Origin of the sequence: Curtobacterium sp. MCPF17_046 (assembly GCF_003224295.1) — a bacterium.
Taxonomy (GTDB): Bacteria; Actinomycetota; Actinomycetes; order Actinomycetales; family Microbacteriaceae; genus Curtobacterium.
In genome coordinates, this window is sequence record NZ_QKLB01000006.1 from 113,221 (window position 1) to 168,899 (window position 55,679).

Genomic DNA, 55,679 nt, shown 5'->3' on the forward strand with positions numbered 1-55,679 from the left:
TTCGGTCGTCGCTCGACCCGGTCAGCGCCGCTCAACCGGTCCACCAGCTTCGTGACGCCGGCCGTGGTCAGGCGGAGTTTCGCCGCCAGTTCCGTAGGGCTGAGGAACCGCTCCGTGCGCCCGGCCTCCACCAGGTGCAGCAGGGCCACCGCGTCGACGGGACGCATCTGCAACGCCCGCAGGGCCTGCTCGTCGGCGTCGTGCACGCTGTCACTCAGTGCCTGCAGGGCTTCGATGGCGGCCGCTCCCGCCGCGCTGCGGGGCTCCTCTGCTCCGGAACGGTGGGCGTTGCGTGCGTTGTCCTCGTTCGGCATCAGATCGGACCTCGTCCTTCGGCTCTCGATGATGCTGCTCCTCCTCAGAGGCGGAAGCAAGCAGAGTGCGTATTCTGCGAAGTACGAAACTGGGTGAGTAATCAGCGCGGTTGGAGGAGTGTCGAGATCACGCGGCCACCGGACGCCCGGTGGCACTGAACACGAAGGAGACACCATGTCGAACACGACAGGGAACACCGCGCGCCACGACAACGTCGTGCGCCGCACCTGGAACGAGACCAAGTCCGCCCTGAAGACCACGGAGTTCTACGCGTGGATCGTCGTCTCGCTCGCGATCCTCATCGCGTCCGCCGTCGTCGACAACGCGGACGAGGGCCACACCGGCTTCGGCGCCGACCAGGCCTGGCTCTACGTCGCGCTCGTGACGATGGCATACATCCTCAGCCGTGGCATCGCGAAGGCCGGCGTCCGCAAGCCGGAGCACGACGACGACGACCGCCGCGACGGCAACGGCCGCTCGAACTAGTCGAGCGACACCGCGCCCCGGCTCCGGCCGGGTGCGCGCACCAGCACGTCACGCGTGCGACTCCGGAGATGGTGGACCGGATCGAGACAGGCCGTCCCGCATCCCAGCGGGACGGCCTGTTCCGTCCGTACGACCGCACGGTCGCCGCTCCGCCCTGAGGCGCCGGGGCAGGCAGCGCGGCTCCTACTCGACGGCCCCGTTCGAGTAGCGCGTCACGGTCTGCGGTTGCCCGGACACGGCTCCCGTCGCGGCGGAACCCCGGCCGTTGATGACGTGGTCGATCGTCCCCGCATCCGCGTTGAGCGCGACCGTCGTGAGGTCGTGCATGACCACGCCCGGTCGGTCCGGGACCTCGAAGGACTGCGTCGCGTGGAGCGTCGGGTCCACGTTCGTGAAGATGTAGCTCCCGAGGCCCCATGCTTCGTGCGTCCGGACGTGGTCGGACACCTTGTACGCCGCCCATCCATCGGTCTTCTGGTGTCGCCACGACGCCTGGTCCGGTGCGTCGTAGGGCAGCTCGTTCTGGAAGAAGACGGTGCGACCGCGCTCCCCGTTCCAGATCACGTTGTACTTCTGGTAGTGCTCGACGAAGAGGCCGGTCGCGGTCACGTCGTCGCCGTTCACGACGACCCCGGTGTCCGCGGTGTTGACGGTCCAGCCGACCGAGCCGGCGACCCCGTGGTCGGCCCGCCATGCCCAGATGTCGTCGAGGATCGTGTGGTCGCTGTTGACCTCGAGGCTCGTCGTCGCCTTGCCGACGTGCGGGCCGCCGATGCGGAAGAAGACGTCCTGCAGGGCGGTCGGGTCGGCTGCGCTGCCGGCGGTGGACCGGTGCCGGTCGCCCTTGTGGTGGCCGCTGCCGATCCTGAGCAGCGTCGGCGAGTTGACGGTGCCGGCGTCGAAGGTGAGCCCGGCGATGTCGACGCCCCGCACGTCGCCGACGACCATCGGGACCGCGCCGTGCTGCGCGGTGAGGGTGGCCAGGCCGAGTCCGAGCACGACGGTGTCGGCGCGCTTCACGGAGATGCTCTTCGCGACGTCGTAGACGCCCGGCGTGACGAGCAGGTTCTTCCCCTTCGCGAGGGCGGCGTTGATCTTCGCGACCGAGTCCGAGGGATGCGCGACGAAGAAGTCGCTGAGGGGCAACGACCGGCCGGGCGTGTGCCCGTTCGCCCAACTCGGGCCGACCGAGTCGGTCACGGCGCGCGGCACGAACACGCGGTAGGCGCCGCGGCCGTCGACGTACAGGTACGGCTTCTCGCGGGAGACCGGCGTCGCCGTCAGTGTCGTGTACGGCGGCACCGGGAAGGACTGTGCCGGGGCGTTGAGGTCGCCGGAGAACACCTGGTTCCAGACCCCGTTCGACCATCCGGCACCGAGGTCGGTGTTGCGCACGTAGAACTGCTGCTGCGACCCGTTCAGCGCGCCGCCCTCGAGCTTCGAGTCGGCGACGAACCCGCCGCTGGCGTAGTTCGGGTCCTCGCAGTACGGCATGAACGTCGTGTGGTCCTTCACGTCCACCCGGCGCATCGGCGCGGCCTGCGACACCGCCCACATCTCGCTCCCCGTGTGGCATGCGTCAGCGGTCGGCACGACGTGGACGGTCAGGTTCGACACCGACCGCCAGAACGTGTCGAGTGAGCCGCTGCCGTTGCGGCCCGTCGCGGTGACCCCGCCGTTGATGGTGACGCCGCTCGGGTCCTGCCCGAGGCCGTCGACCTCCGTGTAGTACCCGACGCGGATGTCGAGCGGGTTCGTGGCCGAGCCGTAGGTGCCGGGCTCGAACAGCAGCGCGTACCGGGACGTCCCCATCTCGTTGTCGACCTGCTGGTCGTAGACGGCGTCGACCTTCGCCTGGATGTCCGCCTGCGGCATGTCCGGGGAGAAGACGAGCACGTTCGGGCCGAGGTCGCCCGCCGGAGCGTGGCTGTGCGGTGCGGCGACGGCCGTCTGCGTCGTGGCGACGACGCCGAGCACCGCTGCGCTCACGGCCACCGTCGCGCCGATGACGCGTCTGCTGGTTCGGGCCCGTCCGAGGGGCGCTGGGGCGAAGGGGTTCACCGGGACCTGCTTCCTTGCAGATGTGCAGCACCCGTCGGCCTCCGGGTGACGTCGCTGTCACCCGGGCGGAGACGGGGCCACGCGGATTCGGGGTGGCGGAAGCGTAACCCCGTCCGGACGTCGCACCGACGACCGCCGCTGTGCGGGCTCGTTGCGTGGATGATCCGTCGGCATCCGGAGGGCGCAGCGTCAGTGCGTGCGCCCCCGCAGCCGGCCGATCCCGAGCACGATCCCGACGACGACCATGCCGAGCACGAGGCCCGCGACGGCCGAGATCGCGGTGTCGACGATCCACGTGACGACGGGTCCGGCGGCCTCGACCGCGTGCTCGACGTGGTGCAGCAGCTCGTACGGGCCCGCCCAGAACGTCTCCGCCATGTTGGCGATGACCAGGTGCCCACCGACCCAGAGCATCGCCACGGTCCCGACGATGCTGATGAACCGGAAGACCGCGGGCATCGCGCTGACGATGCGAGCGCCCGTGCGCCGGGTGCCGCGCGACGGGTTCTTCATCATCTGCAGGCCGATGTCGTCGACCTTGACCAGGAGCGCGACGGCGCCGTAGACGATCAGGGTCATGCCGAGACCGATGACCGCCAGGGCACCGAGCGTCGGCCAGAAGCCGAGGTCCGGGTCCAGGCTCGCCAGGCCGATGAGCATGATCTCGGTGCTCAGGATGAGGTCGGTGCGGATGGCCCCGAACACGAGCTTCGGTTCGGAGACCGTGGTGTCGCTGCTGGCCTCGTGGTGGACGCCGAACCACTCGGTGACCTTCTCGGCACCCTCGAAGCACAGGTACGTGCCGCCGATGACGAGCAGCCACGGCAGCACCCACGGCGCGAACGCCGACAGCAGGAGCGCCAGCGGGATGATGATGACGAACTTGTTGAACAGGCTGCCGAGGGCGATCCGTCCGACCACCGGCAGCTCCCGGGCCGGCTGGAGGCCCTGCACGTACTGCGGGGTGACGGCGGCGTCGTCGATCACGACACCCGCGGTCTTCGCGCTGGCCTTGAGGGCCGCGCTGAGGATGTCGTCCACGACGGCGAGCAGTCCGACTGACATGTGGTGGTCTCCTCGTCGCTTCCCGAACACTGTCCGATCGCACAGACTACTGGCGGCTGCCCGCGAACTCGTCTCCCGGCCGCCGAGGCGCGAGGATGGCCGGATGACACGCGCCGAGACCGTCCGCGACGCCGTCGTGGCCGAGGTCGCCCGGACCGGTTTCCGAGCGCACGGTCTGCACGTGCTCGTGGGCGACGACGCCGCCGAGCACCGCTGGACGCCCGACGTGCGGGAGGACGTGCAGTCCATCGCCAAGGGCGTCTGCGTCCTCGCGACCGGCATCGCCGTCGCTGACGGGGCGATCGACCCGGACGCGCCGGTGTCGGCGTCCCTCACCGACGTGGACTTCGGAGCGGGTACCGACGCGGTCACCCTGCGCCACCTGCTGACCATGACGAGCGGCGTCGACCTGCCGTGGTCGCCGACCCTGCTGACCGACTGGCCGGACCTGGCGCGCGAGTTCCTCGGCCGACCCTCACGCGGGCGGGTGTTCCAGTACTCGAACGCCAGCACCTACACGGCCATGCGGGTCCTCGGGGCCCGGGTCGGCGACGTCGGCCGCTTCGTGCAGGAACGGCTGCTCACCCCGCTCGGCATCGACGACGCGGAGTGGGAGCGCTGCCCGAACGGCCACATCGCGAGCGGAGGCGGACTCCTGCTCCGGACGGCGGAGGTCGCACGTCTGGGTCGGCTCGTCCGGGACGGCGGCAGGGTCGCGGACCGGCAGCTCGTCGCGCCGGAGTGGGTCGCGGCGATGCACGGCGACTGGGTCGCCGCCGGACGGAGCCCGGCGTACGAGCGGTACGCGCTCGCCGGGTGGGACGGCCCGGGCCGGCTGTGGCGGATGCACGGGGCGAACGGGCAGCTGCTGCTGTTCGACGAGGCCGTGGGCGCGGTCGTGACGATCACGGCGGACGACCACGCCAGTGCCGACGCGGTGGCGGCGTCGGTCGCGGTGCTGCTCGCAGGCGGAGCCCGCTGACGCGTCGGCACACCACCGATGTCGGTGGTACCCGGCAGGCTCGTCCGCAGTTCGATGTTCCTGTTCGGGTCAGGCGCACGAGCCAACGGTGTCGGTACCTGTGGGCAGGTACCGACACCGCCTTCCGTCCGCGTCGCCCTGCTCGCGCTCAGCCGGCGGCGTCGCGCGCCAGCACCGCCACGGTCACGTCGTCCTCGGCGTGCTCAGCGGCGCGGAGGCGCACGGTCTGGAGGAACGTGGCGGTGTCCGGCGCGCGCCGCAGGGTCCGTCCGATGTCGGTCAGCGTGTCGATGGTCCCGTCGCCCAGGTCGAGCGCACCGTCACTCGTGACGACGAGCGTGTCCCCGGGCTCGAGGACGAGCGCTCCGGCCCGGAAGGGGATGCCGCCCGGGTGCAGGCCGAGCGGGAGGTCCCGCGACCGGCGGATCTCCGACGTGCCGTCGGATCGCAGGTGCAGCACGAGGCCGTGTCCGGCGTCGACGAAGTCCAGACGGCCGGTGCTCGGCGTCAGGCGCGCGTGGAACAGCGTCGCGAAGGCCGAGGCGCGGCTGAGGTCCTCGCTGATCCGCGGCTCGATCGCGGCGACGGCTGCGACGGGCAAGAGGTCCTCGTGCTGCCGGAGTGCTGCGCGGAGCCCGGCGGCGAGCAGTGCCGCGGGCTGCTCCTTGCCCATGATGTCGGCGAGGGTGAACGTCACGGCGTCGTCGCCCGCGGTCCAGTCGTGTACGTCGCCGCTGAGGTCGCCGTACGGCACGCTGATGCCGGCGAGACGGTAGCCCGGCACGTCCAGGGGCTGCGGAGCGAGGGCTTCGACGACTTCGAGCAGTCGATCGTGCTGGAGGCCCATGGCCAGGGCCCGCTCGGTCCAGTGACCGAGGTCGATGAGGGCCGCCTCGTCCTGGGGGCTGAACTCCCGCGGCTCGACGTCCATCAAGCACAGGGTCCCGATGGCGACGTCGCCCGGCATGGTCAGGGGGACACCGGCGTAGAAGCGGATGCCCCGGCTCGTGACGCCCGGCAGGTCGGCGGTGCGCGGATCGGCGGCGGTGTCGGGCACGACGGTCGGCCCGGGCCGCTGCACGGTGAGCTGGCAGAACGACCACTCGAGCGGCACGGTCGTGGCCTCGCCCGGGACGTTCGGCGTCAGCGTGTGCAGGAGCGCGTCGTCGAGCAGGTTCACGTACGACATCGGCACGGCGAAGAGGTCGCGCGCGATGCGGACGATGCGTTCGAGGCGCTCGGACGGGGCCGCGTCGACGATGTCCAACGCCGCCACGAGTGCCGCGCGCGCGGACGGCGAACCGTCGGTGTCCATCTGCTCCCCCACGAGGTCGATCGGAGGCATCCTCCCACGCCCGTCCCGGGCACGGTCAGGTGTCTCCCGGGTCGGCCCCGCCCTCGGTGTCGGTGTCGGTGTCGACCGGACCGAGCGCGTCGAGGACGCGGTGCGAGACCGACCGGAGGGTCTCCGCATCCGCCGCCACGGGCCTCCAGAACAGCTGCTCGAGGGCGCCGGTGTGTGCGCGGATGCCGGCGAGGACGGCCCGGCGGCCGTCCGGGGTCATGACCACCCAGCTGCCGCGGCCGTCCGACGGGCAGTCGGCGCGCTCGACGAGTCCCCTGGCGACCATGCGCGTGACCTGGTGGCTGACGCGCGACTTCTCCCACCCGATGCCGGCGGCCACGTCGCGGACCCGCAGTCGGTGCTCGGGGTCGCGGTGCAGCCCGATGAGGATCTCGAACTCGGGCACGGAGATGCCCGCACCGCGCTGCACGGCCAGGTCCAGCGCCCGGTCGAGCCCGCGCCAGACGTCGTGGAACGCGTCCCACGTGGCCCAGTCGTGGCCGTCGACGCCGTGCTCCACCATCGGGCCAGCGTATCGACGGCGGCGGCGGTCGGGGCCGAGGATCATCCGTCCGGCTTACTCCTGGGCGGCACACGGCGGCCTCCGAGGAGACGTCGGGGGAGCGGCCTACGATCGAGAGCATGCCGCCCGCACGCCTCCAGGACTGCACCGACGACGCGCTCGCCCTCGTCGGGCGGTGGCTGGACGCCTCTCGGGGCGCGAAGCCCGACGCCGGGGCGGCCCGACTCGCCGAGGTCCTGCGCGACGACCGCGGTCTCGACTTCGCCCGCGGGTTCATCGACAAGGTGATCCGCCCCGACGACCCGAAGGTCGCGGCGCGGAACCTCGAGAAGGCCAGCCGGGACGTCCCCGACTTCCTCGCCTGGTACCTCCGCGGAGCGGTCACGGTCGGCGGCGGGTTCGCGACCATGGCACCGTGGGCCGTCATCCCGTCCGCGCGACGTGTGCTGCGACGACTCGCCGGGCACCTGGTGGTCGACGCGCCACCCGCGCGGCTCGGGTCGGCGCTCGCCAAGGTCGCCGGGACCGGCAGCCGCCTCGACGTCGTCCCGCTCGGCCCGGCCGTGCTCGGCCCGGACGAGAGTGCTCGCCGCCTCCGCTGGATCACCGACCTGCTCGGTCGTCCCGACGTGCCGGCCGTGTCCTTCGCGGTGTCCGAGGTCCTGCCGTCGTCGTCGCCGTGGGCGCTCGACACCGCCACCGAGCAGGCCGTCGAACGGCTCGTCCCGGTGTTCCGCGCCGCCGTCGCGGGCGACAGCACGATCACGTTCCGGACCGGTGACCCGCGCGACCTCGACCTGACCGCGGCGGTCTTCCGCGAGCTGCTCGACATGGACGAGTTCGCCCACACCACCGCCGGGATCACCCTGCCGGCCGACCTCCCCGACAGCGCCGGGGTGCTCGCCTCGTTGACCGAGTGGGCGACGGCGCGGCGCCACCGTGGTGGGGCACCGGTCCGGGTCCGGCTCGTCGCCGGTGCACGCGGTGCGTCCGGACTGGCCGACGCGCTCGTGCACGACCGTCCCCTGGCCACGTACGCGACGCGCCAGGCGACGGACACCGCCCTCCTCCGCCTGCTCGACGCGGCGCTGACGCCCGAGCACACCGACGCGGTCCGGGTGACGCTCGCCGGACACGACCTGTTCGCGATCGCCGCCGCGCGGGTGCTCGCCGACCGCCGCGGGGTGGGCGACGCACTCGAGGTCGAGGTGCTCCTCGGGACGGCGGGCACCGCCCTCGACGCCGTCCGGGCCGACCTCGGGACCGTCATCGTCAGCACCCCGGTCGTGCAGCCCGACGAGTTCGACGCCGCGATCCCGTACCTCGCCCGACGGCTCCGCGAGGGTGCGACCTCGACGGCGTTCTCGATCGGCACGGACGACGCTGTGGCCGCACGGGAACGCGAGCGCTTCACCACCGCCGTCGCCGCGCTCGACGACCCGGCGCCGACGACCCTCCGCACGCAGGACCGCCGTGCGCCCCTCGGTCCTCCCGCGATCACCGTCGTGCACCCACCCGCAGCGGACACCGACCCCACCGTCGCCGCGAACCGGGAGTGGGCGGCCGACCTGCTCCGCCGGGTGCCCCGGTCGCAGCTCGGCACCGCGACGATCCGCGGTGCCCGGGTCACCGACCGTCAGCGACTCGAACGGACCATCGCCCGGACCGCCCAGGCGGGCGTCAACTGGGGGCGGCAGGACCCCCAGGACCGTGCCGAGCTGCTCGACCTCGTCGCCCACCAGCTCGAGGTCCGTCGCGCAGCCCTGGTCGAGGTCGTGGTTGCCGAGACCGCGATGACCCTCACCGACGCCGACCGGCAGGTCAGCGCGGCGGTCGACGCAGCGCACCACGCTGCCGACCGTGCCCGGCACCTGACCGACGTCGCCGGCGCCGTCTTCGTCCCACCGCGTCTGACCGTGGTCGTCCCGCCGTGGAACTCCCCGGTCGCGACGCCCGCTGACGGGGTGCTCTCGGCGCTCGCGGCCGGCAGCGGTGTCGTGCTGAAGCCGTCCCCCCTCGCCAAGCGGTCCGGCGCCGTGCTCGCCGACGTGCTCTGGGACGCCGGGGTCCCGCACTCGCTCCTGCAGCTCGTCGACCTCGACGTCGACGAACTCGGCCGTGACCTCGTCGCCCACCCCGCGGTCGACCGGGTGCTGCTCACCGGCTCCTCCGACACCGCCCGGTCCTTCCGCTGGTGGCGGGCGGGCCTCCCGCTGATCGCGGACACCGGAGCGGTCAACGCGGCCGTGGTGACCCCGGCGGCGGACGTCGACCAGGCGGTGCGCGACGTGGTCGCCTCGGCGTTCGGTCAGTCCGGCCAGGCGGCCCGCGCGGTGTCGCTCGTCGTCCTGGTCGGGTCCGTCGGCGAGGACGACCGCTTCCGTCGACAGCTCGCCGACGCCACCCGCGCGCTCCGGGTCGCCTGGCCCACGGACCCCGCCGCACAGGTGGGACCGCTCCTCGTCGAACCGACCGGCGCCGCCCGCGCCGCGCTGACCGAACTCGCGCCGGGGGAGTCGTGGCTCGTCGAGCCCACCGTCCTCGACGAGTCCGGTCGGCTCTGGTCGCCGGGCGTCCGCGTCGGCGTCCGTCCCGGCAGCGCCTTCGCGCAGACCGCCGCGGCCGTCCCCGTGCTCGGTGTGGTGCACGTCGAGACCCTCGACGAGGCGATCGCGATCCAGAGCGGCGCCGAACACGGCCTGGTGGAGGCCCTGCACACGCTCGACGTCGACGAGGTCGCGGCGTGGACGGACCGCGTGGCCGCTGGTTCCCTCGTGGTGAACCGACCGACCACGGACCCGGTCGTCGGACGACAGCCGGCCGGGGGATGGGGGCGTGCCGCGGTCGGTGCGGGTGCCGCACGCGGGGGACCGGAGTCCGTCGCCGTGCTCGGTCACTGGGCACCCGTCCCGCGCACGGTCCACAAGAGCATCCAGCTGCACGGCCTGCCGCCGCGGGTCACCGCGCTCATCGAGGCCGCCCGCAGCGGGCTGTCGTTCGAGGAGTTCGACCTGGTCCGAGCCGGTGCGACGAGCGACGCGGAGGCCCGGCAGACACGGTTCGGCCGGTCCCGCGACACCGCCGACCTCCGGGTCGAGCGGAACGTGCTCCGGTACCGCCCGCAGTCCGTGGTCGTCCGGCAGTCCGAGGGCGTCGGGACGGGTGAGCTCGTCCGGACCCTCGCCGCCGCGACCGCCGCCCGCGCGCACGTCCTGCTCAGCACCGCCCGCGCGCTGCCCGGCCCGCTGACCCAGCTGTTCGCCGGGCGTCGGTCACCGCTCGACGTGGTCGACCACCTGGTGGAGACGGACGAGGAGTTCCTCGCCCGGGCGGCGTCTGGTGCCCTCTTCCGCGAGGACTGGTCGGGTGGCACCGACGAACCGCAGGACGCGATCGACATCGTGCTGTCCCAGGGCTTCGAACCGCGGCCGCACACCGCGTTCGCCGGGCCGGGCTCCCGGATCCGGCTGCTCGGCGGGGACCCCCTCGCGGTCGAGGAAGCGCTCGGCGCCGGCATCGAGACCGCCATCCACGACGCGCCCGTCGTCGAGGCCGGTGTCGTCGAGATGGCGCACTACCTCCGCGAGCAGACGGTCATCGTCACGGCCCACCGTCACGGCGACGTCGACCCGGAGTTCGCCCGCCTCCGGCTCTGACCGCGTGGACCTGGGGCATCCCCGTGAGGGCACTGCCGGAGCGGCGTAACGTCGCGACCATGACTGCAGGAGAGCGTGACAACGGCGTCCAGACCGAGCCGATCATGGACGGTGCGAACGACGCGACGAACGACGACAAGCTGCACGGCCTCGTGGAGCAGGTCCAGCACGACCACGGCGACGAGGGCGCCGGCGTGATGGCCGACCACCTCCGTGACCGTCTCGACGAGACCGGTGTCGAGGCCGAGGACCCGGCGTCCGAGGTCGAGTAGCCCCGGCCCCCGCGCACGACGGAGCCCCGCCGACCACCTGGCCGGCGGGGCTCCGTCGCGTCGGCGTCCCCGTCCTCAGTCGACGACGTGCACGAGCGCGGTCTTCTCCTCCGTGGACCCGGAGCCGTCCGGGACGAACAGGAACCGCACACCGTGGTGCCCCGCAGCGAGCGGGACGTCGACCGACCAGCGACCGCCGGACGCGCGGGTCTCACCGATCTTCTCGCGCAGACGGAAGGCGACCAGGCGGCCCTCCGGCGCGGTGCCCTCGAAGTGCACCAGCCCGTCGTGGCGCTGGTACTCCGCCGCCTGCTCGAAGGTGAAGGGGGTGCTCGGCTGTGCCGCGACGACGAAGGCCTGCCGCACGCTGTCGCTGACCGGGCCGCCGCGCTCCGGTCGCAGGTCGAAGCGCAGGACGAGCACGCCGGACTCGGTCGCGGGCACGTCGACGCGCCACCGCCCGTCCTGCACCGGCGCGGTCCCCAGCGGCACGCCCTCGGTGTCCGTCACGGTCACCGCACCACGGGTGGCGGTCCCACTGACGGTCACCTTCCCGTCGACGGGCTGCAGGGGGTGGGCACGGTCGACGTCGACGGAGAACGCGTCGTCGGACGGGATGGTCGACCCGTCGTCGCCGCCGTCGCCCTCACCGGGGCCGGGGTGCCCGTCGCCGGAGCCCTCGCCGGGGCCGGGGTGCCCGCCGCCGTCGCCGGAGCCCTCGCCGGGTCCCGGGTGGCCGCCGCCGTCGCCACCGCCGGCCTCGTCACCGTCGAAGCGGTAGTGGTCCACGTCCACGTCCGAGGACACGTTCCCGAGGGTCTGACGCACCGAGACCTCGTTCTCACCGCGGACGAAGTGGACGTGGACGGTGGCGATGCCGTCGGCGCCGGCCACGGCGGTCTCGGTCCGACCGTTCGCGGAGACTTCGACCTCCGCTCCCGGCACCGCGCGGTACCGGATCCCGTGCTCGGTGTCGCCAGCGACGATCGCCCGGCGGAGGCGCTCGAGGCCGCGCTCGTCGGTCTGGTCGACGGGTGCACTCAGACCGAGCCCGTGGAAGTCCACGTCGACGGCCCGTTCCGTGCCGTTCGCGACGATCGTGTACCGGGCCGTGTCCGCTCCCGTGGGTTCGAGCCGGAAGACGGCGTCGTGCTGCGGCGTCGCCGACTCGGCCTGGACGACATCACCGGAGGCGTCGCGGAGCAGGACGGCGGACGGCACGGAGACGCTGACGGCCAGGCGCACCCATCGCTTCGCGCCGGAGGCGTGCTGCTCCTGGACGACGTCGGTGACGACGGAGGACGCGGCGGCCGCAGCGGCGGTGCGGACGGTCGGCGCGAGCGGAGCGGCGTTCGCCGGGGCGGCGAGGACCGCGGGGGCGAGCAGACACGTGCCGAGCACGGCAGCCGAGCCGACGAGGACTGGGCGGATGTTCATGGTGCACCTTCCTGGAGTGGTGTACGGACTCCTGGATGATGACGCGCGGCCATGAACATCACATGGGTGTGATGTATACCAGTTGCGCGCACGCGCGCACGCGCGGACGCGCCGACGTACCGACGATCAGCGGCGGCGCCCGGTCCCCACGAGGGCGACCTCCAGCACCGTCAGCAGCGTGGCGATCCACACCTGCCGGACCGCGAAGCGTCGGGACTGCCGGTCGAACAGCGCGAGCGGGACCATCGTGAGCCCGTGCACGGCGTCCACGACGGCGCCGAGCGTGTGGGCCTCCGGGGTCCCGGCACGTCCCGTGATCGTCGCCTGCGAGAGCTGCCGGACGCCGAGGACCCGTCCGAGGACCGCGGGGCGACCGAGCGCCCGCCGTGCCCCGAGCAGGTGCGCCACACCGATGCCGGCGCGGAGGACCTCGACGACGGCGGCACGGTCCACCCCGGTGGTGCTGGTCCGGCGGCTCATCGGCGGCGCCCTGCCGCGGTGGCGAGGGCGACCCCGGCGACGCCGAGCGCCGCTCCGAGGATCCCGTTGCCGAGTCGGCGGTGCTCGACCCACCAGGTCTGCGGTGACCAGTCGTGCGACTGCTCGTCGAAGGCCCCGTGCGCCCCGTGGTCACCGGGTACCGGCTCGTACAGGTTCACGCCGATCTCCTGGCCGTCCTTGTCCGGGATCTGCTGCCCGCTGACGAGCGTCTTCGCCGCGTACCAGTCCGCGAAGCGTCCGCTGATCCGGTTGGCCAGGATCGTGTAGACCGTGGACTCCCCGACCCAGGTGCGACGACGGGGGCGTTCGGCGGTGACGGCGATGGCGCGGGCACCGACCTCGGGCTGGTAGATCGGTGCGACCGGCTGCGCGTGGTGCGGGAGCGAGGACTGCACCCACCCGAACTGGATCGTGTTGAGGGCCGGCATGTCCACCCGGCTGATCTGCACTTTGCTGCCCTGCTCGATGAGCTCGGAGACGACCGACTCGGTGAACCCGACGATCGCGTGCTTCGACCCGCAGTAGGCGCCCTGCAGGGGGATGCCCCGCGATCCCAGGGCAGAACCGACCTGGATGACGTGCCCGGAGTCGCGCGGCACCATGCGCGTCAGTGCCGCACGCGTGCCGTTCACGAACCCGAGGTAGTCGACCTGGGTCGCGCGCTCGAAGTCCTCCGGCGCGGTGTCGAGGAACCTGCCGAACACCCCGACCATGACGCCGTTCACCCAGAGGTCGATCGGACCGAGCTCCGCCTCGACGCGGTCGGCGGCGTCCTCGACGGCCTGGCGGTCGGCGACGTCGGCCACGAGCGCGAGTCCACGCTGCCCGGCCGCCTCGACCTCCGCGACGGCCGCGCGCACGCCGTCCTCACCGCGGGCGAGCACGGCGACGTCCCAGCCGCGTGCCGCGAGCTCCCGGACCGTGGCCCGTCCCAGTCCAGCCGATCCACCGGTCACCACAGCCACTCGTGTCATGCGTCCCTTCTACCGGACGCTGCGACCCGTGTGTCAGCCGGTGTCCCCCGATTCCCGGCCCGCCGACGCGCTCGCGATCGGTCAGGCGCGCGGCCCCGCGAACCGCGTCACGACGCCGGGGGAGTACAGCACCGAGTCCGGCTCGAGCTCGGTGAGCGCGGCGGGCAGGCCGGCGGCGCGGACGAGGTCGTCGCGCAGTCCGCGGAGCGTCGCCCGGTGCAGCACCCATGCGTCGTGCTCGTTCGGCCACCACGCGGTCCGACCGGCCCGCCCGACGTGCATGCCCCACCGTGCGGTGAGGAACGACTGGAGCGGGGTCGGCTCGGCGATCGGCTCGCCGACCTCGACCTCCAGACGGGACCGCAGGTGCGTCCCGTGGCGGTGCACCGCGTACGCCGTCCGGTCGCCGTCCTGCCGTCGGCCGGTCCGCGCCCAGTGGTACGGCGTCCCCGTGACGACCCGGGCAGCGGCAGCGGGCAGCAGCTTCCCCGCGTCGAGCGACAGGAACACGACGCCGCGCCGTCCGGTGTCGTCCCGTGTGTAGACGCGGACGTTGACCTCGAGGAAGTCGCCGAGGCCGCCGGTCCGGCCGAGCGGTCCGAGCGGCGGGAACCGGGTGTCCTCGAAGCTGAACGCGATGAGCCCCACCCACGTCGTTGCCCCGTCGTCGGAGCCGTCGGGAGCCATGGTGTCCGGTCGGGTCCCGGCCGGCAGGAGCGGTGCGACCGCGGACACGTCCACCCGCCAGTGCACGAAGACGACGTCGCGCCAGGCCTGCTCGATCCACGGGCGCCCCGGCAGCGCGGGCGCGGTCGCCGAGACCGGGTCGACGGGCCCGCCCGGGAGGACCGGACCACCTCCGGCAGGCACGGTCGCCGTCACCGCGTGCCCCCGTCCGTCGTCTCGGGGTCGATGTGTCCGACGGCCGAGACGTCGTCCCAGCCCTCCTGCGGCGTCGCACACGTGCCGCGGAACACGTACTGCGAGGGCCGCTTCCGCTCGTTCGACACCCAGTCGATCGCCGGCCGGCGACGCTCCGGCGGGGTGTACCCGATCCGGTAGACGGCCATCAGTTCGAGCTCCGGCGGCACCTCGAGCAGCTGCTCCACCTCGTTCCACGACTCCTCGATCTCCATCGGGAACGAGACGAACTGGATGCCGAGACCGAGCTCGGTCGTGGCGAGCCAGATGTTCTCCATCGCAGCGCCCATGCTGAACACCGAGTAGAAGGCGTTGCGGGCCTCCTTCCGGTACTCGTCCCGGTCGAGCATCACCCCGAGGAGCAGCGGCGAGCCGGCCACGAGCTTCCGGTTCTCCTCGCCGAGGGTCTGCGGCACCCGGAGCGCGTTCATGAGGAACTGCCCGCGCTTGGTGAACACCTGGCTCGTGAACGGGCGCAGCGGCGCGGGGAGCTTGTCGAAGAGCATGCCGGAGCGGCGCTCGTCCATCTCCGCCTGCGAGAACCGGAAGTACGGCTTGTACCGCTCGAAGAACGTCCCCTCGGACATGGTCTTCGTCATCGTCCGGCCGCTGATGTCGGCGATCCGGTCGATCGTCTCGCGCTCCTCGACCAGGACGAACCGCCACGGCTGGCTGTTCAGCTGCGAGGGGGCGCGACCCGCGAGTTCGACCAGCAGTCGCTGGTGCTCCTCGGACACCGGGTCGGGCAGGAACGCCCCGTTGGTGGTGCGACGGCGCCGGATGGCCTCGATGAGTTCCACTGCTGTCCTTCGGACTGGGTCGGCTGGGGCGGTCAGCGCCGCAGGAGGACCGCCCCCAGGTAGGACGGTGCCGCGGCGACCGCGGTCTTCCAGTGTGCTCCGCTGCGGGGGTCGGTCCGTGGAGCGAGCGCCAGCGGCACGAGCGCGGGCAGCAGGAACAGGCCGGCCCGCGACCGCGTCCACACCGGCGTCGTCGCGGCGGCACCGGTCAGCGCCGCGGTGACGACGAACAGGCCGTGGTGGACGACCCGCAGCTTCCGGGTGCGGATGAGGCGCACCGCCACGGCGGTGCCCCACAGGCAGTTGACCACGTACGCGACGGCCGCAGCGGTGACCATCCGCCGGGCGGTGGTCGAGCCGGGAGGCGTGCCGCGCCTCCCGGCTGTCGTCGTCCGTCCCATGGTCGCGAAGCTCCGCACCGGGGTCAGTCGGAGCCGCGGCTGACGAGCTTCGACAGCACGATCGCCGAACGGGTGTGGTCGACCTGGGGCGCGAGGCGGACCCGGTCGAGGGCTTCCTCGAGCGCCGGGAGGTCCCGCGACCGCATGTGCACCACGGCGTCGGCGCTGCCGGTGACGGTGCCGGCGTCGACGACCTCGGGCACGGCGTCGAGCAGCGTGCGGAGTTCGTCGGGCGAGACCGTGCCGCGGCAGTACAGCTCGACCCAGGCCTCGGTGCCGCGGTCGTCCACCGCGGGGTCGACCTTGATCGTGAAGCCCTGGATGACCCCGTCTGCCACGAGTCGGTCGACGCGACGCTTCACGGCGGAGGCGGAGAGCCCGACGACCGAACCGATCTCGCCGTAGCCCGCGCGGGCGTTCTCCCGGAGCTGGTCGAGGATGCGGTGGTCGAGCGAATCCATTGTCCCGATCCTACGCGGGCTCCTTGCGAGACCAGCACGTCCGACGCAGGAATCGTGCGCCCCGAGCGCGGCGTCGGTGCTGTGCCGGACCTCCCTCCTGTGCCAGACTCAGGGCAGGCGTCGACCTGGTCCGCCTCCGGCGAGTGAGCCTGCGTCTCGTCGGAGCTCTCACCGTGGTGGTTCCTGGCAGGCTCGGGCCCCGGTCCTGGAGGACCTCGTGTCGAACACCGCACCCCAGCCCACCGCCGCTCCGCAGCGCACGGCCACCAAGCGCACCATCCTCATGTGCAAGCCGACCCACTACACGGTCAGCTACCGGATCAACCCCTGGATGCACCCGGAGGAGCCGACCGACACCTCGAAGGCCGTCGAGCAGTGGCAGTCCCTGGTCGACGTCTACGAGCAGCTCGGCTTCCAGATCCACCAGATCGAGCCCGTCGAGGGCCTGCCGGACATGGTCTACGCGGCCAACGGTGGCTTCGTGCTCGACGGTGTCGCGTACGGCGCGAAGTTCCAGTACCCGGAGCGCCAGCCCGAGGGTCCGGCGTACATGGAATGGTTCCGCCAGGCCGGCCTGACCGTCGCCGAGCCCGAGGAGACGAACGAGGGCGAGGGCGACTTCCTCCTCATCGGCGACACCATCTACGCCGGTACCGGGTTCCGATCGGACAGCACCTCCCACGAGGAGCTCGCGCGGGTGTACGGCCGCGAGGTCGTCACCCTGAAGCTCATCAACCCGAGCTTCTACCACCTGGACACCGCCATCGCGGCGCTCGACCCGGTGCCCGACGCCGAGGGGAAGTCGAACATCGCGTACCTCGAGAGCGCCTTCGACGAGCCGTCCCTCGCCATCCTGCGCGAGCGCTTCCCGGACGCGATCATCGCCACCGAGGAGGACGCCGCGATCCTCGGGCTCAACTCGTACTCCGACGGGTACAACGTCGTGATCGCCTCCCGGGCCACCACGTTCGCCTCGCAGCTCCGCGAGAAGGGCTACAACCCGATCGGCGTCGACCTGTCCGAGCTGCTCCTCGGTGGCGGCGGCGTGAAGTGCTGCACGCTCGACCTGCACCCCGTCGGCACCGGCACCTCGGTGGCGCGGTCCTGATGGCCGGCGCGCTCGGGGCGAACACGGCCGCCGCGCTCGCCGTGGAGGACCGCACCCTCGCCCACAACTACAGTCCGCTGCCGGTCGTCATCGCGTCCGGTTCCGGGGCGACCGTCACCGACGTCGACGGCCGGACGTACCTCGACGGGCTCGCGGCGTACTCGGCGGTGAACTTCGGGCACGGCAACCCGCGCCTCCTCACCGCGGCCCGCGACCAGCTCGACCGCGTGACCCTGACCAGCCGCGCGTTCGTCACCGACCGGCTCGGACCCTTCGCCGAGGGGCTCACCGCGCTCACCGGCACCGAGATGATGCTGCCGATGAACACCGGCGCCGAAGCGGTGGAGTCCGCGATCAAGGTCGCCCGAGCCTGGGGCTACCGCGTCAAGGGCGTCCCGCAGGGGCAGGCCACGGTCATCGTCGCGAGCGGGAACTTCCACGGCCGCACCACGACGATCATCTCGTTCTCCGACGACCCCTCGGCGCGGGACGACTTCGGTCCGTACACGCCGGGCTTCCGGACCGTCCCGTACGGCGACGCGTCGGCGCTCCGGGACGCGATGGACGACACCGTCGTGGCCGTGCTGCTCGAGCCGATCCAGGGCGAGGGCGGCGTGGTGATCCCGCCGGCGGACTACCTGCCCGCGGTCCGCGCGGTGTGTGACGAGTTCGGTGCGCTGTTCATCGCCGACGAGATCCAGTCCGGGCTCGGCCGCACCGGGCACACCCTCGCCGTCGAGCGCGTCGGCGTGACCCCGGACCTCGTCACGCTCGGCAAGGCGCTCGGAGGGGGGATCGTCCCGGTCTCGGCCGTGGTCGGGCGCGCGGACGTGCTCGGGGTCCTGCGCCCTGGGGAGCACGGGTCGACCTTCGGCGGCAACCCGCTCGCCGCGGCCGTCGGCACCGAGGTCGTGGCGATGCTCGCCGAGGGCACCTTCCAGCAGCGGGCGCTCGACGGCGAACCGGTGCTCCGCGGGTACCTCGACGAGCTCATGGACGAGGGCGTCGTCGCACACCGGGTCGCCGGACTGTGGGCCGGCATCGACATCGACCCCGCGCTCGGCACCGGCAAGGAGGTCGCGAAGGACCTCGCGGACCGCGGGGTGCTCGTGAAGGACACGCACGGCTCGACGATCCGCTTCGCCCCGCCGCTCGTCGTCACGGACGAGGAGATCGGCACCGCGATGCAGGCCCTCGGCGCGGTCCTCCGCGCCCGCGCCACGCGCGGCGCCTGAGCGCGGCCGGCCGGCGCGAGCCGCACCCGCACAACAGGAACCGGCTCGAACCACGGACGTCCGTGGTTCGAGCCGGTTCCTGTTGTGCCCCGCCAGTGCGCGCCGCGTTGCGCGCCGCGGCGGTCGGAGCCTGCCGCGCGCCGGACGGGAGGCGCGGGGCCAGACCAGCCGCGCCTCCCGTCCGACGGCGCTCGCTAGACGCGGCCCGGCGCGTACGCCTCGGCCAGGCGGTCCATCAGTGCGTCCTTCTCCTCGTCGACGACCTGCGCCTCCGGGTGGGCGTCGTACCAGGCGACCAGCTCGCGGGCACCCTCGCGGAACGTCGTCCGCGCCGCCCAGCCCGGCACGAGCGTCCGCACCTTGCTGTTGTCGAAGACCATGCTGTTCGCCTTGTCGCCGACGACCCCGGCACCCCAGTCGGAGTCGGCGGCCATGATCGCGTCCGAGGGGACGTGCACGATCGTGGGCTCGGGCGCTCCCGCCGCGGCTGCGACCTCCTGGTGGATACGGTCCCACGTCGGCGACTCCTGGCCGGTGATGTGGAACGCCTCGCCGATCGCCTCGGCCCGGTCGAGCACCCCGACGAACGCGACCGCGAAGTCCCGCACGTGCGTGAGCGTCCACAGCGAGGTCCCGTCGCCCGGCACGATGACCGGCTTGCCGCGGCGCATGCGGTCCACGACCGTCCACCCGCCGTCGAACGGCAGCAGCGTCTCGTCGTAGGTGTGCGACGGCCGGATGATCGTCATCGGGAAGTCGTCCTGCCGGTAGGCCGCGACGAGCAGGTCCTCGCACGCGATCTTGTCCCGCGAGTACTGCCAGTACGGGTTCTTCAGCGGCGTCGACTCCGTCACCGGCAGGTGCGTCGGCGGGGTCTGGTACGCCGAGGCCGAGCTGATGAAGACGTACTGCCTGGTCTTCCCGGCGAACAGGTCGATGTCGGCCTGCACCTGGTCGGGCGTGAACGCCACGAAGTCCGCCACGACGTCGAACGTGCGGTCGCCGAGCGCCGCCGCGACGGCGTCGCGGTCCGACACGTCGGCCTGGAGGCGCGTCACCGTGTCCGGGAGCGCCCGCTTCTCCGTCGTGCCCCGGTTGAGCACGCTGACGTCGAAGCCCTGGTCCACCGCCTCGCGGACGCAGGCGGCGCTGATGACGCCGCTCCCGCCGATGAACAGCACACTGGGTCCGGTCATGGATGCTCCCTTGCTCCCGGCGGTGCATCCGCGCACCGCGTCCCTTGCGATCCTGCACCTCAGGGGCTGGGGCGGGCGTCGAGGACCGCGGGGAGGCTCGTCGTCGCGGACGCCCACTCGGCGGCTATCGGGCTGACCCAGCGGAGCAGTTCGATCGCGTAGTCGTGGTCCCGGCGAAGGTCTCGCTGGTGGATCGGCTCGTGGTGAGCCGCGCGGTTGCGGACGAAGTGCAGTTGCTGCAGCCGTGCTCGTACCTGGCGCTGGCGGGTCAGGACGTCGACGGGCCCTTCTGGGAACGCGCGGTGGAGAGCCGGTGTCCAGAGGGCCGTGAGGTAACGGCTCTCGACGAGGTACCGCCAGAAGCCGAAGCTCAGCTCGGCCAAGACCCGTCCATGCGTCTCCGCTCCACCGTGTCGCGCGGCCCGTGAGCGCGCCTTCGCAAGGTCTGCGCTGCCCTGCCGGTCGAGCGGGACGTGGTCGAACCACGATCGGGACGAGTATCGGCGTTCCGACCAGTTGCGCAACGCACGGTCCATCGCGTTCCTCGCCACGACCTCGACGATGCCAGTGAGTTCCAGGACGCTGGAACTCGCGCGCATGTTCCACTCGTAGAGACGCAGTGCTCGACTCTGGCTCGTGGTCGCTCGGGAGTAGGAGGACAACCGTGCCGGGGTCAGCAAGACGGCGACGTCATCGTCGCTTCGGTGCATCTCGTGTCCTTTCGTCGCGTCGGGTCGTCGTGTAAAGTCGTTGCCGAAGACCCCGGAACGATCACTGGCCACGGCCACATCGCCGGGGTTTCGTCTTGTCCGGCCGCAACTGATACTCCAGCGTACCGGTGCCTGCCCCGCTGCAGAGGCGGCTCACCCGCTGAGGACTACCGTCACGGGCGGTGCCGCACCGACGCGGCCACGACAGGAGTGACAGCACATGGAGTACCGCTACCTCGGCAACTCGGGCCTCAAGGTCTCCGAGATCACGTACGGCAACTGGCTCACCCACGCCTCCCAGGTCGAGAACGACGCGGCGATCGCCTGCGTCAAGGCCGCCCTCGAGGTCGGCATCTCGACGTTCGACACCGCGGACGTCTACGCCAACACCGGGGCCGAGACCGTCCTCGGTGAAGCGCTGAAGGGCGAGCGCCGCCAGTCCCTCGAGATCGCCACGAAGGTCTTCGGGCCGACCGGTCCCAAGGGCCACAACGACACCGGGCTGTCGCGCAAGCACATCCTCGAGTCGATCGACGGCTCCCTCGGCCGCCTGCAGACCGACTACGTCGACCTGTACCAGGCGCACCGCTTCGACCACGAGACGCCGCTCGAGGAGACGATGCAGGCGTTCGCCGACATCGTGCGCCAGGGCAAGGTCCTGTACGTCGGCGTCTCCGAGTGGACGGCCGACCAGCTCCGTGCCGGTGCCGCACTGGCGAAGGACCTCGGGTTCCAGCTCATCTCGAACCAGCCGCAGTACTCCGCGCTGTGGCGGGTCATCGAGGAGGAGGTCGTCCCCACCTCGAAGGAGCTCGGCATCTCGCAGATCGTCTGGTCGCCGATCGCGCAGGGCGTCCTGACGGGCAAGTACCAGCCCGGGCAGCCACTGCCCGAGGGCTCGCGCGCCACCGACGACAAGGGCGGCGCGAAGATGATCGAGCGCTTCATGAACGACGAGGTCCTCTCGGCCGTGCAGGAGCTCAAGCCGATCGCCGACGAACTGAGTCTCTCGATGGCGCAGCTCGCCGTGGCGTGGGTCCTGCAGAACGAGAACGTGGCGTCGGCGATCATCGGCGCTTCGCGACCGGAGCAGGTGCACGACAACGCCGGCGCTGCCGGGGTGCAGATCCCGGCCGAGCTGATGAGCCGCATCGACGACGCCCTCGGTGGTGTCGTCGAGCGCGACCCGGCGAAGACGAACGACAGCAGCCCGAAGACCCGCGAGGCGTAGGCCGCGCTGCCCGGCCGGGAGGAGCCTTCTGGCCGACGCCGCACAACAGAAAGCGGCTCGAACCGTGGATCCCCGCGGTTCGAGCCGCTTCCTGTTGTGCGGGGACGATCCGAACCGCGACCGCGACCGCGACCGCGGACCGGGACGACGCCCACCAACACAAAAGAGCCCCTCACTCTCGTGAGGGGCTCTCCACCGTGGCTGGACGCGGCGTCGATCCGCGGACCTTTCGATTTTCAGTCGAACGCTCTACCAACTGAGCTACCCAGCCGTGGCGACCCTGACGGGACTTGAACCCGCGACCTCCGCCGTGACAGGGCGGCACGCTAACCAACTGCGCTACAGGGCCATGTGGAATTACTTGTGGTGCTGATCTTGCTCGGTTTCGTTCTGTTCTGCTTGCTGTCCCCCGATGAGGAGTGACCCCAACGGGATTCGAACCCGTGCTGCCGCCGTGAAAGGGCGGTGTCCTAGGCCACTAAACGATGGGGCCGCAAGCAGTGCATCGCGCTACCGATGGACAAGCATACGGACGGTCGGCCCTCTTGCCAAATCGAGCCCGTCCGACGCCGTCCTTCGGCGTGTCGCGGGTGTTCCCGCACGAACGAGCGTGCTGACTCCCGCACCGCTCAGGACGTGCACCTCGATGGACCTTCAGCAAGCAGGCCGAGCGGTGTCCCACGGTGACGCCCGCCACGGTGGAACCATCGACAGCGGCCACTCACCCCTCCACGGGGGTGTCCCCGGGCTCGGTCGTGTTGTTACTGTGGCGTTTGTTGACAGTGTGACGCACGCCGCACCGCACCGTTACGAGATCGAGACCATGACGACATCCTCATCGCCCGCTCGCCCCCGCCGCCGCTTCGTCGCCGCCGGGGTGTCCGTCGTCCTCGCGGCCGGAGCCCTCGTGGCACTCGTGCCGAGCGGCGCCGCTTCCGCCGCGAGCTACCCGAGCTGGGACGACGTGCAGGCCGCCAAGCAGTCGCAGGCCGCACAGTCCGAGAAGGTCTCCGAGATCAAGGGCCTCATCGCCCAGCTCGAGTCCGCGTCCGCCGCCAAGGAGAAGGCCGCCGCTGCTGCCGGGACGGCCTACCAGGACGCCCAGACGGAGTACGACCGCAAGGCGCTCGAGCAGCGGAAACTCCAGGCCCAGGCGGACGAGGCGGCCAAGACCGCTTCCGCGTCCGAGGCGCAGGCGGGACAGCTCGCCGCGCAGCTCGGCCGCTCGAACGCCGAGGACGTCACCACGGACCTCCTCACGAAGCCCTCGGCCTCCGGCGACCTGCTGTACGAACTCGGCGCCATGTCGAAGCTCACCGAACAGGCCGACGGCATCTACTCCGAGGCGAGCCAGGACCGCGGCACCGCGCAGGCGCTGGCCGACAAGTCGAAGGTCGCCGAGGACGCCCTCGGTGACCTCGCCGACGAGGCCCAGGCGAAGATGCGCGCTGCGCAGGACGCGGCCGACCAGGCGCAGGCCGCGGTCGCCGCCCAGCAGGCGAACCAGGACCGCCTGGAGGCCCAGCTCGCCGCCCTGACGTCGAAGACCGAGACGACGCAGGCCCAGTACGAGAAGGGCGTCCGTGCCGAGAAGGCGCGGCAGGCCCGCCTCGCGGCGGCCCGCGCCGCGGCGGCTGCCGAAGCGGCGAAGGCGCTGCCGCCCGCCGCGACCGCCGGTGTGCCCGCACCCGCGACCGGGAACGTCCCCGCGGCCTCGTCCGGGTGGGTCCGGCCCGCCGCCGGCTACCAGTCGAGCCCGTACGGCCTGCGCGTCGACCCGTACACGCACGTCTACACACTGCACGCGGGCGTCGACCTGGCCCCGGCCTGCTACTCGCCCATCTACGCAGCGGCATCCGGCACGGTGACCTTCGCGGGGAACGGCGGCGGGTACGGCAACGAGGTCATCCTCGACAACGGCGGCGGCATCTCGACGGCCTACGGGCACATCGTCGACGGCGGGATCATGGTCTCCTCCGGGCAGCACGTCACCGCCGGCCAGCAGATCGCCCAGGTCGGCTCGACCGGCTGGTCGACCGGCTGCCACCTGCACTTCGAGACCCGGGTGAACGGCGCAGCCGTCGACCCCGTCCCCTTCATGGCAGCGCGGGGGATCTCGGTATGAGCACGAGCACTGCCAGGAGGCACTGACCCGATGAAGAAGCCTGCACGTTCCCTGGTCTGCGGGATCGCCACCGTCTCGATGCTCAGCCTCGGGCTGTCCGTCGCGGTCGCCGTCCCCGCCCAGGCCGCACCGTCCGCTCCGTCGTGGAAGGACGTGCAGGCAGCGAAGGACGACCAGGCGGAGCAGCAGCGCACCGTCGACGCGCTCACCGCCCGGATGGCGACGCTGCAGGACCGGGTGGACCGCACCGGTGCGACCGTGCAGGAGGCCGGGCAGACGTACGCGCTGGCGGCCTCCCGGCAGCAGCAGGCGAAGGACACCCTCGACGGCCTCACCGCGGAGTCGGAGCGGGCGAAGGCCGCGGCGGACGAGTCGGCCGGTCAGGTCGCGGCGCTCGTCGTCGAGCTGTCCCGGTCGGGTGGCGGGGACCTGTCGACCTCGATGCTCGTCGACTCGCGTGACGTCGACGACCTGCTCTACCAGGTCGGCACGATGTCACACCTGTCGGAGCGATCGGCCACCGTGCTCGAGCGGGCACAGGCCGACCGCCGCACGGTCGACTCCCTCGCGGCCCAGCAGCGTCAGGCGACGAAGGCCCTCGCGGACGCCACGGACGCCACGAAGGACGCCTTCGACGCCGCGAACGACGTCGCCGCCGACGCGCAGTCGGCGCTGCAGGCCGGCCAGGAGGCGCAGGACGAGGTGCTCGAGCAGCTCGCCTTCCTCAAGGGCACGACGGTCGCGACCGAGCAGGCGTACTGGTCGGCGAAGCAGGCCGAGCAGGCGGAGATCGAGCTCGCGGCGCAGGCGAAGCGGGCGGCGGCGCGGCCGTCCCGGTCCGGTGCTGCTCGTCCCACCGCGGAGACCGGTGCCGACGGTGCGGCCGCGGGTGGGGGGAACGCCACGGGGTCGACGCCGTCGAGGAACCCGGCGAACCCGTCCGTCCCGGCACCGGCAGCACCGAAGCCCGCAGCCCCGAAGCCGGCAGCTCCGAAGCCCGCAGCCCCGAAGCCCGTCGCACCGGCCCCGCAGCCGGCGCCGAAGCCGGTGGCACCGAAGCCCGCCCCCGCTCCTGCGCCCGCGCCGGCTCCGGCACCCAAGCCCGTGAGCAGTCCCTCGAAGGCCGCCGGCGCGATCGCGTACGCCCGCGGGCAGCTCGGCAAGCCGTACTCGATGGGCGGCGCCGGGCCGAACTCGTGGGACTGCTCGGGCCTCGTGATGATGGCCTACAACTCGCAGGGCATCGCGACCGGTGGCCACAACGTGGTCTGGCAATACAACTACTTCGGCTCGATCGGCCGACTCGTGCCGCTGTCGCAGCGTCAGCCCGGCGACATCCTGTTCTACTCGCACACCGGCACCGCTGCCGGCGGATACCACGACTCGATCTACACGGGCGGCGGCATGATGGTCGAGGCCGCGAACCCCCAGGTCGGTGTGGTCGAGCGGCCGATCTGGCTGCCGGGCGACCTGCTGCCCTACGTGGCGCGGCCCTCCGGCGCGGTCTGACGCGAGCCGACCCGGCGCACTGCCGCGGAACGCGCCCCACAACGAACAACGCGCCCCGTCGGAACGGGGCGCGTTGTGCGTTGCGGGGCGCGAGGCCCCGGCGTCAGTGACCAGTCGGCACGTACGCGGCCTGGCCGGCCTGCACGATGGCCTCGGCCTCGGCGGCGTCGCCCCAGCCCTCGGCCTTGACCCACTTGTTCGGCTCGAGGTCCTTGTAGCGCTGGAAGAAGTGCGCGATCTCGGCCTTGGTCTGCTCCGGGACGTCCGCGATGTCCTGGATGTGCGCCCAGCGCGGGTCCTTCGCGGGGACGACGAGGACCTTCTCGTCCTTGCCGGCCTCGTCGCTCATCTTGAAGACGCCGACCGGGCGGACCTTGACGCCCACACCGGGGAAGGTCGGGAACTCGAGGAGGAGCAGCGCGTCCACGGGGTCGCCGTCGTCGGCCAGGGTCTTCTCGAAGAAGCCGTAGTCCGTCGGGTAGACGAACGAGGTGAAGAGCACGCGGTCCAGGTACACGCGACCGGTCTCGTGGTCGACCTCGTATTTGTTGCGGCTGCCCTTGGGGATCTCGACGACGACGTCGTACGCGGCCATGTGCACTCCTTGGTTCTTCCGGTGGTGGTCTGTCGGCCGTCGGGACGGCCCGGCTAACGTTACCGGGTGAACACTCCGCGCCCCCGGCTGGACCCCGCGGTCGCCGAGATCCGGCGGTCCGTCCGGTCCCTGCTCGAACGCGCCCGGGCCGACGGCACCGTCGCGTCCGGTGACCTCGTGCTCGTCGCCCTGAGCGGTGGCCCGGACTCGCTCGCGCTCGCGGCCGCCACCGCGTTCGAGGCGCCGAAGCAAGACCTCCGTGCCGGTGCCGTCGTCGTCGACCATGCGCTCCAGGCGGGGTCCGAGGCGGTGGCGGGACGGGCCTCCCGGCAGGCCGCCGAGCTGGGACTCGACCCGGTGACGGTCCGCCGGGTCACCGTCGGCTCCGACGGCGGTCCGGAGGGCGCCGCCCGCGAGGCCCGCCACGCGGCCCTCACCGAGGTCGCGGCCGCCACCGGGTCACCCCTCGTGCTCCTCGGGCACACGCTCGACGACCAGGCCGAGACGGTGCTGCTCGGCCTGCTGCGCGGCAGCGGACCGGACAGCCTGTCCGGGATGGAGCCGTTGACCGCCCGCGCCGCGGGGCCCACGTACGGACGTCCGCTCCTCGGGGTCCGGCGGCACGTGACCCGGCAGGCCTGCGCTGCGTCCGGCCTGGTGCCGTGGGACGACCCGCAGAACACCGACCCGACGTACGCCCGCGTGCGGGTGCGGACCGCGCTGATGCCCGTGCTCGAACGCGAGCTCGGGGCCGGCGTCCCGGAGGCGTTGGCGCGCACGGCCGACCAGCTCCGCGAGGACGCCGCGGCGCTCGACCACTTCGCCGAGGAGATGGCCGAGGACCTCGCCGAGCACTCCGAGGCGGGGATCTCGCTGTCCGTCCCCGAGCTGGCCGCGAACCCCCCGGCGCTCCGGCAGCGGCTGGTCCGGCTCGCGGTGGAGGGCGAGTTCGGGGTGACGCTGTCCCGGACGCAGACGCTCGAGGTGTGCCGGCTCGTGACCGACTGGCGTGGGCAGGGGCCGATCGACCTCCCCGGCGTCCGGGCCATCCGGTCCGGTGAGCGGGTGTCCTTCGGCGCCAGGGAGCCCCACCCGGGCGGTTAGGGTGGTGTGGTGGAACTCTCCGACGTGCAGGCAGACCTCTCCGAAGTGCTCTTCACCCCCGAGCAGATCGACGACAAGATCGCCGAGCTCGCCGCAGCGGTGGACCGTGACTACGCCGGGCGCGACCCGCTGCTCGTCGGCGTGCTGAAGGGCGCGGTCATGGTCATGGCCGACTTCTCCCGCCACCTCAAGATGCAGGCGCGGATGGACTGGATGGCCGTGTCCTCCTACGGCTCCGGCACGAAGTCGTCCGGCGTGGTGCGGATCCTCAAGGACCTCGACACCGACCTGCACGACCGTGACGTCATCATCGTCGAGGACATCATCGACTCCGGCCTGACGCTGTCCTGGCTGAAGCAGAACCTCGAGTCCCGCGGGGCCGCGAGCGTCGAGATCGTCGCGCTGCTCCGCAAGCCCGAGGCCGCCAAGGTCGAGGTCGACGTCAAGTACGCCGGGTTCGAGATCCCGGACGCCTTCGTCGTCGGGTTCGGTCTCGACTACGACGAGCGCTACCGCAACCTGCGCGGCATCGGCGTCCTCGCGCCGCACGTCTACTCCTGACAGGCGAGCGGGAGTTCGCCCGCAGAGGACACCCATTCTCGCCACAGAGTCACCGCCGTATGCTGACTCGCACGCACTTCAGGCAGAGAAAGGTGTCGGGCCGTCGGGCCCGGATCACATGGACTTCAAGCGCATCCTCCGCGGGCCGTACATCTGGATACTGGTCGCGCTCGTGGGGATCTTCATCGGATGGACGTTCATCGCCCAGTCCGGCACCCAGGAGATCTCCACGCAGAAGGGCCTCGAGCAGCTCTCGGACGGCAAGGTCTCGGCGGCCGTCATCAACTCCACGGAGCAGCGCGTCGACCTGACCCTCCGCGGCGAGGGCGGCACCGAGCAGTTCTACTACTCGACGCCCCGCGGGCCCGAGGTCGTCGAGGCGGTCTCGCAGGCCGACCTGCCGAAGGGCTACAACGACCACGTCCAGCAGTCGAACGTCCTCGTGTCGCTCCTGCTGACGCTGCTGCCGTTCCTGCTCATCGGCGCGTTGTTCTGGTTCCTGCTCTCGAGCGCCCAGGGGGGTGGCTCGAAGGTCATGCAGTTCGGCAAGTCCAAGGCCAAGATGAACAACAAGGAGAACCCGCAGGTGTCGTTCGCCGACGTCGCGGGCTCCGACGAGGCGATCGAGGAACTCCACGAGATCAAGGAGTTCCTCAAGGAGCCAGCGAAGTTCCAGGCCGTCGGCGCGAAGATCCCGAAGGGCGTGCTGCTGTACGGCCCTCCCGGTACCGGCAAGACCCTCCTCGCCCGCGCCGTCGCGGGAGAGGCCGGCGTGCCGTTCTACTCGATCTCCGGTTCGGACTTCGTCGAGATGTTCGTCGGTGTCGGTGCGAGCCGTGTCCGTGACCTGTTCGACCAGGCCAAGCAGAACTCGCCCGCCATCGTCTTCATCGACGAGATCGACGCCGTCGGTCGTCACCGCGGCGCCGGCATCGGCGGCGGCAACGACGAGCGCGAGCAGACGCTGAACCAGCTCCTCGTCGAGATGGACGGCTTCGACGGCAAGACGAACGTCATCCTCATCGCGGCGACGAACCGCCCCGACGTGCTCGACCCCGCGCTCCTCCGCCCGGGTCGCTTCGACCGGCAGATCGGCGTGGATGCGCCGGGCCTGCAGGGCCGCAAGCAGATCCTCGAGGTGCACGCGAAGGGCAAGCCGCTCGCCGCGAGCGTCGACCTCGAGTTGCTCGCCCGCAAGACGCCGGGCTTCACCGGCGCCGACCTGGCGAACGTCCTGAACGAGGCCGCGCTGCTCACCGCACGGTCGAACGCGCAGCTCATCGACAACCGCGCCCTCGACGAGGCCGTCGACCGCGTCATGGCCGGGCCGCAGCGCCGCACGCGCATCATGTCCGACCAGGAGCGCCTCATCACGGCGTACCACGAGGGTGGACACGCCCTCGCGGCCGCCGCGATGCGTCACACCGACCCGGTCACGAAGATCACGATCCTGCCGCGCGGCCGGGCACTCGGCTACACGATGGTCCTGCCGCTCGAGGACAAGTACTCGGTCACGCGCAACGAACTGCTCGACCAGCTCACCTACGCCATGGGTGGTCGCGTCGCCGAGGAGATCGTCTTCCACGACCCGACCACGGGCGCGTCGAACGACATCGAGAAGGCCACGGGCACCGCGCGCAAGATGGTCACCGAGTACGGCATGAGCCGTGCCGTCGGGTCTGTCAAGCTCGGCGCCGGGTCGACCGAGCCGTTCGTCGGCCGCGACATGAGCGGTGGCACCGGTCGCGACTACTCGGAGAACATCGCCGAGACCGTCGACGCGGAGACCCGCGCCCTGCTCGAGGCCGCGCACGACGAGGCCTACCAGGTGCTCAACGCCAACCGGGACATCCTCGACCGCCTCGCCGGCGAACTCCTCGAGAAGGAGACGCTCGACGCGCCGGAGCTCGTGGAGATCTTCAAGGACGTCCGCAAGCTGCCCGAGCGCCCGCAGTGGCTCTCGAGCGACAAGCGCCCGGTGAGCGACCTGCCCGCGATCGCGGTCCCGGGCAAGGCCGCCGCGACGGCCGAGGAGCCCGTCGGCATCGACGCCTCGAAGCCCCGTCGCCACCGCCCGTTCGGCAACCCCGGTATCGCCCCCGCGTAGGCCGGCATGACGGACCTGCCGACGAGACGGTCGCGTCGGCTCGCCGAGGTGAGTCGAGCGCGCGAAGCAGCAGCAGGACCGGCGACGGTCGCGATCGACCTCCGAGCACCCTCCCCGGTGCCGGAGGTCGTGACCGGCCGTCGCCGCGACCGCTCCACCGGAGACGCCACCCGTGTGATGGGCATCCTCAACGTGACGCCCGACTCGTTCAGCGACGGCGGCCTGCACCTGGCCGTCGACGCGGCGCTGGAGCACGCCCGGACCCTCGTCGCGACCGGTGCCGACATCGTCGACGTCGGCGGTGAGTCCACCCGGCCCGGGGCCGAGCGGGTCCCTGCCGAGGTCGAACAGCAGCGTGTACTGCCGGTCGTGCAGCAGCTCGTCGCCGAGGGCCTCGCGGTGAGCGTCGACACCATGAACGCCAGCACCGCTGAACGGGCGGTCGACCTCGGTGCCGTCATCGTCAACGACGTCTCGGGCGGACTCGCCGACCCGGACATGGTCCACGTCGTCGCGGACTCCGGCGTCGGCTACGTCGTCATGCACTGGCGCGGCCACAGCGACCGGATGCACCGGAACGCCGAGTACACGCACGCGGTCGAGGAGGTGCGGCGCGAGGTGGAGATGCGCGTCGCGGAGCTCATCGTCCTCGGCGTCCGCCAGGAGCAGGTCGTCATCGACCCGGGTCTCGGCTTCGCCAAGCAGGGGCGGCACAACTGGGAGATCCTGGCGGGTTACGACCGCTTCGCCTCGATCGGGCTCCCGGTGCTCGTCGCCGCGTCGCGGAAGCGGTTCCTCGACGGCGTGGGCAGTCCGGCCGGGGCGCCACCGGCCGAGCGCGACCTGGCCACGGCGGCGATCAGCCTGCTCGCGGCCGAACGCGGCGCATGGGGCGTCCGCGTGCACGACCCGGCGCCGACCCGCGCCGTACTCGACGTCTGGGACGCCTGGAGGGCAGCTCGATCATGAGGGACACCATCCGCCTCGTCGGGGTCCGCGCACGCGGCAACCACGGGGTCTTCGAGCACGAACGCGCCGACGGGCAGGACTTCGTCGTCGACGTCGCGGTCGAGGTCGACGCCACCGCGGCGGCCGACTCGGACGACCTCGCCGAGACCGTGCACTACGGGGTGCTCGCCGAGCAGGTCGTCGCCGAGATCGAACGCGACCCGGTCGACCTCATCGAGACCCTGGCCGAGCGCATCGCCGCGGCCGTCCTGACGCACCGGGCGGCCCTGGCGACCGAGGTCACCGTGCACAAGCCGCAGGCACCCATTCCGGTGCCGTTCACGGACGTGTCCGTCACGATCCGACGGGAGCGCACGAGCGATGCCGACGGGACCGAGGAAGAGGAATGACGCGCGTCGTCATCGCCCTCGGCGCCAACCTCGGTGACCGGGGGAGCACCCTCCGCGCCGCCGCGCGAGCGATCGCCGCGCTGCCCGGGGTCCGTCCGGTGGCGTCGAGCTCCGAGGTCGAGTCCGTCGCCGTGACCCTCGACGGCCCGGACGCGGCGAAGCCCCGCTACCGGAACGCGGTCGTGGTCGTCGACACCGACCTCGAGCCGGACGAGCTCCTCGACGCCCTGCACGGCATCGAGGACGAGCACGGCCGGACGCGGGAGGTCCGGTGGGGCGACCGGACGCTCGACCTCGACGTCATCGCCGTCGACGACCGGCACATCGACACCGCGACGCTCACCGTGCCGCACCCCCGGGCGCACGAGCGCGCGTTCGTCCTCGCGCCGTGGGCGGACGCCGACCCGGACGCCGTCCTGCCCGGGCGCGGACCCGTCGTGGCGCTGCTCGCAGCCCTCGGCGACGACACCGAGCGGGTCGACGAGCCGCGGCTGTTCGACGCGATCGCGCCGGCGGCGGGAGCCGCCTCGTGAAGCCGACGCGGGCCTCCACGCTGGTCAGCGTCGCGATCGTCGCCGCGGTCGCCGGGTTCGCCCTCGACACCGCCCTGACCGCACGGCAGTCCCCGACGCTCCTCATGTCGGTGCCCCTCGGCCTGACGCTCGCGTTCATCGGCATCGCGCTGCTGTTCATGGCCGCGCCGATCCGTCGGCAGACCCGGGGCCGCGCCGAGCGACGGGTCGACCCGATGTACGCGACCCGCGTGGTGTTCCTCGCGAAGGCCTCGAGCATCTGCGGTGCGCTGTTCGGCGCGTTCGCCCTCGGACTGCTCGTGTACCTCCTGACCCGGTCGGTCCTGCCTTCGCTAGGCTCGACCCTGCCGAACGCGGTGGCGTTCGGCGGCGGGATCGTGCTCACCGTGTGCGCCCTCGTCGCCGAGCGGATGTGCATCGCGCCGCCCCCGGACGAGGACGACCACGACGGGCGGGGCGCCACCACGGCCTGACCGGTGATGCCGGTCGACGAGGACCGATCCCCGCAGACCAGGAGACCCCGATGCCGCTCGAACGCCTCGACGAGACCGGACTGGGTCTGCACGACGTCACGTGGACCCGGGTCTCCGCGAAGCTGGTCTGGACCGACCTCGTCGGGACCGTCCTGGTCGGCGGTGTCGTCACGGCGGGGCTCGTGCTCCTCGGCGTCGCGAGCGGCGGCACGGGCGGCACGGCGGGCCTCGTCTGGTTCGTCCTCGGCGCCGTCGTCGCCGTCGTCACGCTCGTCACCGCCGTCCTCACCCCGCGCCGCATCCGGTCCATCGGGTACGCGCTGCGCGAGGACGACCTGGTGCTGCGTCGCGGGCTGATGTGGCAGCGCTTCACGGCCGTGCCCTACGGTCGGCTGCAGCTCGTCGACGTGAACCGGGGCCCGCTCGACCGGGCGCTCGGGATGAGTGAGCTGAAGTTCGTCACGGCGGCGGCGTCGTCGAACATCCGGATCCCGGGCATCCCCGCGAGCCAGGCCGACGAGCTGCGCGACCGGCTCGTCGAGCTCGCCGAGTCCCGTCGCGCGGGGCTGTAGGCCGTCGTGACGTTCCGACCCGAGGCCCCGATGCCCGCGCCGCCCCGCAAGGGCGACGCGGCAGCGGCTGCGCCCCTCACCGACGGCGAGTGGCACCGCCTGCACCCGCTCACCCCGCTGCTCAAGGGCGGCATCTTCCTGGTCGTCATCCTCGGCTACGTCCTCAACAACCTGCGCGACCAGATCGTCGAGGTGTTCATCCCGGGCGAGGGCGGCCCGCAGGAGGACGGGGACCCCGTCCGCTACGTCTACGAACACGGCGTGGTCGGCTGGGTGCTGCTCGGGATCGCGGTCCTGTTGCTCGTGCTCATCGGGCTGTTCCACCTGTCCTGGCGCATGCACGAGTTCCGCGTCACGGGCGAGATCGTCGAGGTGCGCTCGGGCGTCGTGTTCCGCACGCACCGCAAGGCCCGGCTCGACCGCATCCAGGGCATCAACATCTCGCGGCCGCTCATCCCGCGGCTGTTCGGCACCGCCAAGCTCGAGGTGGCGCAGGCCGGCAACGACGCCAACGTGCAGCTCGCGTACCTGGGGGCGAAGGCCGCGGACGACCTCCGGCAGCGCATCCTCGTCCTCGCCTCGGGCGCGAAGGACCCGGCACGCGACCCGCGGGCCGCTGCCGCTGCCGCCGGAGGCGCGTACGGGCGCGTGGGGGAGTTCCTGGCGCCCGAGCTCGACCCCGAGGCCGTGCACGCGACCCGGGTCGTGCGGGTGCACCCCGGACGGCTCATCGCGTCGATGCTGCTCTCCGGCACGACGGTCGTCATCCTGCTGCTCGTCGTGGCGATCATCGTGAGCATCAGCCTGACCGGGCAGTACTTCCTGCTCGTGTCGCTGTTCCCTGCGGTCATCGGCGCGGGCGGCTACTACGTCCGCAAGTTCTCGAAGTCGCTCCGGTACACGATCGCGGAGACCCGGGACGGCATCCGGATCGGCTTCGGGCTGTTCTCCACCTCGAACGAGACGCTGCCGCCCGGCCGCATCCACGCCGTGAGCGTCGCCCAGCCGCTGCTCTGGCGCCCCTTCGGCTGGTGGGACATCCGCATCAACCGGGCGACGAACGCCGGCAACGGCGCGACGACGAACCAGCAGGCCTCGTCGATCGTGCTGCCCGTCGGCACCGCGGCCGACGTCCGTCAGGTGCTCGAGATCATCCTGCCGGAGCTCGTCGGCGCGGCGGTCGTCGGACCGGCGGCGTCGATGGAGCGGTTGCGCGAGGGGTCGGCCGAAGCCGTGGGTGTCGTCGACGACAGCCTCACGACCACGGGCGACCAGGGCGGTTTCGTCCACTCGCCCCGTCGCGGTCGGTGGCTGCGCCCGTTCTCCGCGTCGCGCAACGGCTACCGCTTCGTGCCCGGAGCCGTGTTGCTCCGGCTCGGTGCCGTCTGGCGCTCGCTCGTCGTGGTCCCGCTGCCGCGCGTGCAGAGCGTCAAGGTGACGCAGGGACCGCTCGAGCGCGCGCTGCGCGTCGCGTCGGTGCACGTGCACACGGTCTCCGGTCCGGTGTCCGCCCGCGTCGGGGCGCTCGACGCCGGTGACGCGCAGCGGCTCTGGTCCGGCACGACCGAGCGCGCGGTCGAGGCGGCGGCCGCCGACACCTCGCACCGCTGGCGGGACGGCCAGGAGGCCCGCCCCACCGCCGACACGTCGGCGCACGGTCCCGAGGTGGCCGGATCGCACGCGCCCGGATCGCACGCGCCCGGGCCGCACGTGACCGAGCCGGACGGCGGAGGCCAGGCCGACGGCCGACCGGCGCCCGCGTGGCTGACGCAGGACGGGCCTCCCGGCTGGCACACCGTCCCGTGGCCGGGAGCCCTGCGATGAGGGCCGGGCGTCTCGGTGTCGGCATCATCGGCGCCGGACGGGTCGGCCCCGTGCTCGGAGCCGCCCTGGCGAACGCCGAGCACGCCGTCGTCGGCATCACCGCCGTCTCCGAAGCCGGACGCGACCGCGCCGAGGCGATGCTCCCCGGGGCGCCGGTGCTCGGCACGCCGGAGCTCGTCGAGCGCAGCGAACTCGTGCTCCTCGCCGTGCCGGACGACCAGCTCCCGTCGCTCGTGCAGGGCCTGGCGGACGCGGGCATCTGGCAGCCGGGTCAGCTCGTGGTGCACACCAGCCCGGACCACGGGGTCGACGTCCTCGCCCCGGCGATGCGCGCCGGGGCGATCCCGCTCGCGATCCACCCCGCGATGGCGTTCACCGGGACCAGCGTGGACCTCGCCCGGCTCCGGGACGCGTACTGCGCCGTGACCGCGCCGGCGCCGGTGCTCCCCATCGCGCAGGCCCTCGTCGTGGAGATGGGCGCCGAGCCGTTCGTCGTCGCCGAGCGGGACCGACCCGCGTACGCCGACGGGGTGCGCGCGGCGGTGAGCTTCTCGACGGCGATCATCGACCAGTCCGTCGGAGCGCTGGCGGGCATCGGCGTGGAGCACCCCGGGCGGGTGCTCGGCGCGCTCGTGCGCTCGGCCGTCGACAACGCGCTGACCGCGGCCGACGGGCAGTCGACGCTCTGAAGGACGGCGGGGGGAGTGCAGCCGGGCGGGTAGCATCGACGCGATCCCCCACGACCTCCGGAGCCGCACCAGCATGACCGACGAGACCGCCCCCGCACGCACCGACACCGCGGCCGAGACCGCGGTCGCCGACGCCGCCGCACTGGCCGAGCAGGAGACGAGCGAGCAGCGTCAGGTCCGACTCGACAAGCGCGCGCGACTCCTGGCGTCCGGAGTCGACGCCTACCCGGCCGAGCTGCCGATCACGACGACGATCCCGGCCGTCCGCGAGCAGTACGCGCACCTGGAGACCGGCGAGGAGACCCAGGACGTGGTCGGCGTCGCCGGGCGCGTCGTGTTCTCCCGGAACACCGGCAAGCTCTGCTTCGCCACACTGCAGGCGGGTGACGGCTCCCGCATCCAGGCGATGGTCTCCCTGGCCGAGGTCGGCGACGAGTCGCTGGCCCGCTGGAAGGAGTTCGTCGACCTCGGGGACCACGTGTTCGTGCACGGCCGGGTCATCTCCTCGCGTCGTGGCGAGCTGAGCATCATGGTCGACGAGTGGGCGATCGCGGCGAAGGCGATCCTGCCGCTGCCGAACCTGCACAACGAGCTGAACGAGGAGACCCGGGTCCGACAGCGGTACCTCGACCTCATCGTGCGCGAGGACGCGCGGAAGACCGTGCGGGCCCGCGCCGCCGTGATGTCGTCGCTCCGCCAGACCTTCACGTCGCACGAGTACCTCGAGGTCGAGACCCCGATGCTGCAGACCCAGCACGGCGGCGCCTCGGCCCGACCCTTCGTCACGCACTCGAACGCCTTCGACACCCAGCTGTTCCTGCGCATCGCGCCCGAGCTGTTCCTCAAGCGCGCGGTCGTCGGCGGCATCGACCGGGTGTTCGAGATCAACCGCAACTTCCGGAACGAGGGCGCCGACTCGTCGCACTCGCCCGAGTTCGCGATGGTCGAGGCGTACCAGGCGTACGGCGACTACGAGCAGATGGCCGACCTGACCCAGGAGCTCGTGCAGAACGCCGCTCGTGCCGTCACCGGCGGACCGCTCGTCGTGACGCTGCCCGACGGCACCGAGTACGATCTCGGTGGCGAGTGGGCGCGCATGGACATGTACGGCTCGCTGTCCGAGGCCGCCGGTCGGGAGATCACCCCGGAGACCCCGCTGTCCGAGCTGCAGGCGCTCGCCGAGGCCGAGGGCGTCGAGGTCGCGCACGCCACCCACGGCAAGTACGTCGAGGAGCTCTGGGAGCACTTCAACTCGGACGCGCTGTACGCGCCGACCTTCGTGATGAACTTCCCGGTCGACACCTCGCCGCTGACCCGACAGCACCGGACCCGTCCGGGTGTCGTCGAGAAGTGGGACCTCTACGTCCGCGGGTTCGAACTCGCGACGGCCTACTCCGAGCTCGTCGACCCGGTCGTGCAGCGGGAGCGCTTCGTCGAGCAGGCCCGACTGGCCGCGGGCGGTGACCCGGAGGCGATGCGCGTCGACGAGGAGTTCCTCCGTGCGCTCGAGCATGCGATGCCGCCGTCGGGTGGCATGGGCATGGGTGTCGACCGGCTGCTCATGGCCGTCACCGGCCTCGGCATCCGCGAGACCATCCTCTTCCCGCTGGTGAAGTAGGCCCGACCCCGCGGAGGAGGCCCGGTCTGCGTCGGACGCAGGCCGGACCTCCCGACCGGGCGGGGTACCATGAACGCGTGCCGAATGGACTCGTGAGTGGGATCGTCTTCGCCCTGACCCCGACCGTCCTGCTCGGGCTCATCTTCTGGTTCATCATGCGTGCGATCATCCGCGCCGACCGCACCGAGCGCACCGCCTACGCGAAGATCGAGGCGGAGGAGCGCGCCCGCTTCGAGCGCGAGCGCGGCACCGCCTCCGCGGCCCCCACGAGCGCCGAGTAGTCGGGCCAGCGGCGAGTAGTCGGGCGAGCGCCGAGTAGCCGGGCGAGCGCCGGGCGACCCGGCCGGCGCCGACGAGTCCGGACCGCTCTCCCGCTGCACCGTCCGCGCGGCACCGTCCGGTGTCCTGCCGGTCACCCGTCGTTCACGCCGTCGTCGCCGTGCCGTGTGAGCATCGTCGGCATGTCCATCCTGCAGCCCTCCACAGCCCGCAGCCTCGTCGGCGACATCGAGAGCGAGTACGACGAGTTCGACCGCGACGCCGACCACGAGGTCTCGAAGGCCAGGGACGGGTGGCTCGAACCGTCCTGGTGACACCGCCGCGACATCCTCTTCGGGGTACGTCGACCGGATCCCCCGATCCGGCACGACGTACCCCGTTCCCGTTGTCCGGATGGCGTTGCACCCCGGGGTACAGGTGTCCCCCTCCACGCTCAGCGGGAGTTGCACCCGTGTGATTCCGCGCCGATCCGCGTCCTGGCGGCGATCGACGGCGAGCACGCAGGGCAGGGGCGGAGTACCGCCCGGTTGTCCCCCGGTCGTGAACCACGGAGATCCCTGGGAATCGATCCAGCGGGTTTGTGGGGTACAGCCCCTGACCGCCAAACTCGGTCTCAGCCCACGAAGGACCATCCGTCACAGGCAGGGAGAGTCACCATGGCGATCGCAACGGCCGCACCCAGCACCACCTCGCGCCGCACCAAGAAGGCAGCGACCAAGACCACCTCCGCCGAGGTCACCACCCTCGACACCGTCGCCGAGGTCGAGGCCGACGAGCAGCTCGCCGGCGTCCGCGGCGCATCCGTCGACCAGGTCGGCGACTACCTCCGTCACATCGGCCGGCTCGCCCTCCTCACCGCCGAGGAAGAGGCGGACATCGCCCGCCGCATCGAGGTCGGCCTGTTCGCCGAGGAGAAGCTGCACAACGAGCCGGGCCTCGAGAAGTCCCTCGAGCGTGAGCTGCGCTGGCTCGTCCGCGACGGTGAGCGCGCCAAGGAGCGGATGATCACCTCGAACCTCCGCCTGGTCGTGAGCATCGCGAAGCGCTACTCGCAGCGCGGCCTGCCGTTCATGGACGTCATCCAGGAGGGCAACCTCGGGCTGGTCCGTGCGGTCGAGAAGTTCGACTTCACGCAGGGCTACAAGTTCTCGACCTACGCCACCTGGTGGATCCGCCAGGCGATCTCGCGTGGTCTCGCCGACAAGGCACGCACGATCCGCATCCCGGTGCACACGGTCGAGCTGATCAACAAGATCTCGCGCACCGAGCGCGACCTGACCGTCGACCTCGGCCGCGCGCCGATGCCCGACGAGGTCGCCGCCGAGCTGAGCATGAGCGTCGAGGAACTCGTCGACCTCAAGGGCCGCTCGCACGAGCCGGTCTCGATCCACACCGTCGTCGGCGACTCCGACGACAGCGAACTCGGTGACTTCATCGAGGACGAGGACGCCGCGAGCCCGAACGAGCTCACCGAGACGACGCTCCTGCACCGCGACATCCGCTCCATCGTCGCCGAGCTGCCGAGCGACGAGGCCAACGTCATCCGCATGCGCTACGGCCTGGACGACGACAAGCCGATGACGCTCGACGAGATCTCGAAGATCGTGCACACGACCCGTCAGGCCGTGAGCCGTGTCGAGTCGCGCGCCAAGCTGCGCCTGTTCGCCAAGGCGGTCTCGCAGGACATGCAGCTGTACCTGACCGAGTAGGTCAGCAGACTCCGGTCGGCCCGTACGGGTCGGCCAGGGGATCCGGGTCGGTCCGTGGGAAGACGATCCGTGGGGTGATGGGATGAGGCCCGTCCGGTGCGAACCGGACGGGCCTTCCGTCGTCCCCGGGACGCGCGACGGGGACGCGCCGGGGACGGGCCGGGAGGCGCGGACCGCGTCAGTCCTCGGTCTCGCGTCGCAGCTTCTGCCGCAGGTCGTGCGGGATGAGCTCGATGAGCTGGTCCGGCCGCAGCGGCAGGTCCAGGAGGCCGAGCTTGAGCCGTCCGGTCCGACCGTGCCGTTCCGCGTCGAGCCGCACCACGCTGCCGGCGTCCTTGCGCAGCCGCACCTCGAGCTGCGCGCCGGTCGCGACCTCGCCGACGACCAACCCGTCGACCTCGAGCGCCGCGCTGCGGGTGCCCTCCGCGATGTCGAACCGGTAGCGCTCACGGGCGGCGAGCACCACCGAGCGGTCGATCCCCGCCATCGGGGCCACCGGCGTGACGACGGACCCCGACAGTGCGGGGGACAGGACCGGGCCGCCCGCAGCGTAATTGTAGGCGGTGGACCCGGCGGGCGTCGCCGCGACGACGGCGTCCGCGCGGTAGTACCCGTACATGAGCCCGCCGACGCTGAGGTCCGCGGACACCTGGCCGGCACCGGGGCGGCGGACGATCGTGATGTCGTTGAACGCCAGGTAGTCGGTCCGGGCACCACCCCAGGAGAGTCGGGCCTCGAGGGCGTGGTGCGGTTCGAGCTGGTACTGCCCGGCCGAGAGCCGTTCGAGCGCGGCCTCGAGCTCGGGCGGCTCGATCTCCACCAGGAACCCGACGTTGCCGTAGTTCACGCCGAGCACCGGCACGGGCCGACGGGCGACGAGCCGCATCGCGCCGAGCATCGTGCCGTCCCCACCGAGCGCGACGACGAGGTCGACCCGGTCGGTGAACTCGTCGTCGTCCACGACGTCGATGTCGCTCCGGAGCCGAGCGGCGTCGATGCTCCGCGCCATGAGCCGGCCCGCGCCGGACGCGTTCCAGCGGTCCAGGATGTCGACGGACTCCTGGACGTTCTTCGACGGGTGGACGACGAGGCCGACGACGGGCTGCTCCATGGTGCGGATCGTACCCGGCGGCGGTCCGGAATCGTCGGGCGGGCCTGCCTGCGGGACCCGTCCGCGGGAGCCGGGGCGGGCCTCCCGGCAGGGCCGGTGCGCCGCACGCACCGAGGTCACGCCCACGGCGAACAGGGGCAGCCCTGACGGGGAGCGCTGGTTAGTCTCGATGTACGTGACCGGACTCACACGAGTCCGGCTGTCGGCCCCCGTCCCAGCGGGGCCAAGGGAGAGCACATGTTCGAGAGATTCACCGACCGGGCCCGTCGTGTTGTCGTCCTCGCTCAAGAAGAAGCGAAGATGCTCAACCACAACTACATCGGTACGGAGCACATCCTCCTCGGCCTCATCCACGAGGGCGAGGGCGTCGCCGCCAAGGCGCTGGAGTCGCTCGGTATCTCGCTCGACGCCGTGCGCGAGCAGGTGCAGGACATCATCGGGCAGGGCCAGCAGCAGCCGACCGGGCACATCCCGTTCACGCCGCGCGCCAAGAAGGTCCTCGAGCTGTCCCTGCGCGAGGCGCTGCAGCTCGGCCACAACTACATCGGGACCGAGCACATCCTGCTCGGCCTCATCCGCGAGGGCGAGGGTGTCGCCGCCCAGGTCCTCGTCAAGCTCGGCGCCGACCTGAACCGGGTCCGCCAGCAGGTCATCCAGCTCCTGTCCGGCTACCAGGGCAAGGAAGCGGTCGCCGTCGGCGGCGAGCAGCAGCAGAACGGCCAGCAGCAGGGTTCGCAGGTCCTCGACCAGTTCGGTCGGAACCTCACCCAGGCGGCGCGCGACGGCAAGCTCGACCCCGTCATCGGGCGCGAGAAGGAGATGGAGCGGGTCATGCAGATCCTCTCCCGCCGCTCCAAGAACAACCCCGTCCTGATCGGCGAGCCCGGTGTCGGCAAGACCGCCGTCGTCGAGGGCCTCGCCCAGGCGATCGTCAAGGGCGACGTGCCCGAGACGCTGAAGGACAAGCAGCTCTACTCGCTCGACCTCGGGTCGCTCATCGCCGGGTCCCGCTACCGCGGTGACTTCGAGGAGCGCCTGAAGAAGGTCACGAAGGAGATCCGCACCCGCGGCGACATCATCGTCTTCATCGACGAGATCCACACCCTCGTGGGTGCCGGTGCCGCCGAGGGCGCGATCGACGCCGCGTCGATCCTCAAGCCGCTCCTCGCCCGCGGTGAGCTCCAGACCATCGGTGCCACCACGCTCGACGAGTACCGCAAGCACTTCGAGAAGGACGCCGCACTCGAGCGCCGCTTCCAGTCGGTGCAGGTCAACGAGCCGTCGCTGCCGCACACGATCAACATCCTCAAGGGCCTCCGCGACAAGTACGAGGCGTTCCACAAGGTGTCCATCACCGACGGGGCGATCGTCTCCGCGGCGAACCTGGCGGACCGCTACGTGCAGGACCGCTTCCTGCCGGACAAGGCCATCGACCTGATCGACGAGGCCGGCGCCCGCCTGCGCCTGTCGATCCTGTCGGCACCGCCGGAGCTCCGCGAGTTCGACGAGAAGATCTCGACGGTCCGCGGCCAGAAGGAAGCCGCCATCGAGGAGCAGGACTTCGAGAAGGCCGCGAGCCTGCGCGACGAGGAGAAGAAGCTCCTCGGCGAGCGTCTCCGCCTCGAGAAGCAGTGGCGTGCGGGTGACGTCGCCGCGTCCGGCACCGTCGACGAGGGCATCATCGCCGAGGTCCTGGCGCAGGCCACGGGCATCCCGGTGTTCAAGCTCACCGAAGAGGAGACCTCGCGTCTCGTCTTCATGGAGAAGGCACTGCACCAGCGCGTCATCGGTCAGGAGGAGGCCATCTCGGCACTCTCCAAGACCATCCGCCGCACCCGTGCCGGCCTGAAGGACCCGAACCGCCCCTCGGGCTCGTTCATCTTCGCCGGCCCCACGGGCGTCGGGAAGACCGAGCTCGCCAAGGCGCTCGCGGAGTTCCTGTTCGACGACGAGGGCGCGCTCATCTCCCTCGACATGTCGGAGTTCGGCGAGAAGCACACCGTCTCGCGCCTGTTCGGTGCCCCTCCCGGGTTCGTCGGGTTCGAGGAGGGCGGCCAGCTCACCGAGAAGGTGCGCCGCAAGCCGTTCTCCGTGGTCCTGTTCGACGAGATCGAGAAGGCCCACCCGGACATCTTCAACTCGCTGCTGCAGGTCCTCGAAGAGGGTCGCCTGACCGACGGTCAGGGCCGCGTGGTCGACTTCAAGAACACCGTCATCATCATGACCACGAACCTCGGTTCGCAGGGCATCGCCGGTGGTCCGGTGGGCTTCCAGGTCGAGGGTGACTCGGCCGTCGGCTACGACCGCATGCGCTCGAAGGTGAACGAGGAGCTCAAGAAGCACTTCAAGCCCGAGTTCCTGAACCGCGTCGACGACACGATCGTGTTCCCGCAGCTCTCGCAGTCCGAGCTGCTGCAGATCGTGGACCTGTTCGTGAAGCGCCTGTCGGACCGTCTGCTCGACCGCGACATGACCGTCGAGCTGTCGCTGTCGGCCAAGGAGCAGCTCATCAAGGTCGGGTTCGACCCCGCCCTCGGTGCACGACCGCTGCGCCGCGCGATGCAGCACGAGGTCGAGGACCAGCTGTCCGAGCACATCCTGCAGGGTGAGCTCACCGCTGGTGACCACGTGAAGGTCGACTTCGCGGACGGTGCGTTCCAGTTCGAGACCGGGCGTCAGCCGGGTCGCGAAGAGGTCCTCGCCGGCGCCCCCTCGCTCGAGAAGGCGCCCGAGGCGCCGACCGGCGAGGTCGAGGGCTAGTCAGCCCAGGCACGCCACAGACGGGAGGCCCGGTACCAGCTGGTACCGGGCCTCCCGTCCGTGTGGGAGCAGAGCGGACATGACAGGAGGCGCGGTACCGAGCGGTACCGCGCCTCCTGTCAGCGCTGCGGGTGTGTCCTACGCCTGGACGTCACCGCGCCAGCCGTCGGCCGTGGGGGCCGCCTCGACGCGCTCCTTGTAGTTCTGCAGGTCCTTCTTGACGGCGTGACCGCCGACGCCGACCGCGGAGCCGAGCTTCTCGAGGATGCCCGAGGGCTCCCAGTCGATCTGCACGGTGACGCGGGTCTCAGCGTCCGAGAGCTTGTGGAAGGTGACGACACCGGCGTGCTCGGTCTCGCCGTCCTTGACGGTCCACGCGACGCGCTCGTCCGGGTGCTGCTCGGAGATGACGGCGCGGAACGAACGCTCCTGGCCGGCGACCTTGACGGTCCAGTCGGTGGTGGTGTCGTCGACCTGGACGATCTTCTCGACCTCGTCCAGGAACGTGGGGAACTCCTCGAAGCGGGTCCACTGGTCGTAGGCCGCACGCACGGGGACGTTGACGTCGACGGTCTCGATGATCTGGGGCATTGGTGCTCCTCCTGCTCGTCGTACTGGTGTACCTGGGACGGTAGGCCGGTGCGGCTGTGGGACGTCCCGGTGTGTGTCCCCCGATGACGCGGCCCGATCGTCGCCCGCGCCGTAGGCTGTGGCGGATGACTGAGCACGGACGGCATGCGTTCTCCGAACGGGACGAGCACGGGATCCTGGTGCGCCCCGCCCTGGCGTCCGACGTCCCGCACATCCAGCGGCTCATCGCGCCGTACGTCGACCGGCGGATCCTGCTCGGCAAGGAGAACGTCGTCCTGTACGGCTCGATCCAGCAGTTCCGGATCGCCGAGGGACCGGACGGCGTGCCGATCGGCTGCGGTGCCCTCGCGGTGTTCTGGGACGACATCGCCGAGGTCCGCACACTCGCGCTCGACCAGGACTGGATCCACAAGCGGGTCGGCCATCGCATGCTCGAAGCGCTCGAACACGACGCCCGGGAGCTCGGCATCGCGCGGATCTTCTGTCTGACCTTCGAGGTCGACTTCTTCGCGAAGCACGGGTACCTCGAGATCGGCGAGACCGTCGTCCCGCCCGAGGTGTACGCCGAACTCGTCCGCTCGTCGGACGAGGGGGTCGCGGAGTTCCTCGACCTGGCCCGGGTCAAGCCGAACACCCTCGGCAACACCCGCATGCTGAAGATCCTCTGACGGCTCCGTCCCTGCCTCGGCGGGGGTCCCCGACACGTGCCGTGCAGGTGTCTACCCTGTGCGCATGTCGTCGATCCGCCACCCCGTCGGTCCCGAGCGCCCCGGGGTCTACTGGCGCCGCCGCGCCCTCGTGCTCGGGGTGGTCCTGCTCGTCGTGGTCGTCGTCGTCCTCATCGTCGTCGGACGGGGGAACGGCGCTCCCGGTGCGGGGCCGACCGCATCCCCGTCCGCGTCGTCCGCCGCCCCTGGCGCGGGCGTGACGCCGGCCGCTGGAGCGCCGTCCGCCCCGTCGTCGTCGTCGGCTCCGGCGTCGTCCGCTCCGGCGTCGTCCGCTCCGGCGTCGTCCGCTCCGGCGCGGAAGGACGGAGCGGCGTGCGCCGAGGACCAGATCACGCTGACGCCCGTCGTCGACGAGCGCGTCTACGCGGCCACCGACGACCCGCAGATCGCCATGACCATCGAGAACACCGGGTCGAACTCCTGCCACATGGACCTCGGGTCGGCGCAGCAGGTGCTCACCATCACGTCCGGTACCGAGCAGTACTGGACGTCGAAGGACTGCCAGACCGGCGGGACGAACCAGGACGTCACGCTCAAGGCGGGTCAGGAGCTCACGACGCCGGCGATCACCTGGGACCGCACCCGGTCGTCGGCCACGACGTGCGACGCCGCACGGGCAGCCGTGCCGGCGGGCGGGGCCAGCTACCACCTGCAGGTCGCGGTGGGGGAGATCGAGTCGGCGGAGTCGGTGCAGTTCGTGCTGGAGTGACGCAGCCGGTCGTCGCACGCTGGTGGGTGCCGGGCGTCGGTGGGACGACGAAGCGCCGGGCGTCGGTGGGACGACGAAGCGCCGGGCCGGAGGATTGCTCCTCCGACCCGGCGCTCACGATGACCGAGGTCAGCCGATGACGGTGATGTTCTCCGCCTGCGGGCCCTTGCGGCCTTCGGTGATCTCGAATTCGACCTTCTGGTTCTCCTCGAGCGACTTGTAGCCGTTGCCACCGATCGCGGAGAAGTGGGCGAAGACGTCAGCGCTGCCGTCGTCCGGCGCAATGAAGCCGAAGCCCTTTTCGTTGTTGAACCACTTGACAGTTCCAGTTGCCATTTCGGCGTTCCTTACTTTCTTACGTGCGCGGCGAGAGAATTCCACCACCGCGGGTTTCGACGACGTTGCCATCGAGTTGTGTGCGGCACCCGGCATCGAGCGGGGCGACGGAGATCAGAGGTTCAGTGCAATCGGTAGGCACTGACCATCGGGCAGGTGAACGGGTCGCGCGCTGCGAGACCGACCCGGTTGAGGTACCGGACGACGATCCCGTAGGAGCGGAAGATCGTGGTCTCCGTGTACGGGACCCCGTGCTGTTCGCAGTGCTCACGCACGAGGGCCTTCGCACGACGCAGGTTGGGCCGCGCCATGCTCGGGAACAGGTGGTGCTCCGCCTGGTGGTTGAGGCCACCGAGCAGGTGGTCCACCCACACGCCACCAGTGATGTTACGGGAAGTCCGGACCTGGCGCGAGAAGAAATCGATCTTGGCACCTTCGGCTATGACCGGCATGCCCTTGTGGTTGGGTGCGAACGACCCGCCCATCATCACGCCGAAGACCGCCATCTGGACGCCGAGGAAGGCGAACCCGATGCCGAGCGGCATCACGGCGAACACGAACCAGGCCAGCAGGGCGAAGCGCGCGAGGAGCAGGACGGCCTCGAACCGGCGCTCCTGCGGAGTGCCCTTCGCGGCCTTGCCGGTGACGACGGCGCGGATCGAGAGCCAGTGCAGGTTGGCGCCCTCGAGGGTCAGGAGCGGGAAGAACGCCCAGCCCTGGACCATCGCGAGGCGGCGGAGGAGTCCGCGACGCTCGACGGCGTCCTCCTCGATGAACACGACGCCGTCGGGCGCGATGTCCGGGTCTTTGCCGATGGTGTTCGGGTTGCCGTGGTGGCGGTTGTGCTTGTTCATCCACCACGAGTAGGACAGGCCGACGACGAAGACGCCGAGCCAGCGGCCCGCGTGGTCGTTCCACTTGCGCGAGGCGAAGATCTGGCGGTGCGCGGCCTCGTGCGAGAGGAACGCGAACTGCGTGAAGAGGACACCGAGCACCGCGGCCGGGATGAGCTGGAACCAGGAGGCCCCGAGCATGGCGGACACGACGAAGGTCGCGGCGGTGAGGACGGTCAGGACACTGAAGACGGCCCAGTAGAAGCCGACACGGCGTTCCAGCAGGCCTTCGGTGCGGACCCGCTCGAGCAGGTCCTTGTACGTCGACGTCGGTGTCGGCGCTCCCGGGGTCCGGGCGGTGGTCGGTCGGTAGAGGGTGGGCGATGGTGCCGGCATGGAAGCTGCTTCCCCATCAGGAACAGCCCTTCGGCCGTACAACGAGAGTTCCCGCGATTGCGATTGGTCCGAAGGTAGTGGCGTTGGCTGAGTTCTCACTCCAAGGGTCGGCCTGAGTGCGCCTACAGGATCATCGCAGGCTGGCCTTCGGACTCCCCGCGTAGCGTCACGGCCATCGACGAAGGGCTGGGCCATGAAGTACCTCATCTACGGGGTCGCCTCGGTCATGACGAGCGACGAGGCGGCGTACGCCGTGCTCGACTACGCGACGGCGCTCGCCCAGTCCGGGCTCGCGGACCGGGTGGACGTGCCGTCGGTCGACGACTACGGCATGGCGGCCACGTCGAGCTTCGTGCTCGCGCCGGCGATCGGCGTCCTGGTGCAGTCCGCGCCGGACGACGAGCTCGCCCCCGAGACCGATGCTTTCACAGCCGACCTCCGGTGCCGCACGCATGCCGTCCAGGCGGGACGCGCCTCCTGAGCGGATGCCCCGCGCGCAGCGTCCGGCTGCTTGACTAGGGGCGATGGCACAGAAGGAACAGCGCTTCCGGAGCGAACAGCTCGAGGAGGCCCTCGCGAAGCAGGACGTCGCCGCGGTGGCGTACGCCCTGCGCAACGACATCGTGATCGTCCCGCGGCTCGTCACCGGGAAGAAGGACATGCAGGTCCGGGTGTTCGGCCGGGAAGGGTCGGACAAGCGCATCCTGCTGCTGTTCTCGTCGGCGGACGCCTACACCGCGATGGTGCCGGGGGAGAAGCTCCGGCAGGTCATGGTCTACGACGCCGAACGGCTCGAGGAGTTCCTGGCCGCGCACCTCGACTCCCTGGAGGGCGTGTTCTTCGACATCGCCGGCCCGCACACCATGCAGGCCGAACCCGCCGACCTGCTCGCGGCACTGCGCGCGTAACGACCGGTCCCGTACCGGACCGGGTCCATCCGGATAGCGTCGGTCCATGGGATCGATCGTGCCCGGCGTCATCGCCTTCGCCCTCGGCACCGTGCTCGCCGTCGCCGGGTTGGTCCCGTGGGCCGCGCGCGAGTACCGGCGACACGGGAAGCTCGGCGTCCGACGCGGCCTGCTCGCGTTCGGGACGCTCGTCTACGCGCTCGCGCTCGTGACCTACACGCTCCTCCCGCTGCCCGATGACGTCGCCGCCGTCTGCCGTGCCGCCGCCCGGCCGCAGCTGCAGCCGTTCGCCTTCGTGGGCGACATCGTCCGCGAAGGCGGCATCACCGGCCCGCGGTCGTTGCTCGGCAACCCCGCCGTGGCGCAGGTGCTCCTCAACGTGCTGCTGTTCGTCCCGCTCGGTGCGCTCGTCCGGCACGCGGTGCTCCGCCGCCGACTCGTCGCGGGCCTCCTCGTCGGCGGTGCCGCGGGCTTCGTACTGTCGCTGCTCATCGAGTTCACGCAGCTCACCGGCGACTGGTTCCTGTACCCGTGCGCCTACCGTTTGTTCGACGTCGACGACCTCATCGCGAACACCGCGGGCGCCCTGCTCGGCACGCTCTTCGCACCCGTCGTCGGCTTGCTCGCCGGATCGGCGCGGACGACGGAGGAGGCCCGGGTGCCGCGACCGGTCACGGTCGGCCGGCGGTTCTTCGGCATCCTCGCCGACGTCCTGGCCATCTGGTTCACGACGGGCCTGCTCACGTCGGTCACCTCGGTCGGCCTCGCGCTGCTCGGGGTGCCGGACGGCGGGCCGCTCGCCGTCGGTCTCGGCATCGTCGCCGCCGTCACCGCGCCCGCGCTGCAGCTCGTCATCGTCCTGGTGTCGGGGCGGACCTTCGGTGAGCACGTCGTGCGGCTCCGGCCGGTGCCCGTCCCGGGAGGCGCGGCTCGGCTGGTGCGGTGGGCGCTCGGCTCCGGCGGGTGGTCGGCGCTCACCGCCAGCGGGCTGCCGTTCTCCGGCTTGATCGCGTTCACGCTCGCGGTGGCAGCGGTCATCGGCGTGTGGACGACGCGGGACCGGCGTGGGTTCGCCTCCGCCGTCGCGGGCACCGGGATCGAGGACGACGTGGACACCGAGGTGCCCGCCGCCGAAGTGGTCGCCGGCGACCAGCGACCGTGACGGCGTCGGTCCTCTCGCGCGGTCAGAAGACGGCGTCGAGCTCGCGTTCCCGCGGGGACTTCGTCATCGAGAACGCGACCCGCAGGGCTTCCCGGAGGTGTTCCGCGTCGGCTCCGAGGACCGTCGTGAAGCCGAGTCGTCCCGCCTCCGCCACGCGCTGTTTCGCGCCGGTCGCCGTCCGGATCTCGCCGGCGAGGCTGATCTCGCCGACGGCAGCGAGCGTGTGCGGGTACGGGCGGTCACGGGCCGCACTCGCGAGCGCCAACACGATGGCGAGGTCGGCGCCGGGTTCGGTGAGCTTCATGCCGCCGACGGTCGAGACGTAGACGTCGGCGTCCGAGAGCTTGATGCCGGCTCGTCGTTCCAGCACCGCGAGGAGCATCGCCACACGGGAGGCGTCCACCCCGTTCACGACGCGACGCGGCTGCGGTGCCGAACTGGGCACCACGAGGGCCTGGATCTCGACCGGCAGTGCCCGCCGTCCTTCCATCGCCACCGTGATGCACGTGCCGGACACCGGGGCGCCGTTGCGGGACATGAAGAGGCCGCTCGGGTCGGGTACCTCGTGGATGCCGTCGCCCGCCATGTCGAAGCAGCCGACCTCGTCCGTCGGTCCGAAGCGGTTCTTCAGAGCCCGGACGATCCGGAGTGCGGTCTGGCGGTCACCCTCGAACTGGCACACCACGTCGACGAGGTGTTCGAGCAGACGGGGTCCGGCGATCGTGCCGTCCTTCGTGACGTGACCGACGATGAGGACCGGGAGCGCCGCCTGCTTCGCCACCCGGATGAGCGTGGAGGCCACCTCCCGCACCTGCGACGTCCCACCGGCGATGCCGTCGACGGACGCGGACGAGATCGTCTGCACAGAGTCGGCGATGAGCAGGTCCGGCTGCACCTGTTCGATCTGACCGAGGATGACGCCGAGGTCGACCTCGCTCGCGAGGAACAGTTCGTCGTGCATCGCGCCGGTGCGCTCCGCGCGGAGGCGCACCTGGTCGACGGACTCCTCCGCACTGACGTAGAGGACGCGTTTGCCCATCGAGGCCGCACGGGACGCGACCTCGAGCAGGAGCGTGGACTTGCCGACCCCGGGCTCGCCGCTCAACAGGACCGCGGCCCCGGGGACGATCCCGCCGCCGAGCACGCGGTCGAACTCGCCGATGCCGGTCTGCCAGCGCTGCACGGCACCGCCGCGGGCCTCCGTGATCGGCCGGGCGATGCGGTTGCCGGTGACGGCGATCGACGCCGTCCCACGGGTGCTGGCGGTCGCCGCCGAGGCGTCCTCGACCGTCCCCCACGACTGGCACTCGCCACAGCGACCGACCCACTTGATGCTGGTCCACCCGCACTCCGTGCAGCGGAACGAGGACTGGGGACGAGCCATGGGACGAGGTTAGGCGGCTCCGCCGACATCGGTGCGGTCGGCTCGGCCGACATCGGTCCGGTCGGCTCGGCCGCCATCGGTCGGTTCGTCGGCTCGGGCGTCGGCGCCCTCGGCATCGCGGTCGCCGCTGGTGTGCGGACCCGGCAGCGGGACCGAGCCGGTGGCACGCTGACGCAGGCGGTCGAGTGGATTCGGTCGGTTCGCCGTGTCGAGCGCCGCGGCGTCGTCGGTGTCCTGCTCTGCACGGGCGTGCGCGACGTCGCCGGCCTGACTCCCGAGCTCCTCGGCTTCCCGCGCGGAGAGGTACCGACGGATGGCGGCCACTGTGTCCACCCGTGCGTCGACCGCCGGTTCGAAGGCGCTCGCCCAGATCTCGTACCCGCGGTCGTTCGGGTGGAACAGGTCGCCGTACGTGTTGAAGAAGGTGCGCCGGATGCCGACACGCTTCGTGATCGCGTGCAGCGGTGCCACGGTCAGACCGAGCTCACCCGCGACCCGGTGGATGATCTCGTTCGCGACCGCGACCTTGCGCTCCCGGTCCGGCACGAACATGCACGGGAGTTCCCCGACGATCGCGTGCGACGGCACGGCTCCGTAGATCGCCCGGATGTTGCGCTCGAACTTGTCCGGGTGGAAGCCCGCGATGTCGTTGGCGCCGATGGACACCGTGCAGACGTCCGGGGTGAACTGGTGCAGTTTCGGGAGCTGGTGCTGCTTGGCCCCCCAGGTCGTCGCACCGGACACGCTGAGGTTCACGACCCGCACCGTCATCCGCGAACGGTGTCGGATGCGACGAGCGAGCAGCCCGACGTACCCGCGACCCGGGGCCGTCGCGCCGACCCCCTGCGCCGCGGAGTCGCCGATCGCCACGTAGGTGAGCTGGCCGTCGTGGTGCAGGCGTTCGCGCCACCAGTCGGCGTGCACGGGGAGCATGTCGACGATCCGCTGGGACGCTGCCCGTTGCCCGCGGATGCCCGCCCGTGCGCCGATGCCGGCGGCTCCGCTGACGACGGCCGCGCCGACGACGGAGGACAGCAGGGCGACGAGGGTGCGCGTTCTCATGGCGGAGACGGTACGCGCGGAGGCTCGGTCCGTGATCACGGTCGTGGCGCTCTGGGGGAGGAGGCCGCGGACCTGGGCGTGCGTGGAGGGGAGGTGCGCGGGGTGTCGTCACGGGCCTCCCGGATCGTGTAAAGTCTCTCCCGGTACCGTGTCCGAGCGGCCTAAGGAGCATGTCTCGAAAACATGTGTGGGGGCGACTCCACCGTGGGTTCAAATCCCACCGGTACCGCCATAGGGTTGATTGCAGGTCTGGTCTCTAGCGTTTGCAGGTCTGACCCAACAGAAGAGCCCCCGGCTTCGGCCGGGGGCTCTTCTGGTTTTCTGACGCTGTTCCGTGCTCTGTTTCGGCGTTCGCAGGAGGATCTGCAGCGGCCTGTGCTCTCTCCGAAGTGCCTGCCGCTTGCTTTCGGGCGCGCCGAAGCACCCCGGACGCTCGCCTGCTGTTTTCGGGCGCGCTGGAGCGTCGGGGTGTGCGGGTGGTCTTGTTCGGTTCTGCCGGCGGTGCCGGTGCGGGTCAGCCCGCTACGCGGGCGCTGGGGGCAGCTCTAATGGTTCCCAAGGCACGAGCTTGAGCGGTGGCGGGTTCCGCATGTAGCGGGTTTCGCTGTTGCGATCGCGTGCGCGCTTGAGGTACTCGTCGGGCTGCTTCCGGGGCTGAGGTGCTCGGCCGGCGGCGGCTCGACGTTCCAATTCGTAGACGTCGTGTTCGAACTGGATGATGCGCCGCATGTTCGATGCGACGGCGAAGAGGGCGAGCGCGAACTGCTGCGCAGCGAGACCGTGCATAGGCCGGGCCATCGTGTTCTCGAGGTTGTGGTCCTTCTGCAGCAGGTCGTTGGAAGACTCGCTGCTGTTCCGGTCCGCCCGGTACGTGTCAAACCATTCCTTGCTGCCGTAGCGGAGCTTCTGCCGTTGCTGCACGTGCGTCGTCGGCTTCACGGACACCGACTTCTGGCAGCAGACCTTGTAGTCCTTCTGCCGGTCAGTGATGTTCGACGGCTGGATGCGGACGCGGTCGGCCTCCTCGTCGGGAACGGCGTTCTTCTGCAGCTCGCGGAGCGGGCAAGACGCTGTTGGGGAAGGACCGGATGCCGGGCAGCTCAGGCGAAGTGTGCCGTTGGCTTTCTGCTCGTGGAGAATGAGTTCGTACTTCTCAAGCTGCTTCCGTGCCTTCCAGTACTCCTCGTTGGTGAGCTTGCCCTGCTCCCAGAGCTTCGTGGATTCGAGCAGGTGAAGGGGCGTGGAGGGGCAGTAGTAGCGGCCTTCGACCATGACGGAGTTGCCGATGGCGCCGTTGGTGATGCCCTTCTGCCGGTCGACGTAGTCCTTCACGACGGGGATACCGCGCGAGATGAGCTGCTGGTGGAACTCGTCCTTGAGTTGCGAGTAGCCACGGTCGAAGCTCAGCCGCGTGAGCTCGTAGCCGCGGGCTTGCAACGAGTCGAGCAGGGAGATGGCGTGCCCGCCGATGCGCTTGTTCGGGGTGCCGAGGCTAATGGCTCGGATGAGCTGCGGCGCGTGGAGCTTCTTGTCGGCGTTGGGGTCCTCGAGGACATCGATGATGATGTTCGCCATGTAGCCGAGCTCCCATTTGATGCGGGAGATGCGTTCCTCTTCATCGGCGTTGCGCTTCTTCGCGCCCTTCTTCTTCGTCACCCAGTCCGCCTCGAGCGCGCGGACGCGACGCGCTTCCGGTCGGTCGGTCGTCGTGTCGAGCGCGTTCTTCTGCGGAATCTCCTTACCCGTCTTCGGGTCCCGCTTCCATCGGGCCATGACCGCACCCGCCTTCACACCGCTCTGGTCGATGGTCATCGCAGTCTTCCGGCGCCGGTACTTCCGCGCCTGCTGCTGCAGCGACATCTCGACAAGTGCGTTCATGAACCACTCGGCACGGGCATTCAGCTCGGCGACGAAGTCCTGGTCGACGGCGGCTTCCCATGCGATGCGGTCCTCGTAAGACATCGCCTTCCACTGGTTTCGTTCTGCCCCGTCGTTCGTGATGTACGGGTCGAAGGTGGCGATGACGCGGTGGATGGCCCGGTGGGCGATGAAGTACCAGTTGGTGAACGGGTTGTCGTAGAGGTGGCCGATGCCGAGCACTTCCCGGGCTTCGGGCGTGAGCCGGTGCTGAAGCGCCCGTGCCATGTCCCGCACGCGAACGGACGAGTGTTCGATGACGAGGATGAGCGCGATGGTGAGGATGACGGCGTCGTTGATGGCAGGAGCGGGTCCGCCATTGCGCTTGCCTGCCCGTTCGCGGTTCCGTCGACGCCACACTCCAAGCGGCGGCAGTACCTGGGACTGGATGACACGGTCGAGCCATGCTTGGGCGAGTTCGGCGTCGATGGGTGTCATCGGGCCGGGGCCTGCTTCGACCTCAGCCTCGGTCAGTCCGCCTTCACCGACGGTGCGGAGCACGTCGAACGTCGCGGCGACTGTGTTGTCCCACGTCTTTGCGAGGGCGGTCATCGCTTCCCGCCTCGAGCGGAACGGCGCGCTTCGGCGAGAAGTGCTGCACGGAGCGCCTCGAACTGCGACGTCCCCGCGTCCGTCGGGCTATCGGGAGCCGCGGCGGTGAGGTCCTCTGACGCGGCCGGGAGGTTGGCGATGCCGGGCGGGAGGGCCTCGTACCGGGACTTCGTCCGCGTTCGCTTGGGCGTCCGATTGGCTTCGAGCGTTTCGATACGTCGCGGCGCGCGCTCCTCCCCGTTGACGGGTTTGCGCGCACCGTCCACGTGGGGCTCCGACGCAGCAATGCGCTTGAATGGAACCGCGGGGGCGCCTGCGGGGAAAGCGGTGCTGTCCGTCGAGACCGCCTGCTCGACACGCTTGTACGGAACCGCGGGGGCGCCTGCTGGGAAGGCGGTGCTGTCTGTCGTGAGCGTCTGCTCGTTGCGCGCGGCCGACATGGGCCGACGCCCGTAGTTGGCGCCCCGGGCTCGGTCACGTGGGCGGGGTCGACCTTCGACGCGCTGTGCGTCGCCGAGCTTCTCGTTTTCGGGGTCGCCGTGGTCGCGTAGCTGTGCCAAAGCGGCTTCCCGAGCACGACTGCCGTCCACGCCGGTGGTTTCGGACGTGGCTGCGACGCCGACGGCGGGGTTCCCGAGCGCGTCACGGAGCTTCACTGTGGCCGACGCGACATCGTCGCGCAGCTTCCCGTATGCGGTTCGCCAGGTGCCGTCCCCGTATGCGCTGAAGTTGTCGCCGGTGTTTTCCATGCTCGCTCCGTATGCGGCGGGATTGCGGAGCGCGGACTCCCACATCTCGTACTGCAGCGAGGCGTTGGGAAGATAGCGACGGAGCGTGGTGACATCGGGCATCCCCGCGGCGTGCATCACGATGCTGGCAGGCAGCGCACGGAGCTGACGGAGCATCCACGTGTCGCGCAGCCACTGGGGGTTCGGTGCCGGGTGCGCTCCGCGGTAGAGAAGTTTGAGTGAGCCGGCGCGAGACTCCGCGTTGGAACCGTCCGGGAACAGCACGAATCGTGCACCGTCGGAGCGAGTGCCCTGTGTGTCGAGGTACCGGGCGAAGTCCGACAGCACCGGTACGACACGAGCGTTGCGTCCACTGACACGGATGGAGTACCCGTTGGCGTCGGTGAGGACGTCTGCTTCTCGGACGGCGAGGGCTTCCTTGGTCCACAGGCCGGCTCCGCCCATGAGCGCGAGGACGGTGCGGGCCTGCTGTCGACGCTCTGCGGTGCGGTGCGCGCCGGCCCAGCTCTCGAGGTCGGCGAGTTCTGCGGCGGTGTACTCGTGGACGGGGACCGTGTAGCGGCCGCGCTTTTTCCGGTTGTGGTCGACGTCTGAGACGGCGTTTGCGATGCGGAAGAGGCGAGAGTGCAGCGACTTGTAGGCGCTTGAGTTTTTGTTGCTGACACGGCTCCGGAGGTACCGGCCCATGAGTGAGGGGTGGAAGATGCCTTCGTAGTCGAGCGGTGCGTACTCTTCGCGGGTCGCCCACAGGACGAACAGCGTGACGGTGGAGAGCATCTCCGCAGCGATTTTCGCATTGGAGGGTCCGTACGTGAGGACGGCCTGCCGGCAGAAGTCCTTCACTCGGTTCCAGTCCGCGGGCAGGACGTTGACGGGGCGGTACTTCATCAGCGCCTCCCGAATCTCCGGCGAGTCCAGTTCCGTGTTAGGAACAGAGTGTGCTACAGGAGTAATCAGAGCGGAAGGGGTCTGGTGCTGGTTGGCAGTCATGCCGTTCGTATGCGCGGAGGATCCAAGGAGCTGGGATCTCAGGTGTGAGATCGGAGCAATCCTTGACCCTCGACACTGAGGCGTCCTTGAAGAAGCCCTGATCAGCGATCGGTGTCACCGCAGACACTGTGAGTCGCATCGTCGTGAAAGTCGGATGCTGCGTCGTTGTCGCCCGGGCGTGTCGGATGCGGAAACACGGCCAAGGTCGAGGATTGGTCAGGCGACCGAGGGTCGAGACATGTTTCTCGAGGAGGCCATCCAGCGGGTGCGCGACCTGGCGTTCTCGGCGCCTAAGTCCACGGCGGTGATGCGTTGCGTCACGCACGGGGCTTGCGCGACGCATTCGACGCAGGAGTGCAAGCTCTACTAGGCGCTACGCAACTCGAGCTGGCGATGAAGTCCGCCTGCTTCTTCAAACTGCTTCTCTGCCCCGACGTCGATCAGCATCCCGACGACGAAGCCGGCGAGTGCTGCCTGCAACCGCTCGCCGCCGAGTACCTGGTGCCATGGCTACAGAAGCGGCTGAACGCATGGTTGGGAGCTCTAGCGATCGCGCACGAACGGCAGCACGCGGTCGAGTGCTTCCGCCGATTGCAGCCCGGCGATACGAAGCAGCGTCTTCAAGGGCGTGCCAGCTTCGAGGTGACTGACGAGCCAGGTGGCTCGCATTCTTCGCGTCTGGATCTCCATCGGCGGTGCGGTGCGGGAGACGAAGTCGGTGATGAGGTTGGCGTTGCTGCCGCGTTGTTCGGCCC

At 71.0% G+C, this 55,679-nt stretch carries 53 protein-coding genes and 4 tRNA genes (2 of these 57 only partly in view); 30 read left to right on the forward strand and 27 right to left on the reverse strand.

Going from position 1 to position 55,679, the window contains the following annotated elements; translation table 11 throughout:
* Positions 1–314, reverse strand: partial view of a MarR family winged helix-turn-helix transcriptional regulator gene (locus DEJ32_RS07640; RefSeq protein ID WP_181420614.1) — the 5' portion only. It extends 211 nt beyond the left edge of the window; only the first 314 of its 525 coding nucleotides appear in the window; it begins with the start codon at positions 312–314; the stop codon falls past the left edge of the window.
* 175 nt (positions 315–489) lie between these two features.
* On the opposite strand from DEJ32_RS07640, the gene DEJ32_RS07645 reads away from it, so the two are divergent.
* Complete coding sequence (locus DEJ32_RS07645) at positions 490–801, forward strand: hypothetical protein (protein ID WP_110858041.1); 312 nt, start codon at positions 490–492, stop codon at positions 799–801.
* 183 nt (positions 802–984) lie between these two features.
* Here DEJ32_RS07645 and DEJ32_RS07650 read toward each other — a convergent pair whose 3' ends face one another.
* On the reverse strand, positions 985–2,790 hold the full coding sequence (locus DEJ32_RS07650) for an adenylyl cyclase (protein WP_258368929.1): 1,806 nt from the start codon (positions 2,788–2,790) through the stop codon (positions 985–987).
* A gap of 261 nt (positions 2,791–3,051) precedes the next feature.
* Entirely contained in the window at positions 3,052–3,927 is an 876-nt protein-coding gene (locus DEJ32_RS07655) for a DUF808 domain-containing protein (protein ID WP_110825691.1), read from the reverse strand.
* Between the two features lie 103 nt (positions 3,928–4,030).
* On the opposite strand from DEJ32_RS07655, the gene DEJ32_RS07660 reads away from it, so the two are divergent.
* Complete coding sequence (locus tag DEJ32_RS07660) at positions 4,031–4,909, forward strand: serine hydrolase (RefSeq protein WP_110900835.1); 879 nt, start codon at positions 4,031–4,033, stop codon at positions 4,907–4,909.
* A gap of 148 nt (positions 4,910–5,057) precedes the next feature.
* On the opposite strand, the gene DEJ32_RS07665 is transcribed toward DEJ32_RS07660, so the two are convergent.
* Together DEJ32_RS07665 and DEJ32_RS07670 are read right to left on the reverse strand one after the other, a co-directional pair.
* Positions 5,058–6,254 (reverse strand): PP2C family protein-serine/threonine phosphatase, encoded by a 1,197-nt coding sequence (locus DEJ32_RS07665; RefSeq protein WP_181420615.1) that lies wholly within the window; start codon positions 6,252–6,254, stop codon positions 5,058–5,060.
* A gap of 25 nt (positions 6,255–6,279) precedes the next feature.
* Positions 6,280–6,777, reverse strand: a complete 498-nt coding sequence (locus tag DEJ32_RS07670) for a MarR family winged helix-turn-helix transcriptional regulator (RefSeq protein WP_181420616.1) — start codon at positions 6,775–6,777, stop codon at positions 6,280–6,282.
* Between the two features lie 119 nt (positions 6,778–6,896).
* On the opposite strand from DEJ32_RS07670, the gene DEJ32_RS07675 reads away from it, so the two are divergent.
* Both DEJ32_RS07675 and DEJ32_RS07680 read left to right on the forward strand, forming a co-directional pair.
* Positions 6,897–10,433, forward strand: a complete 3,537-nt coding sequence (locus DEJ32_RS07675; RefSeq protein WP_110900838.1) for a proline dehydrogenase family protein — start codon at positions 6,897–6,899, stop codon at positions 10,431–10,433.
* Between the two features lie 59 nt (positions 10,434–10,492).
* Positions 10,493–10,705, forward strand: coding sequence for a hypothetical protein (locus tag DEJ32_RS07680; protein ID WP_110825686.1), 213 nt, complete (start codon positions 10,493–10,495; stop codon positions 10,703–10,705).
* Positions 10,706–10,780: 75 nt separating this feature from the next.
* Here the strand turns inward: DEJ32_RS07680 and DEJ32_RS07685 are convergent, their stop codons facing one another.
* The 7 genes from DEJ32_RS07685 to DEJ32_RS07715 all read right to left on the reverse strand — a co-directional run bounded on the left by DEJ32_RS07685 (position 10,781) and on the right by DEJ32_RS07715 (position 16,200).
* The gene (locus DEJ32_RS07685) at positions 10,781–12,142 is read right to left on the reverse strand and encodes a hypothetical protein (RefSeq protein WP_110900839.1); all 1,362 of its coding nucleotides are present in this window, start codon (positions 12,140–12,142) and stop codon (positions 10,781–10,783) included.
* 126 nt (positions 12,143–12,268) lie between these two features.
* Positions 12,269–12,622: a hypothetical protein gene (locus DEJ32_RS07690; RefSeq protein ID WP_110910723.1), complete on the reverse strand. Its 354-nt coding sequence runs from the start codon at positions 12,620–12,622 to the stop codon at positions 12,269–12,271.
* Entirely contained in the window at positions 12,619–13,617 is a 999-nt protein-coding gene (locus tag DEJ32_RS07695; RefSeq protein WP_110900841.1) for an SDR family oxidoreductase, read from the reverse strand. Before DEJ32_RS07695 ends, DEJ32_RS07690 begins: the two co-directional genes overlap by 4 nt.
* A gap of 81 nt (positions 13,618–13,698) precedes the next feature.
* The gene (locus tag DEJ32_RS07700) at positions 13,699–14,499 is read right to left on the reverse strand and encodes a YqjF family protein (protein WP_258368930.1); all 801 of its coding nucleotides are present in this window, start codon (positions 14,497–14,499) and stop codon (positions 13,699–13,701) included.
* On the reverse strand, positions 14,496–15,338 hold the full coding sequence (locus DEJ32_RS07705; protein ID WP_110900842.1) for a nitroreductase family protein: 843 nt from the start codon (positions 15,336–15,338) through the stop codon (positions 14,496–14,498). Before DEJ32_RS07705 ends, DEJ32_RS07700 begins: the two co-directional genes overlap by 4 nt.
* A gap of 32 nt (positions 15,339–15,370) precedes the next feature.
* Positions 15,371–15,676: a hypothetical protein gene (locus DEJ32_RS07710; protein ID WP_110900843.1), complete on the reverse strand. Its 306-nt coding sequence runs from the start codon at positions 15,674–15,676 to the stop codon at positions 15,371–15,373.
* 86 nt (positions 15,677–15,762) lie between these two features.
* Positions 15,763–16,200, reverse strand: coding sequence for an Lrp/AsnC family transcriptional regulator (locus DEJ32_RS07715; protein ID WP_110825680.1), 438 nt, complete (start codon positions 16,198–16,200; stop codon positions 15,763–15,765).
* Between the two features lie 217 nt (positions 16,201–16,417).
* Between DEJ32_RS07715 and ddaH the strand changes: the two genes are divergently transcribed.
* Positions 16,418–17,308, forward strand: a complete 891-nt coding sequence (gene ddaH / locus DEJ32_RS07720) for a dimethylargininase (RefSeq protein ID WP_220033001.1) — start codon at positions 16,418–16,420, stop codon at positions 17,306–17,308.
* Complete coding sequence (rocD, locus tag DEJ32_RS07725) at positions 17,308–18,543, forward strand: ornithine--oxo-acid transaminase (RefSeq protein WP_110900897.1); 1,236 nt, start codon at positions 17,308–17,310, stop codon at positions 18,541–18,543. Before ddaH ends, rocD begins: the two co-directional genes overlap by 1 nt.
* 194 nt (positions 18,544–18,737) lie before the next feature.
* Here rocD and DEJ32_RS07730 read toward each other — a convergent pair whose 3' ends face one another.
* Both DEJ32_RS07730 and DEJ32_RS15985 read right to left on the reverse strand, forming a co-directional pair.
* Entirely contained in the window at positions 18,738–19,739 is a 1,002-nt protein-coding gene (locus tag DEJ32_RS07730) for an SDR family oxidoreductase (protein WP_110900844.1), read from the reverse strand.
* Between the two features lie 59 nt (positions 19,740–19,798).
* Positions 19,799–20,122, reverse strand: coding sequence for a hypothetical protein (locus DEJ32_RS15985; RefSeq protein ID WP_146234103.1), 324 nt, complete (start codon positions 20,120–20,122; stop codon positions 19,799–19,801).
* Between the two features lie 547 nt (positions 20,123–20,669).
* Here DEJ32_RS15985 and DEJ32_RS07740 point away from each other — a divergent pair.
* Complete coding sequence (locus tag DEJ32_RS07740; protein ID WP_110900846.1) at positions 20,670–21,680, forward strand: aldo/keto reductase family protein; 1,011 nt, start codon at positions 20,670–20,672, stop codon at positions 21,678–21,680.
* A gap of 198 nt (positions 21,681–21,878) precedes the next feature.
* Here the strand turns inward: DEJ32_RS07740 and DEJ32_RS07745 are convergent.
* From DEJ32_RS07745 to DEJ32_RS07755, 3 genes are all read right to left on the reverse strand, one after another.
* Positions 21,879–21,951, reverse strand: a tRNA-Phe gene (locus tag DEJ32_RS07745).
* Between the two features lies 1 nt (position 21,952).
* Positions 21,953–22,029 (reverse strand) — tRNA-Asp (locus DEJ32_RS07750).
* Positions 22,030–22,100: 71 nt separating this feature from the next.
* Positions 22,101–22,173 (reverse strand) — tRNA-Glu (locus DEJ32_RS07755).
* 330 nt (positions 22,174–22,503) lie between these two features.
* Here DEJ32_RS07755 and DEJ32_RS07760 point away from each other — a divergent pair.
* Together DEJ32_RS07760 and DEJ32_RS07765 are read left to right on the forward strand one after the other, a co-directional pair.
* On the forward strand, positions 22,504–23,805 hold the full coding sequence (locus DEJ32_RS07760; RefSeq protein ID WP_146232833.1) for a M23 family metallopeptidase: 1,302 nt from the start codon (positions 22,504–22,506) through the stop codon (positions 23,803–23,805).
* Positions 23,806–23,835: 30 nt separating this feature from the next.
* Complete coding sequence (locus DEJ32_RS07765) at positions 23,836–25,314, forward strand: NlpC/P60 family protein (RefSeq protein WP_110900847.1); 1,479 nt, start codon at positions 23,836–23,838, stop codon at positions 25,312–25,314.
* Positions 25,315–25,417: 103 nt separating this feature from the next.
* On the opposite strand, the gene DEJ32_RS07770 is transcribed toward DEJ32_RS07765, so the two are convergent.
* Positions 25,418–25,909, reverse strand: coding sequence for an inorganic diphosphatase (locus tag DEJ32_RS07770; protein ID WP_110900848.1), 492 nt, complete (start codon positions 25,907–25,909; stop codon positions 25,418–25,420).
* Positions 25,910–25,975: 66 nt separating this feature from the next.
* Between DEJ32_RS07770 and tilS the strand changes: the two genes are divergently transcribed.
* The 14 genes from tilS to DEJ32_RS07835 all read left to right on the forward strand — a co-directional run bounded on the left by tilS (position 25,976) and on the right by DEJ32_RS07835 (position 38,736).
* Positions 25,976–27,013 carry a tRNA lysidine(34) synthetase TilS gene (gene tilS, locus DEJ32_RS07775; RefSeq protein WP_110900849.1) on the forward strand — a complete coding sequence of 346 codons (1,038 nt, stop codon included), beginning with the start codon at positions 25,976–25,978 and terminating at the stop codon, positions 27,011–27,013.
* A 9-nt stretch (positions 27,014–27,022) separates the two neighbouring features.
* Positions 27,023–27,574 carry a hypoxanthine phosphoribosyltransferase gene (hpt, locus tag DEJ32_RS07780; protein WP_110889508.1) on the forward strand — a complete coding sequence of 184 codons (552 nt, stop codon included), beginning with the start codon at positions 27,023–27,025 and terminating at the stop codon, positions 27,572–27,574.
* A gap of 118 nt (positions 27,575–27,692) precedes the next feature.
* Positions 27,693–29,681, forward strand: a complete 1,989-nt coding sequence (gene ftsH, locus DEJ32_RS07785) for an ATP-dependent zinc metalloprotease FtsH (RefSeq protein WP_110900850.1) — start codon at positions 27,693–27,695, stop codon at positions 29,679–29,681.
* A 6-nt stretch (positions 29,682–29,687) separates the two neighbouring features.
* A complete protein-coding gene (gene folP, locus DEJ32_RS07790; RefSeq protein ID WP_181420617.1) occupies positions 29,688–30,650 on the forward strand; it encodes a dihydropteroate synthase in 963 nt (320 codons plus the stop codon).
* Positions 30,647–31,039, forward strand: coding sequence for a dihydroneopterin aldolase (gene folB, locus DEJ32_RS07795; RefSeq protein ID WP_110900851.1), 393 nt, complete (start codon positions 30,647–30,649; stop codon positions 31,037–31,039). The genes folP and folB overlap by 4 nt, the downstream gene beginning before the upstream one ends.
* Positions 31,036–31,572 (forward strand): 2-amino-4-hydroxy-6-hydroxymethyldihydropteridine diphosphokinase, encoded by a 537-nt coding sequence (gene folK, locus DEJ32_RS07800; protein WP_110900852.1) that lies wholly within the window; start codon positions 31,036–31,038, stop codon positions 31,570–31,572. Before folB ends, folK begins: the two co-directional genes overlap by 4 nt.
* Positions 31,569–32,045: a DUF3180 domain-containing protein gene (locus DEJ32_RS07805; RefSeq protein ID WP_146232834.1), complete on the forward strand. Its 477-nt coding sequence runs from the start codon at positions 31,569–31,571 to the stop codon at positions 32,043–32,045. The genes folK and DEJ32_RS07805 overlap by 4 nt, the downstream gene beginning before the upstream one ends.
* Positions 32,046–32,095: 50 nt before the next feature.
* On the forward strand, positions 32,096–32,617 hold the full coding sequence (locus DEJ32_RS07810; protein WP_110825666.1) for a PH domain-containing protein: 522 nt from the start codon (positions 32,096–32,098) through the stop codon (positions 32,615–32,617).
* A 6-nt stretch (positions 32,618–32,623) separates the two neighbouring features.
* Complete coding sequence (locus DEJ32_RS07815) at positions 32,624–34,441, forward strand: PH domain-containing protein (RefSeq protein WP_110900854.1); 1,818 nt, start codon at positions 32,624–32,626, stop codon at positions 34,439–34,441.
* Positions 34,438–35,130: a Rossmann-like and DUF2520 domain-containing protein gene (locus DEJ32_RS07820; protein ID WP_110825805.1), complete on the forward strand. Its 693-nt coding sequence runs from the start codon at positions 34,438–34,440 to the stop codon at positions 35,128–35,130. Before DEJ32_RS07815 ends, DEJ32_RS07820 begins: the two co-directional genes overlap by 4 nt.
* Positions 35,131–35,203: 73 nt before the next feature.
* The gene (gene lysS / locus DEJ32_RS07825) at positions 35,204–36,748 is read left to right on the forward strand and encodes a lysine--tRNA ligase (RefSeq protein ID WP_181420618.1); all 1,545 of its coding nucleotides are present in this window, start codon (positions 35,204–35,206) and stop codon (positions 36,746–36,748) included.
* A 77-nt stretch (positions 36,749–36,825) separates the two neighbouring features.
* Positions 36,826–37,029, forward strand: coding sequence for a hypothetical protein (locus DEJ32_RS07830; RefSeq protein WP_110825664.1), 204 nt, complete (start codon positions 36,826–36,828; stop codon positions 37,027–37,029).
* A 180-nt stretch (positions 37,030–37,209) separates the two neighbouring features.
* Positions 37,210–37,341 (forward strand): hypothetical protein, encoded by a 132-nt coding sequence (locus DEJ32_RS16465; RefSeq protein ID WP_258367478.1) that lies wholly within the window; start codon positions 37,210–37,212, stop codon positions 37,339–37,341.
* 342 nt (positions 37,342–37,683) lie between these two features.
* On the forward strand, positions 37,684–38,736 hold the full coding sequence (locus DEJ32_RS07835; protein WP_110825663.1) for a sigma-70 family RNA polymerase sigma factor: 1,053 nt from the start codon (positions 37,684–37,686) through the stop codon (positions 38,734–38,736).
* Positions 38,737–38,914: 178 nt separating this feature from the next.
* Here DEJ32_RS07835 and DEJ32_RS07840 read toward each other — a convergent pair whose 3' ends face one another.
* A complete protein-coding gene (locus tag DEJ32_RS07840; protein WP_110825662.1) occupies positions 38,915–39,847 on the reverse strand; it encodes an NAD(+)/NADH kinase in 933 nt (310 codons plus the stop codon).
* A gap of 237 nt (positions 39,848–40,084) precedes the next feature.
* Here DEJ32_RS07840 and DEJ32_RS07845 point away from each other — a divergent pair, with 237 nt between their 5' ends.
* A complete protein-coding gene (locus DEJ32_RS07845) occupies positions 40,085–42,607 on the forward strand; it encodes an ATP-dependent Clp protease ATP-binding subunit (RefSeq protein ID WP_110900855.1) in 2,523 nt (840 codons plus the stop codon).
* Between the two features lie 138 nt (positions 42,608–42,745).
* Here the strand turns inward: DEJ32_RS07845 and DEJ32_RS07850 are convergent, their stop codons facing one another.
* Positions 42,746–43,198 (reverse strand): SRPBCC family protein, encoded by a 453-nt coding sequence (locus DEJ32_RS07850; protein WP_110900856.1) that lies wholly within the window; start codon positions 43,196–43,198, stop codon positions 42,746–42,748.
* 125 nt (positions 43,199–43,323) lie between these two features.
* Between DEJ32_RS07850 and DEJ32_RS07855 the strand changes: the two genes are divergently transcribed.
* Positions 43,324–43,866, forward strand: coding sequence for an amino-acid N-acetyltransferase (locus DEJ32_RS07855; protein ID WP_181419499.1), 543 nt, complete (start codon positions 43,324–43,326; stop codon positions 43,864–43,866).
* Between the two features lie 64 nt (positions 43,867–43,930).
* Complete coding sequence (locus DEJ32_RS07860) at positions 43,931–44,635, forward strand: hypothetical protein (protein WP_110900857.1); 705 nt, start codon at positions 43,931–43,933, stop codon at positions 44,633–44,635.
* A 129-nt stretch (positions 44,636–44,764) separates the two neighbouring features.
* On the opposite strand, the gene DEJ32_RS07865 is transcribed toward DEJ32_RS07860, so the two are convergent.
* Complete coding sequence (locus tag DEJ32_RS07865; RefSeq protein WP_065963953.1) at positions 44,765–44,971, reverse strand: cold-shock protein; 207 nt, start codon at positions 44,969–44,971, stop codon at positions 44,765–44,767.
* A 122-nt stretch (positions 44,972–45,093) separates the two neighbouring features.
* Positions 45,094–46,200 carry an acyl-CoA desaturase gene (locus DEJ32_RS07870; protein ID WP_110889515.1) on the reverse strand — a complete coding sequence of 369 codons (1,107 nt, stop codon included), beginning with the start codon at positions 46,198–46,200 and terminating at the stop codon, positions 45,094–45,096.
* 193 nt (positions 46,201–46,393) lie between these two features.
* On the opposite strand from DEJ32_RS07870, the gene DEJ32_RS07875 reads away from it, so the two are divergent.
* The 3 genes from DEJ32_RS07875 to DEJ32_RS07885 are packed head-to-tail and all read left to right on the forward strand — an operon-like array spanning position 46,394 to position 48,270.
* Positions 46,394–46,681 carry a hypothetical protein gene (locus DEJ32_RS07875; protein WP_110825657.1) on the forward strand — a complete coding sequence of 96 codons (288 nt, stop codon included), beginning with the start codon at positions 46,394–46,396 and terminating at the stop codon, positions 46,679–46,681.
* Between the two features lie 43 nt (positions 46,682–46,724).
* Positions 46,725–47,108: an SseB family protein gene (locus tag DEJ32_RS07880; protein WP_110858042.1), complete on the forward strand. Its 384-nt coding sequence runs from the start codon at positions 46,725–46,727 to the stop codon at positions 47,106–47,108.
* Positions 47,109–47,154: 46 nt separating this feature from the next.
* Complete coding sequence (locus DEJ32_RS07885; protein WP_110900858.1) at positions 47,155–48,270, forward strand: VanZ family protein; 1,116 nt, start codon at positions 47,155–47,157, stop codon at positions 48,268–48,270.
* A gap of 22 nt (positions 48,271–48,292) precedes the next feature.
* Here DEJ32_RS07885 and radA read toward each other — a convergent pair whose 3' ends face one another.
* Positions 48,293–49,654, reverse strand: coding sequence for a DNA repair protein RadA (gene radA, locus DEJ32_RS07890; protein ID WP_110900859.1), 1,362 nt, complete (start codon positions 49,652–49,654; stop codon positions 48,293–48,295).
* Positions 49,655–49,663: 9 nt separating this feature from the next.
* The gene (locus DEJ32_RS07895) at positions 49,664–50,716 is read right to left on the reverse strand and encodes an SGNH/GDSL hydrolase family protein (protein ID WP_146234105.1); all 1,053 of its coding nucleotides are present in this window, start codon (positions 50,714–50,716) and stop codon (positions 49,664–49,666) included.
* A 142-nt stretch (positions 50,717–50,858) separates the two neighbouring features.
* Between DEJ32_RS07895 and DEJ32_RS07900 the strand changes: the two genes are divergently transcribed.
* Positions 50,859–50,948 (forward strand) — tRNA-Ser (locus DEJ32_RS07900).
* 290 nt (positions 50,949–51,238) lie between these two features.
* On the opposite strand, the gene DEJ32_RS07905 is transcribed toward DEJ32_RS07900, so the two are convergent.
* From DEJ32_RS07905 to DEJ32_RS07915, 3 genes are all read right to left on the reverse strand, one after another.
* Positions 51,239–53,185, reverse strand: coding sequence for a hypothetical protein (locus DEJ32_RS07905; protein ID WP_110900861.1), 1,947 nt, complete (start codon positions 53,183–53,185; stop codon positions 51,239–51,241).
* Positions 53,182–54,822, reverse strand: a complete 1,641-nt coding sequence (locus DEJ32_RS07910; protein ID WP_110900862.1) for a hypothetical protein — start codon at positions 54,820–54,822, stop codon at positions 53,182–53,184. Before DEJ32_RS07910 ends, DEJ32_RS07905 begins: the two co-directional genes overlap by 4 nt.
* 645 nt (positions 54,823–55,467) lie before the next feature.
* Positions 55,468–55,679 carry the final stretch of a hypothetical protein gene (locus tag DEJ32_RS07915; RefSeq protein ID WP_146234106.1) on the reverse strand. It continues 646 nt past the right edge of the window, so only the last 212 of its 858 coding nucleotides appear in the window; its start codon lies beyond the right edge, outside the window — the gene reads right to left on this strand; the stop codon is at positions 55,468–55,470.

Bases quoted from the DNA above. Each gene is read 5' to 3' on its own strand.
- DEJ32_RS07845 (WP_110900855.1), top strand. From the start codon at position 40,085: ATGTTCGAGAGATTCACCGACCGGGCCCGTCGTGTTGTCGTCCTCGCT.
- radA (WP_110900859.1), bottom strand. From the start codon at position 49,654: ATGGCTCGTCCCCAGTCCTCGTTCCGCTGCACGGAGTGCGGGTGGACC.
- DEJ32_RS07655 (WP_110825691.1), bottom strand. From the start codon at position 3,927: ATGTCAGTCGGACTGCTCGCCGTCGTGGACGACATCCTCAGCGCGGCC.
- DEJ32_RS07885 (WP_110900858.1), top strand. From the start codon at position 47,155: ATGGGATCGATCGTGCCCGGCGTCATCGCCTTCGCCCTCGGCACCGTG.
- folK (WP_110900852.1), top strand. From the start codon at position 31,036: ATGACGCGCGTCGTCATCGCCCTCGGCGCCAACCTCGGTGACCGGGGG.
- DEJ32_RS07660 (WP_110900835.1), top strand. From the start codon at position 4,031: ATGACACGCGCCGAGACCGTCCGCGACGCCGTCGTGGCCGAGGTCGCC.
- lysS (WP_181420618.1), top strand. From the start codon at position 35,204: ATGACCGACGAGACCGCCCCCGCACGCACCGACACCGCGGCCGAGACC.
- DEJ32_RS07855 (WP_181419499.1), top strand. From the start codon at position 43,324: ATGACTGAGCACGGACGGCATGCGTTCTCCGAACGGGACGAGCACGGG.
- DEJ32_RS07665 (WP_181420615.1), bottom strand. From the start codon at position 6,254: ATGCCTCCGATCGACCTCGTGGGGGAGCAGATGGACACCGACGGTTCG.
- DEJ32_RS07645 (WP_110858041.1), top strand. From the start codon at position 490: ATGTCGAACACGACAGGGAACACCGCGCGCCACGACAACGTCGTGCGC.
- DEJ32_RS07860 (WP_110900857.1), top strand. From the start codon at position 43,931: ATGTCGTCGATCCGCCACCCCGTCGGTCCCGAGCGCCCCGGGGTCTAC.
- DEJ32_RS07910 (WP_110900862.1), bottom strand. From the start codon at position 54,822: ATGAAGTACCGCCCCGTCAACGTCCTGCCCGCGGACTGGAACCGAGTG.
- DEJ32_RS07730 (WP_110900844.1), bottom strand. From the start codon at position 19,739: ATGACCGGACCCAGTGTGCTGTTCATCGGCGGGAGCGGCGTCATCAGC.
- folP (WP_181420617.1), top strand. From the start codon at position 29,688: ATGACGGACCTGCCGACGAGACGGTCGCGTCGGCTCGCCGAGGTGAGT.
- DEJ32_RS07865 (WP_065963953.1), bottom strand. From the start codon at position 44,971: ATGGCAACTGGAACTGTCAAGTGGTTCAACAACGAAAAGGGCTTCGGC.
- DEJ32_RS07765 (WP_110900847.1), top strand. From the start codon at position 23,836: ATGAAGAAGCCTGCACGTTCCCTGGTCTGCGGGATCGCCACCGTCTCG.
- DEJ32_RS07685 (WP_110900839.1), bottom strand. From the start codon at position 12,142: ATGAACATCCGCCCAGTCCTCGTCGGCTCGGCTGCCGTGCTCGGCACG.
- DEJ32_RS07870 (WP_110889515.1), bottom strand. From the start codon at position 46,200: ATGCCGGCACCATCGCCCACCCTCTACCGACCGACCACCGCCCGGACC.
- DEJ32_RS07675 (WP_110900838.1), top strand. From the start codon at position 6,897: ATGCCGCCCGCACGCCTCCAGGACTGCACCGACGACGCGCTCGCCCTC.
- DEJ32_RS07680 (WP_110825686.1), top strand. From the start codon at position 10,493: ATGACTGCAGGAGAGCGTGACAACGGCGTCCAGACCGAGCCGATCATG.
- DEJ32_RS07895 (WP_146234105.1), bottom strand. From the start codon at position 50,716: ATGAGAACGCGCACCCTCGTCGCCCTGCTGTCCTCCGTCGTCGGCGCG.
- DEJ32_RS07760 (WP_146232833.1), top strand. From the start codon at position 22,504: ATGACGACATCCTCATCGCCCGCTCGCCCCCGCCGCCGCTTCGTCGCC.
- DEJ32_RS07740 (WP_110900846.1), top strand. From the start codon at position 20,670: ATGGAGTACCGCTACCTCGGCAACTCGGGCCTCAAGGTCTCCGAGATC.
- rocD (WP_110900897.1), top strand. From the start codon at position 17,308: ATGGCCGGCGCGCTCGGGGCGAACACGGCCGCCGCGCTCGCCGTGGAG.
- DEJ32_RS07850 (WP_110900856.1), bottom strand. From the start codon at position 43,198: ATGCCCCAGATCATCGAGACCGTCGACGTCAACGTCCCCGTGCGTGCG.
- DEJ32_RS07840 (WP_110825662.1), bottom strand. From the start codon at position 39,847: ATGGAGCAGCCCGTCGTCGGCCTCGTCGTCCACCCGTCGAAGAACGTC.
- DEJ32_RS07835 (WP_110825663.1), top strand. From the start codon at position 37,684: ATGGCGATCGCAACGGCCGCACCCAGCACCACCTCGCGCCGCACCAAG.
- DEJ32_RS07715 (WP_110825680.1), bottom strand. From the start codon at position 16,200: ATGGATTCGCTCGACCACCGCATCCTCGACCAGCTCCGGGAGAACGCC.
- DEJ32_RS07695 (WP_110900841.1), bottom strand. From the start codon at position 13,617: ATGACACGAGTGGCTGTGGTGACCGGTGGATCGGCTGGACTGGGACGG.
- DEJ32_RS07710 (WP_110900843.1), bottom strand. From the start codon at position 15,676: ATGGTCACCGCTGCGGCCGTCGCGTACGTGGTCAACTGCCTGTGGGGC.
- ftsH (WP_110900850.1), top strand. From the start codon at position 27,693: ATGGACTTCAAGCGCATCCTCCGCGGGCCGTACATCTGGATACTGGTC.
- DEJ32_RS07905 (WP_110900861.1), bottom strand. From the start codon at position 53,185: ATGACCGCCCTCGCAAAGACGTGGGACAACACAGTCGCCGCGACGTTC.
- DEJ32_RS16465 (WP_258367478.1), top strand. From the start codon at position 37,210: ATGTCCATCCTGCAGCCCTCCACAGCCCGCAGCCTCGTCGGCGACATC.
- folB (WP_110900851.1), top strand. From the start codon at position 30,647: ATGAGGGACACCATCCGCCTCGTCGGGGTCCGCGCACGCGGCAACCAC.
- DEJ32_RS07820 (WP_110825805.1), top strand. From the start codon at position 34,438: ATGAGGGCCGGGCGTCTCGGTGTCGGCATCATCGGCGCCGGACGGGTC.
- DEJ32_RS07670 (WP_181420616.1), bottom strand. From the start codon at position 6,777: ATGGTGGAGCACGGCGTCGACGGCCACGACTGGGCCACGTGGGACGCG.
- DEJ32_RS07770 (WP_110900848.1), bottom strand. From the start codon at position 25,909: ATGGCCGCGTACGACGTCGTCGTCGAGATCCCCAAGGGCAGCCGCAAC.
- DEJ32_RS07690 (WP_110910723.1), bottom strand. From the start codon at position 12,622: ATGAGCCGCCGGACCAGCACCACCGGGGTGGACCGTGCCGCCGTCGTC.
- DEJ32_RS07875 (WP_110825657.1), top strand. From the start codon at position 46,394: ATGAAGTACCTCATCTACGGGGTCGCCTCGGTCATGACGAGCGACGAG.
- DEJ32_RS07880 (WP_110858042.1), top strand. From the start codon at position 46,725: ATGGCACAGAAGGAACAGCGCTTCCGGAGCGAACAGCTCGAGGAGGCC.
- DEJ32_RS07810 (WP_110825666.1), top strand. From the start codon at position 32,096: ATGCCGCTCGAACGCCTCGACGAGACCGGACTGGGTCTGCACGACGTC.